A 42,880-nucleotide genomic window follows, 5' to 3' on the forward strand; every position below is an offset into this window, starting at 1 on the left:
ACGCTCTTCCGATCTGTCCTCACCACTCACGAGCTTTCCCGATCGGCCCGTGCTCACCGGGACCGAGATCGGTCGGAGACCACTCACGAGGAGCTGGACCGGTGCCGCCACGTGCGATAGCTCCACTCCAGGAACCGTTCCACCCCGCGGACGACGTGGGCGCTGCGGATCGAGGGGAAGACGTCGAAGGCGTGCTGCGCGCCGGAGATCTCCGCGTACGCGACCTCACGCTGGGACTTGTCCCGCAGGCGCCGCACGAATTCGCGGGCCTCGCCCACCGGCACCAGCGAGTCGTGGACGCCGTGGATGACGAAGAACGGCGGCGCGTCCTCGGTGATCCGGTCCAGCGGAGACGCCGCGATGTAGTCGTCGAGGAAGTTCACCGGATCCCGGTCCGCCTCGAAGACGTGCCGGGCGATCAGCGTCTTCAGCCGGGCCTGGCTTGAGCGTCGTCCGCTGGTCGCGGCGAAGTCGTACACGCCGTAGTGCGGGGCGCACGCCTGGATGCTCGTGTCGGCTTCGGTGAAGCCGGGCTGCAACGCCGGGTCGTTCGCGGTCAGGGCCAGTAGCGCGGCGAGATGCCCGCCCGCGGAACCGCCGGTGACGGCGACGAACGACGGGTCGCCGCCGTAGGACTCGGCGTTGTCGCGGATCCAGGCCAGCGCGCGTTTCGCCGCGACGATATGCGCGGGCCAGCGGGCGGCGGGGGAGAGCGGGTAGTTGATCGCGATGCAGATCCAGCCGCGTTTGGCCATGTGCAGCATCAGCGGCAGGCCCTGCTGGTCCTTATTGCCGATCACCCAGGCGCCGCCATGCACCTGGAGCAGGATCGGCGCACCGGTGACCGGTTCGCGCGGGGCGTAGACGTCGAGCAGGAACCGCTTCCCGCCGGGCGCGTAGGCGATGTTGCGGGTCCGCCGGACCTCGGGGTCGCGCATCCGGAACGGCATCGCCAGCTGGCCCCACGGCGTCGCGAGGTCGGTCGGGCTCGGCGGGTGCTCGAGTTCGTCGGCGTAGGCGTCGCCGATGCCTTCGGTCAACGCCGTCTCGATCTCGTCGCGCGCCCGCTGGGACTGCGCGATCAGCGTGCCGAGCCCGGCCGCCGACGCCGCCGCGAGCGCGAGCCCCACCTTGCTCGACCCGCCCCGGTGCCGGGCGACGTGCGCCGCCGCGTCGGCCGCGGTGAGCGCGAGCAGATGCGGAGCGAGTTCCCCGGTGAGCCAGCCCGCGAAGAACGCCGGAATCGCTGTACGTGCACCTCTCGGCGGCTTCAGCGCGTTTGCGGTGAGCGCGAGCTGGAGTGCCTGACGGACGACGAAACTCGGCTGCATGGGCACCGATCCTACCGCCGGGTGACCGCCTAGAACGGGTTGCAAAGTTCACTTAAAGTGCTTCTCATGCAGAGATTGAGCGGTCTGGACGCGAGTTTTCTGTACCTGGAGACACCGGCCCAGGTACTGCACGTGTGCGGGCTGCTCACCTTGGACGGTTCGACCATGCCCGGCGGCTACGATTTCGAGCGCTTCAAGGAGAAACTGGCCGAACGGGTCGAGCTGATCCCGGCGTTCCGGCGCAAGCTGCACAATCCACTCTGGAACCTGGCGCATCCGGTCTGGGTGGAGGACGAAGACTTCGACCTCGAAGCCCACGTGCACCGCATCGGCGTACCCGCGCCCGGCGACCGGCGGGAACTGGCCGGACTCTGCGCCCACATCGCGGGACAACGGCTGGACCGCGCGCAGCCGCTGTGGCAGTTGTACGTCATCGAGGGCATGGCCGACGGCGGGATCGCGGTCCTGCTGAAGATGCACCACGCCAGCGTCGACGGGGTCGGCGGCGCCAGCCTGATCGCCTCGCTCGCCGGGCTCGAACCGGACGCCCCGCCGCCGGAGATCGCGCGGGACGAACGCCGCAACGCGGACGTTCCCGGCAGGCGCGCGCTGTTCGGCGCCGGGCTGACGTCGTTCGCGAAACGTCCGGTCGAGGTGGCGAAACTGCTCCCAGACCTGCTCGAACTCGTGCCGAGATGGCTGGGTAAAGCGTTGCAGGGCAAAGGAATGCCGGTCCCGTTCACCGCGCCGAGGACGTCGTTCAACGGGACGATCACCGCGCACCGCAGCGTCGCCTACGCCTCTCTCGACCTCGACGACGTCAAACGGGTCAAGAACGCCTTCGGGGTGACCGTCAACGACGTCGTCCTCGCCGTGGTCGCCGGTGCCCTGCGGCAGTTCCTGCGGGATCGCGGCGAACTGCCGGACGATCCGCTGGTGGCGACCGTTCCGGTCTCGGTGCACGGACGCACCGAGCGCGAGCACGGGATCAACAAGGTCTCGGCGTTCTTCGCGTCGCTGCCCACCCATCTGGAGGATCCCGCCGCGCGCGTGTTCATGCTCGCGGAGTCGAACAGGCTGTCCAAGGACCATCACCACGACATCGACGCGGACATGCTCCAGGACTGGGCGCAGTTCTCGGCGGCGACCATGTTCGGCCTCGCGGTGCGCGCGTATTCCGCGCTGCGCCTGGCCGAACGGCATCCGGTGGTGCACAACCTGGTGGTCTCCAACGTGCCGGGGCCGCCGATGCCGCTGTACCTGCTGGGGTGCCGGATCACCGGGCTCTACCCGCTCGGCCCGGTGTTCCACGGCGCCGGGCTCAACGTCACCGTGCTGTCCAACGCGGGCAGGGTCGATGTCGGCCTGCTCGGCGCCCGCGAACTCACCGGTGATCTGTGGCCGCTCGCCGACCACTTCCCCGACGCGCTCGCGGAACTGCTCAAAGCCACCTCCTAGATCCTCACCCCTTGCCGTCACGGCTCCTTCCGGTTAAGACTAGAACAGGTTTCAGTATTGTGCCCGTTCGCCCCGGTGAGGAGCCAGTGTGGACTTCCAGTTCGACGAGACGCAGACCGAGGTCACCGCGCTGGCCGCGCGTGTCCTCGGCAAGGAGCGCGAGCCCGCGGACACGTGGCGCGCGCTCGCCGACGCCGGTCTGCTCGCGCTGGCGCTGCCCGCCGAACTCGGCGGTGACGGCCTCAGCGTCGCCGAAGTCGCCTTGGTGCTGACCGAACTCGGGCGCGTCGCCTCGCCGACGCCCGCGCTGGCGTCGCTGGCGTTCGGAGTCCTGCCGGTCACCGCGCTCGGTGGCCCGGACCAGCGCTCGGCGCTGCTTCCGCCGGTCGCCGCGGGCGAAACCGTGCTCACCGCCGCCCTGCACGAGCCTTCCGCGCCGTTCACCACCCGGCCCGCGACCGTCGCGGAGTCGGCAGGCGACTGGCGCCTGAGCGGTGTCAAGATCGGCGTGCCCTTCGCGGCGGAGGCGACCCGGATCCTGACGCCCGCCTCGTTGCCCGGCGGCACCGGCGTCTTCCTGGTCGATCCCCGCGCGGACGGCGTGACGCTGACGCCGACGAGAACTTCTTCCGGCACACCGGACTACACGATGACGCTCGATTCGGTGACCGTCACCGACGCCGATCTCCTCAACGGGCACGGCCCCGGCGAGTCGATCGCGACGCTGCACCGGTTCGCGCTCGCGGGCGCCGTGGCGTTCGGCGACGGGCTGCTCGCCGGCGCGCTCGCGCTGACCACCAAGCACGTCGGCGAACGCGAGCAGTTCGGGCGTCCGCTGGCGGCGTTCCAGGCGGTGGCGCAACAGATCGCGGACGTCTACGTCGCTTCGAGGACGGTCCAGCTTGCCGCGCGGTCGGCGGTCTGGCGGCTCGCGGCGGGGCTCGACGCCGAGGCGGAACTCGACATAGCGGCTTACTGGCTGGCGGAGGAGGCGCCCGCGGCGCTGGCCGTCTGTCATCACCTGCACGGCGGGATCGGCGTGGACGAAACGTATCCGCTGCACCGGTTCTCGTCGGCGGTCAAGGATCTGGGACGAACGCTCGGCGGCGCCTCGTATCGGCTGGCCGGTCTGGGCGAACTGGTGGCGGGGTGAACCGATGCTGATCGAACTGACCGCGGCGCAACACGAGTTGCGCTCCGAACTGCGCAAGTACTTCGCCGGGCTGGTGAGCGCCGACGAGCGGCGCGCGATGCTGCGGGAGCGGCACGGCCCGGTGTACCGCGAGATCGTACGGCGGATGGGCCGCGACGGCTGGCTCGGCGTCGGCTGGCCCGAACAGTACGGCGGCCGGGGATTCGGCGAGATCGAGCAGCACATCTTCGTCGACGAGGCGGCCCGCGCCGACGTCCAGCTGCCGTCGGTGACCTTGCAGACCGTCGGGCCCACGCTGCAGGTGTTCGGCACCGAGGAACAGAAATCCCTGTTCCTGCCCAAGATCCTCGCCGGTGAGGTGCATTTCGCCATCGGCTACACCGAGCCCGACGCGGGAACGGACCTCGCCGCGCTGCGCACGACAGCAGTGCGCGAAGGGGACGAGTACGTCGTCAACGGCCAGAAGATCTTCACCACCGGCGCGCACGACGCCGACTATATCTGGCTGGCCGTGCGCACCGATCCCGGCGCGCCCAGGCACAAGGGCATCTCGATCCTCATCATGGACACCCGCGATCCGGGCTATTCGTGGACGCCGATCATCACCTGCGACGGCGCGCACCACGTGAACGCCACCTACTACTCGGATGTCCGCGTGCCCGCGAACATGCTGGTGGGCAAGGAGAACGAGGGCTGGCGGCTGATCACCACCCAGCTGAACCACGAACGCGTCATGCTCGGCCCCGCCGGGCGGATCGGCGGCCTCCACGACCGCGTCCGCGAGTGGGCGGCGTCCAGGAAGGCGCCGGACGGCACGCCGTTGCTCCAGCTGCCCGACGTCCGGGCCGTACTCGCGGAAACCCTGGCGACCGCCCGGGTCAACGAACTGCTGAACTGGCAGGTCGCCGCGTCGTCGGCGACCGGGCCGGTGGCGGTGGCCGACGCGTCGGCCACCAAGATCTTCGGTTCCGAACGTATCCAGCGGCTGGCCAGGAGACTGGAGGAGATCGTGGCGCGACACGGCGATCAGGCCGACGCCGAAACCGCGGAACTGGCGCTGTGGCTGGACGTGGTGGCCAAACGCAATCTGGTGCTGACCTTCGGCGGCGGCGTCAACGAGATCCAGCGCGAGCTGATCGCCACCGCCGGGCTCGGACTGCCGAGGGTGCCGCGATGAGCATCCAGGAGGCCGCCGAACGCATCGCCGCACGCGGCGAATCCGCGCCGAGGGCCGCGCGCGACGCGGTCAACCAGGCGATGGTGAACAACTGGGTCGAAGCCATCGGCGACCGCAATCCGGTGTACGTGGACGAAGAGTTCGCCACCAAGAGTGTCCACAAGGGACTCGTCGCGCCGCCCGCGATGGTGCAGGTGTGGACGATGGGCGGGCTGCACTGGACGAGGGCGTCGGACGATCCGCTCGGCGCGATGATGGAGGTGCTCGACGAAGCCGGGTTCACCTCGGTCGTCGCGACGAACTCCGAGCAGAACTACTTCCGCTACCTCCGGCACGGCGAACGGATCGAAGCGACCGCGAAACTCGAGAGTGTCGTCGGGCCGAAACGCACCGCGCTGGGCGAAGGCTGGTTCGTGACGACGAAGACCACCTGGTACGTCGGCGACGAGGCCGTCGCGGACATGGTGTTCCGGGTGCTGAAGTTCCGCCCGCCGGGCGCCGAGCCCGCCAAGGCGGCCGCCCCGGTACTGCGACCGGTGATCAGCAAGGACACCGAGTTCTTCTGGGCAGGACTGCGGGAAGGGGAACTGCGGATCCAGCGGTGGGGCGAGACCCTGCGGCATCCGCCCGGTCCGATGCCGCCGGACGGCGACTTCGACGCGAAGCCGGATTACGTCGTCGCGTCCGGCCGGGGCGCGGTCTACAGCTACGTGGTGCACCACCATCCGAAGGTCCCCGGCAAGGACCTGCCGTTCGTGGTCGCGCTCGTCGAACTGGAGGAAGGTGTCCGGGTGATGGGCGAGCTGCTCGACGCCGATCCCGAAACCGTCCACATCGGACTCCCGGTGGAGGCGGCTTTCGTGAAGATCGATGAGGAACTGACGCTGCCGGCTTGGAGGGTCGCGCGATGAAGGACTGTTCGGTCGGCACCGAGCTGCCTCCGCTGACGATCGAAGCCACCCCGACGTTCGTGGTGAGCACCGCGCTGGCGACCCGGGACTTCCAGGACGTCCACCACGACCGCGACGCCGCCGTGCAACGCGGGTCCAAGGACATCTTCCTCAACATCCTCACCGACACCGGCCTGGTGCAGCGGTTCGTCACCGACTGGGCGGGGCCGGAGGCGTTCGTGCGGTCGATCAAGATCCGGCTCGGCGTGCCCTGTTACGCCTACGACACGCTGACCTTAACCGGACGGGTGACGGAGCGGGACGGCGACGACGTGGTGGTCTCGGTGTCCGGTGTGGACAGTCTCGGTGAGCACGTGGTGGGCACCGTGGCACTGAAGCTGGGAGGCGAGTGATGACCCTGTCCGGTCGGGCGGCCATCGCCGGTATCGGTGCCACGGAGTTCTCGAAGGATTCCGGGCGCAGTGAACTGCGGCTGGCGGCGGAAGCGGTATCGAGCGCGGTGAAGGACGCGGGACTCACTCCGTCCGATGTGGACGGTCTGGTGTCGTTCACCATGGACGGCAACAGCGAGATCGCCGTCGCGCGGGAACTGGCCATCCCCGAACTCAAGTTCTTCAGCCGGATCCATTACGGCGGCGGGGCCGCGGCCGCGACCGTGCAGCAGGCCGCGATGGCCGTCGCGACCGGGGTCGCGGACGTCGTCGTCGCGTACCGGGCGTTCAACGAACGGTCCGGCATGCGGTTCGGGCAGGTGTCCTCGGCCGCGGCGGGGCAGGTGAACTCCTCCGGCGTCGACAACGCGTTCCACTACCCGATGGGGATCGCGACCCCGGCCGCGACCGTCGCCATGCTCGCCCGGCGGTACATGCACGAGTACGGCGCTACCAGCGAGGACTTCGGCCGGGTGGCCGTCGTCGACCGTGCCCGCGCGGCGACCAACCCCCAGGCGTGGTTCTACGGCAAGCCGATCACGCTCGAAGACCATCAGGCCTCCCGCTGGGTCGCCGAGCCGTTGCACCTGCTGGACTGCTGCCAGGAGAGCGACGGCGGGGTCGCCCTGGTGATCGTCAGCGCCGAGCGGGCGCGTGACCTGCCGCACCGGCCGGCCGTGATCGCGGCGGCCGCGCAGGGGAGCGGGCCGGACCAGTACGTGATGACCAGCTATTACCGTGACGATCTCCCGGCGCTGCCCGAAATGGGTGTCGTGGGACGGCAGCTGTGGGAGCAGTCCGGGCTGGGGCCCGGCGACATGGACCTCGCCGTGCTGTACGACCATTTCACCCCTTATGTCCTGATGCAGCTGGAAGAACTCGGTTTCTGCGGGAAGGGCGAGGCCAAGGACTTCATCGGCGGCGGAACCCTGGAACTCGACGGGAAACTCCCGCTCAACCCGCACGGCGGACAGCTGGGGGAGGCCTACATCCACGGGATGAACGGGATCGCCGAGGGCGTCCGGCAGCTCCGGGGCGACGCCGTCAACCAGGTCGACGGGGCGTCACGGGTGCTGGTGACCGCCGGTACCGGCGTCCCCACGAGCGGACTGGTCCTGACCGCGGGCTGACATCACCTCAATGCCCGATGGTGTACTAGAGCGGTACCTGCCACGGTGAAAGGGTTACCGGCCGGGAGGTGCCATGTCTGGACCAATCGTCGTCGCGTGGACCCTGACCGCGGTGTTCGCCGCGCTCGTCCTGCCCTGCGTGCTGAGACTCGTCCGGTTGGACTACGGCAGGCAGGGCGCGGCGGTCCGCAACGGCGACCTGGCCGAACTGCTGCTCGTCGTCGCCATGGTCGCGATGCTGTCCCCGGTCGGTGGCCCGATCCCGGCGGCGGGCTGGCAGGCGGTGCTGGCGCTGACCGCGGGCTGGTTCGCCGTCTCGTGGTGGAAGGGGCGGCGGTCCGGGCACGCCTCGTGCGGGCACCACGCCGTCTCCGCCACCGCGATGCTGTTCATGGTGACGTTCATGCCGCACAGCGAGGTCACCCACGGGCCGTGGCTGGTGATGTCCGGCCCGGGCGGCACTTCGGCCTTGTGGCTATCGCTGATCTTCGGTGCCGTGGCCGCGTATTTCGCGGCGGACGCCGTGCGCGCGGGGGTACTCGCGGCGCGGGGCGCGGAGGAGTCCGGTCAGATGTCGCGGCGCGTGTGCCGGGTGATCATGGGGCTGGGGATGGGCTACATGCTGCTGGGCGCCGCCGTCTAGCGGCTGAAGGGGCCTTTCCCCTCATCTGACGCGGTGAAGGGAGCTTTCACCGCGTCTCATGCGGGGAAAGCTCCCTTCAGCTCAGGCGCGGGGGACTCGGCGCACGACACCGGCCTCGGCGGTGCCCGCGCCGGGCAGGCCGTCGGCAGGGTTTTCCGCGGCCCACTTCGCGGCGTCGGCGATGTCCTTGTTGAGCGCGACGATCAGCGCCTCCGACGACGGGTACGCCTCCTGCTCGCGCAGGTGGTGGCCCAGCCAGACGGTCAGCACCTCGCCGTAGAGGTCGCCGCTGAAGTCCAGCAGATGCGCCTCGACGAGCCGGTAACCGTCCGCGCCGTAGTAGGTCGGCCGCCTGCCGACCGAGACCGCGGCCGCGATCCGGGTGCCGTCGGCGCGTTCGGCCCAGCCCGCCCACACTCCGTCGCCGACTTGGCCGTCTTGGTCGCGCAGCGCGATATTGGCGGTCGGGAAGCCCAGTTCCCTGCCCCGCTGATCGCCCTTCTCCACCTGGCCACGGACCACGAAGTACTCCATCGTCATGCCGCTCCCGTCCCTGCCGTCACGAGAGCCATGAATACCATGCCTCGCTGCCGAGGTCGACCGCCGTGCACGCCGCGAGAGTGTCCACTGTGTACTGAATCACCTGGAGGAGTCCGCGTCCGCGATCGACGTCGGCAGAACGCCGCCTGGTCATCTACGTCACCGTGGGCGTACAGGGCGCTCTACCACCGCGATCGCGGGGCCTTCGACCGGAGCGGGTTCGTGCGTATAGCCCTTTGCCTGGGGCATCTCAGCTCCGCCACCTGGCTGAATCACGTGGTGACGAGCCGGTACCCGAGGTCGAGTTCCGTCCGGCCGAGGAGGCCGACGTGATGCCGGTGCCAATGCCCGTCCGCGAGATCGGCGCGCAGCCGCTCGACCGCCGTCGCGACGACGTTCTGGTCCAGCAGCGCCACCCCGGACATCCCCGCACGCACGCGCTCGGACAGGTAGGCCTCGGGCCTGCGCCAATACGCGCCGAGGAACCCGTCGACGCAGTCCGACGGCACCGGCAGCGGAGCCACCTCGGGAGTCCGCCCTGCCGCGGTCAGTTCCTCGACGACCCTGTCGAGACAGGCCAGCCTGCTTTCGTGTTCGGCGATCTCCGGAAGATAGTCCCGCACCAGCCAGAACCGCGCGAACACCGCCTGATCCCAGGTCACGATCACCTGGCGGCGGGACACGCGTCGCAGCTCGGCCAGGCCGGCGGTCACGTCCGTCCAGTGGTGCACGGTCAGCACCGCCAGGGCGGCATCGAAGGCACCGTCGGGGAAGGGCAGCCCTTCCGCGCACGCCTGCACGGCCGGGGCCGCGGTGGACGCACGCTGCGCGATCATCCGCCGCGACGGCTCGACGGCCACCACGTCGCGGTCTTCCGGCTCGTAGGAACCGGCTCCGGCCCCGACGTTGACCACCGAGCGCGCGTCGCCGAGAGCGGCGGTGACGGCGGCGGCGATGCGGGGATCCGGGCGTCTCGATCGCGCGTAGTCCCGGCCGAGTTCGGCATACGGGTCCGAGATCAAGGGGCGCACCTGCCCGAGTCTAGCCAGAGCCGCTACCTGCGGGAACGATGATTCAGTCTGTCGTGGTCAAGAAAGTGTCGGAAAGGACGGGAGCCTCGTCCCGGTCCGGTGCCGTGGTGGTGATCAGCAGCCCGGCGGGCTCGCGCCAGACCCGGGTCCGCAGCGGCTCGCCGGGGAAGACGACGCCGGCGAACTTGGCCGAGAACGACGCGACGCGGGCGGTGTCGCCGTCGAGGAATTCGTCGGTGACGGCCTTCGCGATGACGCCGTAGGTGCACAGGCCGTGCAGGATCGGCTTGTCGAACCCGGCCGCCGCGGCGAACGCGGGATCGGCGTGCAGGGGGTTGCGGTCCCCGCAGAGCCGGTAGAGCAGCGCCTGCTGCGGCAACGTCGGCGTGTCGATGACCGCGTCCGGCTCCCGCGACGGGAGCTCGACGCGGTCGGACGGGCCGCGCTCGCCGCCGAAACCCCCTTCGCCACGGGCGAAGATGCTCGACCGCAAAGTCCACAGTGGAGTGCCGTCCGAGTCGGTGGCGACCGTCTCGTTCACGATCACGGCCGCCTTGCCCTTGTCGAAGACGTCGACGATCCGCGTGCGCGCCACGGCCTTCCCCGAGACCGGGATGGGCCGGTGCGCGATCACCTCCTGCTTGCCGTGCAACACTTTCCCGAGGTCGACCTCGACACCGGGGAACGAGACCGCGGGCGGCTCGAACACGCGCAGGTTCGCCGCCACGGTGGCGAACGTCGGCAGCACCTGGAGGCCGTCCTCGTAGGTGTAGCGCAGTTCGCGCGGGCTCATCGGGTCCGCGCCGGCGCCCAGCGCCAGGTGGTAGAGCTGCACGTCCGACGCGGTCCAGGCGAAACTCACCTCGCCGAGGTCGGCGCCGATCGCGACCGAAGGATCGATGGGCACGGGGGAACTCCTACTCGTAGGTGACGGTGACCTCGTCGGTCAGCGGCAGGGACTGGCACGCCAGCACGATGCCTTCGGCGATGTCGTCGCCGTCGAGGACCTCGTTGTTCAGCATCTTCACCTCGCCGGAGGTGACCCGGCAGGCACACGCGCTGCACTGGCCCTCGCGGCACGAGTACGGCGCGTCGAAACCCTTTTCCAGCAACAGGTCCAGCAGTTTCATCCGGCGGGGCCAGGCGAGCTCCTTCGTTTCCCCGTCGAGGGTGACCTCGACCGACGCCGGTGTCTCGGCCTCTTCGACGGCGACCGGCTCGGCCACTTCGAACGGATTCCCGCCGAGGGACAGGAACCGTTCCAGGTGGATCCGCTTGCGCGGCAACCCGAGGTCCTTGAGCACCGTGCGCGCGGCGTCCATGAACGGGCCAGGCCCGCAGATGAACGCCTCGTGCGCGGTGTACGGCGCCACCAAGGCGCGCAGGTGTGCCTCGGTCGGAAGTCCTTGCAGGCTCTCCAGCCAGTGCACGACGACCAGCCGGTCCTGGGACCGGGCGGCGAGGTCCGCCAGCTCCCGCGCGAAGATCACCGAACGCTCGTCGCGATTGGCGTACAGCAGCACCACCTCGCCGGTGCCGTGCTCCAGCGCGGACTTGAGGATCGACATCACCGGCGTGATACCGCTGCCGCCCGCGAGCAGCAGGAAGTCCTCATCGAGCGACGCCGGGCTGAACACTCCGGCCGGTGGCAGGACCTGCACCTCCTGCCCGGCCTGGAGGTTGTCGCAAAGCCAGTTCGACCCATAGCCGTCGGCGGTGCGCTTGACGGTGACCTGCACCCGGTTCTCATGCGGCGCGCTGGAGAGCGAGTAGCAGCGGGCCACCGACCCGGTCCGGTCGCTCGGCACGCGCAGAGTGAGGAACTGCCCTGGGGCGTATGCGAAAGCCGAAGCGTGCTCGGCCGGGATCTCGAACACGATCGACCGCGCGTCGGCCGTCTCGGTGATCACCTCGGCCACGGTCACGGTGACGGGACCGCTCATTCGGGCACCTCCAGCAGGCCGTCCTTCAGCGCGGCTTCGATGCTCTCGCTGAGATTGCCGCAGGTGTCGAGCAACGCCGTCTGCGCCCCGGAAGCCTTCTGCTCGGCGAACACCGGGCAGCTGCGGGACGCGTCGGTCGTCCACTGGATGCTGGTGTGCTGCACGCTGTTCTTCTTGACCAGCACGCAGGTCCCGCACGCGCGGCAACTCAGCGGCTGAAGCCCGGCGGTGAGGAACTCGACGGTCTCGGGCTTCACACCCCGGCCTCTTCCGCCTGCTGCCGCGCCAGGTTCTCGGCCACCTCCGCCGCCCAGACCTCATTGGCGCGGCTGGTGTCCACTTCGAACTCGAACCGGCGCGTCATGTCCTCGGTGACGTCGGCCGCGTCCACATAGAACTGGTCGTACCAGCGGCGCAGCTGGTAGACCGGCCCGTCCTCCTCGCACAGCAACGGGTTGTCGATGCGGGTCTTGTTGCGCCAGATCTCCACGTCCTGCAGGAAGCCGACGCCGATGCCCTTGGCGAACTTCCCGGCGATCTTGTCCGCGTGCTCGTCCGAGACGCCCTCGAACTTCTTCACGCTCACGCCCCACTGCAGCACGAACGAGTTCTCGGTGACCGGGTAGTGGCAGTTGATCAGCACGTTCTCGATCTCGAAACCCTGGTACGTGTTGAGCAGCTTGTTGATCATGTACGACGGCCCGAAATACGACGCCTCCGACCGCAGCAGGTTCTCCTCGCCGCCGTAGTTCGACGCCATTCCCTTGTCCGGGCGGCCCTTCGTGTTCAGGTACTGCGTGGCGATGTGGCCCTCGAACACGTTCTTGAAGTAGGTCGGGAAGGCGTAGTGGATGTAGAAGAAGTGCGCCATGTCGACCATGTTGTCGATGATCTCGCGGCAGTTGGAGCCCTCGATGAGCACCGAGTCCCAGGTCCAGTTGCTCCACTCGCCGGTGAACACGCCCTCGATCCGCGGGATGACGACGTCCTCGGGCGGCGGGTTGCCCTCCGGGTCGTGCCAGACGAACAGCTGCTTGTTCTCCTCCAGCACGATCCACGACTTCGTCCGTGCCCGCAGCGGAACCCTTTTGGCGTAGGGGATCGAGACGCATTTGCCGTTGCCGTTCCAGCGCCAGTCGTGGAACGGGCAGGCGATCTCGTCACCCTTGACCTCGCCCTGGGTGAGGTCGCCGCCCATATGGCGGCAGTACCCGTCGAGCACGTTCAGCTTGCCGGACGAATCGGCGAAGACCACCAGTTTCGTCCCGAACGCCGTGATGGCGTGCGGCTTCCCGTCGCGGAACGGCTCGGCCAGTCCGAGACAGTGCCAGCCGCGCGCGAACCGCGAAGGCGGCGCGCCCGCGTCGATCTGCCGTACGGATTCCGTCGTCATCGGCTGCCTCCCGCTTTGGTGTGATCTTGCTGCGCGAGATGCTCGGCCGCAAGGTAGCCGAACACCATCGCCGGGCCGATCGTCGCGCCTGGGCCGGCGTAGGTGCGGCCCATCACCGCCGCGCTCGTGTTGCCCGCCGCGTAAAGTCCGTCGATCACCGACCCGTCTTCGCGCAGGACACGCGCGTGCGGGTCGATCCTCAAGCCGCCCTTGGTGCCCAGGTCGCCGGGCACGATCTTCACCGCGTAGTACGGCGCGACGTCCAGCGGGCCCAGACTCGGGTTGGGTTTGTTCCGCGGGTCGCCGTAGTAGTGGTCGTACGCGCTGCGCCCGCGGTGGAAGTCCTCGTCCACGCCGCTTCTGGCGAAGCCGTTGAACCGCCGCACGGTGGCCTCCAGCGCGTCGGCCGGGACCTCGATCCGCTCGGCGAGTTTCGCGATCGTGCTCGCTTTGACCGCGATGCCCGCTTTGAACCAGCGGCCGGGCAGGGGCTGGCGGGGGCCGAGGCCGGTGAACATGTACCGGTTGCGGTTGCGCTGGTCGAACACCAGCCAGGTCGGGATGTTCGCGCCGGGGCCGTCACCCTCGCCGTACATCGCGTGCACGGCCTCGACGTACGGCGCCGACTCGTTGACGAAGCGTTCGCCTCGCGCGTTGACCATGAGGCAGCCCGGCCGCGACCGTTCGGCGAGCGCGAACCACGGGCCGCCGGTCAGCGGGATGGACGGGCCCCACCACGCGTCGTCCATCAGGTCGACGGCCGCGCCGAGTTTGAGCCCGGCGTCGATGGCGTCGCCGGTGTTGGCCTCGGCCCCGACGGTCCACTCCGTACCGATGGGCGCCCGCTGGTACTTGACCCGCATCTCTTCGTTGCGCTCGAACCCGCCCGCGCCGAGGACGACGCCGAGCCGCGCGCGGATCAGCTTGTCTTCGTCTTCATGGCGCACGACGACGCCGGTCACCCGGTCGCCTTCGCTCTCCAGATCCACCAGAGGCGTGTTCAGCCAGACGGGGACATCCGCCCGGCGCAGACCTTCACGCAGACCGGCCGCAAGCGCTTGCCCCATGGAAAGAAGCCGCTGCCGCCGGATCCGGCCGCTCAGCCAGCGGCCGCCGAGACTCAGCACGCGGAGGATGCCGCGCGGATGCCGGGCGAGCAGACTCAGCCACCGGTAGTCCGCCTGGGTGATCGGGGCACCGAGCGGGGGCGCGCTGTACGGCGGCTCCAGATTCGCCAGCTCCGGTCCGAGCAGGTTGCCGTCGAGCGCGGCCGGTTCGACCGACCGTCCGCCGGCCCGCCCGCCGGGGGCTTCCGGGTGGTAGTCCGAGTAACCGCGGACCCAGCGGAAGCGCAACGGTGTCTTGTCACAGACGAAGGACAGGACCTCGGGGCCGCGGTCGAGAAAGGCCGACCGGAGTTCGGCGGGGACGACGTCACCGACGATCGCTTCGAGGTATTCGCGCGCCCGCTCCGGGGGTTCGGAGATCCCGGCCGCCCGCAGCGCGTGGTTGCCGGGGATCCAGACGCCGCCGCCGGAGCGCGCCGTCGAACCGCCGAAGTGGGCGGCCTTCTCCACGACCAGGACCTCGAGTCCCCGGTGGGCTGCGGACAGTGCGGCGGTCATCCCGGCGGCACCACTGCCGACCACGATCACGTCGTACTCCATACGCCCCTCACCTGAAACACGTTGTAGGAAGCATGTAGCAGCATCCGCGCTGCTCCAGTCACCATAGACGAGAACGTGTTCTAGTTCTAGGGTGGGGTCATGGACTCCCTCGTCGCGGATGTGGTGATCGTGGGTTTCGGTGCGGCCGGCGCCTGTGCGGCGATCGAGGCCGCCGATGCCGGTGCCCGGGTACTGGTGCTGGACCGCTTCTCCGGCGGTGGCGCGAGCGCGGTCAGTGGCGGTGTCGTCTACGCCGGGGGCGGGACGGCGCGGCAGCGGGACGCGGGCGTCGACGACAGTGTCGACGCGATGTACGACTACCTGCGGCTCGAGGTCGGCGACGTCGTCTCGGAGGAGACCCTGCGGCGTTTCTGTGCGGGCAGCACGGAGATGATCTCCTGGCTGGAAGGCAACGGCGTGCCTTTCGAGGGCAGTCTGTGCCCGTACAAGACGTCGTACCCGAGCGACGAGCACTATCTGTACTACTCGGGCAGCGAGGCGGCGGGCGGTTTCCGTGACGCCGCCAAGCCCGCACCGCGCGGACATCGCGTCAAGGGGCCGGGCACTTCGGGAAAACTGCTGATGAAACGGCTCATGGAGGCGGTCCGGAGCCGCGGGATCCAGGTGCTGCCGCAGACCGCCGCGCGGAACCTCATCGTCGACGAGGACGGGACCGTGACCGGTGTCGTCGTCTCGTCTTTGCGGGACGCTCCCGCTCGCGTGCGGGCCGCGCACCGGAGGCTGTCGGCGTATGCCGCCAAACCGGGGATCTACGTGCCCTCGCTGCGGAAGTCGCTGCACCGGCGAGCGGAGCGGATCGAGCGGCGCTACGGCCGTGAGCTGCGGATTTCCGCTTCGCGCGGAGTCGTTCTCGCGGCGGGCGGCTTCATCGCGAACCGCGAGATGGTGCGCGAGCACGCGCCCGCGTATCGCGGCGGACTGGCGCTCGGTACGTCGGCCGACGACGGTTCCGGCATCCGGATGGGGATCGAGGCGGGCGGGGCGACCGCCGAACTCGGGCGGATCTCGGCCTGGCGGTTCATCACCCCGCCGTCGGCGTTCCTCGGCGGCCTGCTCGTGGACGAGACGGGCGGCCGGATCATCGACGAGTCCCGGTACGGCGCGGCCGTCGGCGAACGCATGATCACCGGACACGAAGGGCGTGGCTGGCTCCTGGTCGACGACGCCATCGTCCGGGAGGTCCGGCGGGACGCGCGCGGGCAAAGTCAATGGTTCCAAGGACTTCAGGTGCGGTACCTGCTGCGGCGGCGCGTCGTCGCCGGTTCGCTCGACGAGGTCGCGCGCAAGGCCGGCGTCGATCCCGGCGGGCTGGCCGCCAGTGTCGAGGCGGCGAGGTCCGGCGCGGATCCGACGGGTAAACCCGCGGAGTTCGCGCGGCCGCTGGATCAGGGGCCGTACTCGCTGATCGATGTCTCGATCAAGCCGAACCTGGGCTATCCGTGCCCGATGCTGACGCTGGGCGGCCTGGTCGTCGACGAGGAGACCGGGGCGGTGCGCTCCGCCGCCGGCGCCCCGATTCGCGGGCTGTACGCGGCTGGCCGTACCGCGGTGGGAATCTGTTCTAGGTCCTACGTGAGCGGTCTGTCGCTGGCCGACTGCGTGTTTTCCGGGCGGCGTGCCGGACTGCACAGTGCCCTCGACCGGGGATCGGTCGACAAAAACGAGAACGTGTTCTAGTCTTGGACTTGGTTCACCGAGTACGGCGAGAGAGGGAACGCATATGAGCGAGCACGCCGCGCAGGACGTGATCGCGGGGATCCGGGAGCTGCTGCCGGTCCTGCGGGAGCGGGCGCAGGAGGCGGAGGACGCCAGGCGCGTTCCCGAGGAGTCCGTCAAAGCCCTGCAGGAGACCGGGTTCTTCAAACTGCTGCAGCCGAAGACTTTCGGTGGCCTCGAAGCCGACCCGGTGAGCTTCTACACCGCAGTCAAACTCGTCGCGAGCGCCTGCGGCTCCACCGGCTGGGTCGCCTCCATCCTCGGCGTCCACCCGTGGCACCTCGGCCTGTTCGAGGCGCAGGCGCAGCAGGACGTCTGGGGTGACGACACCGACGTCCGGATCTCTTCGTCGTACGCGCCGATGGGCAAGGCGGACGTCGTCGACGGTGGTTACCGGCTCAGCGGGCGCTGGAGCTTCTCGTCCGGTTGCGACCACGCGACCTGGGTGCTGCTGGGCGGGCCGGTGTTCAAGGACGGCAAGCCGGTAGACTTCTGCACCTACCTGGTGCCGATCTCCGACTACACGATCGAAGACGTCTGGGACACCGTGGGCCTGCGCGGCACCGGGTCCAACGACATCATCGTGAACGACGTCTTCGTGCCGAAGCACCGCGCGCTGAGCTTCATCGCGACGTCGAAGTGCAAGACGCCCGGGCAGGAGATCAACCCCGGGCCCCTGTACAAACTTCCTTATGGTTCGGTGCATCCGAGCACGATCACCGCGCCGATCATCGGGATGGCGCAAGGCGCCTACGACGCGCACGTCGAGTACCAGGGCAAGCGGGTCCGCGCGGCGTACGCGGGAGAACGGTCCAAAGAGGACCCGTTCGCCAAGGTGCGGATCGCCGAGGCGGCGAGCGAGATCGACGCGGCCTGGCTCCAGCTGACGCACAACATCGACGAGCTGTACCAGCTGGCGTGCAAGGGGGAGAAGCTCCCGTTCCCCACTCGGCTGCGGGTCCGCCGTGACCAGGTCCGCGGCACGGAACGCGCGATCTTCGCGATCGACCGGCTTTTCGAGAACTCCGGCGGCCGCGCGCTGCGGGCCGGAACCCCGATCCAGCGGTTCTGGCGCGACGCGCACGCCGGCCGGGTGCACGCGGCGAACGACGCCGAGCGCGCCTACGTCATGTTCGGAACCGGCGCCTTCGGGCTGCCCGTCGAGAATGCGATGGTCTGATGACCGAAGGCAAGTACGTCACCGTCCAAGGTGGACTCAAGCTGCACTGCCACGAGGCGGGCGCGGAGCACCAGGAGACGGTGATCCTGCTGCACGGCGGCGGCCCCGGCGCGTCGGCGTGGAGCAACTTCGGCCGTAACCTGCCGGTGTTCGGCAAGAACTACCGGACCCTGGCGATCGACCAGCCCGGCTTCGGCAGGTCGGACAAGCCGACCGAGCATCCCCAGTACTTCCGCCACAGCGCGGACGCCGTGGTCGGGCTCATGGACGAACTCGGCATCGAGCGGGCGCATTTCGTCGGGAACTCGCTCGGCGGCGGGACTTCCGTGCGGCTCGCGCTCAACCATCCGAAACGCGCCGGACGTCTCGTCCTGATGGGACCGGGCGGCCTGAGCGTGAACCTGTTCGCGCCCGATCCCACCGAGGGCATCAAGAACCTGGGCCGGTTCAGCGCCCCGCCCGGGCCGAGCCGTGAGAAGCTCGAAGCCTTCCTGCGGATCATGGTGCACGACCAGTCGCTGATCACCGACGAACTGATCGACGAGCGGTTCGCCGCCGCGAGCGCGCCGGAGTCCCTGGCGGCGATGAAGGCGATGGGCAAGTCGTTCGCCCAGCCCGACACCTACGAAGAGGGCATGCTGTGGCGTGAGGCGCATCGACTGCGTCAGCGTGTGCTGCTCATCTGGGGCAGGGAAGACCGCGTCAACCCGCTCGACGGTGCCCTGCTCGCGCTCAAGACGATCCCGCGTGCCCAGCTGCACGTGTTCGGCGGCTGCGGGCACTGGGCGCAGCTGGAGAAGTTCGACGAGTTCAACCGGCTGGCACTCGACTTCCTGGGAGCCTCCTGATGGGTATCCGATCGCTCGCCTACCTCCGCATCGAAGCCACCGACATGGCCGCGTGGCGTGAATACGGGCTGAAGGTCCTCGGCATGGTCGAGGGTTCCGGCACGAATCCGGAAGCGCTCTACCTGCGCATGGACGACTTCCCGGCGCGGCTCGTGATCTTCCCCGGCGAGCACGACCGGCTCGCCGTGGCGGGCTGGGAGGTCGCCAACGCCGGCGAACTCGACGAGATCCGGGCTTCGCTCGACGCGCATTCGTTGCCGTACAAGGAAGGCACGCCGGATCAGCTGGCCGATCGCCGGGTCGACGGCCTCGTGTCCTTCGAGGACCCTTCGGGCAACACGCTCGAAGTGTTCCACGGTGTCGCGTTGCAGCACCGGCGTGTGGTGAGCCCGTACGGGCACAAGTTCGTCACCGGCGAGCAGGGCCTCGGGCACGTCGTACTGTCCACCCACGACGACGACGCTTCACTGCGGTTCTACCGTGACGTGCTCGGGTTCCGGCTGCGGGACTCGATGAAACTGCCGCCGCAGATGGTCGGCAGGCCCGCAGACGGCGCTCCGGCGTGGCTGCGGTTCTTCGGCTGCAACCCGCGTCACCACAGTCTCGCGTTCCTTCCGATGCCGACTCCCAGCGGCATCGTGCACCTCATGGTCGAAGTGGAGAACACCGACGACGTCGGCCTCTGCCTCGACCGGGCCATCCGCCGGAAGGTGCCGATGTCGGCGACCCTCGGGCGGCACGTCAACGATCTGATGCTCTCGTTCTACATGAAGACCCCCGGCGGCTTCGACGTCGAATACGGCTGCGAGGGGCGTCAAGTGGACGACGAGAGCTGGATCGCCCGAGAGAGTACGGCGGTTTCCTTGTGGGGACACGACTTTTCAGTCGGCGCCCGTCGAGTATCAGGGCAGTCGTGACCCCGGTGACGGACCTCGGCGCGGAGATCGATCCGGCGCGGTTCCGCACGGTGCTCGGGCACTTCTGCACCGGCGTCGCGGTGGTGACCGGACACGACGGCACGGCGCCGGTGGGCTTCGCGTGCCAGTCGTTCGCGGCGCTTTCCCTGGATCCGCCGCTCGTGCTTTTCTGCCCTGCCAAGGCTTCCCGGACCTGGGCGGTGCTCGCCGAGTCCGGTCGGTTCGCCGTCAACGTGCTCGCGGAAGACCAGCAGGACGTCAGCGCGGTGTTCGGCGCGCGGGGCGCGGACAAGTTCGCGTCGGTCGACTGGACCCCCGCCCCGTCCGGATCCCCTTTGCTGGCAGGGGCTTTGACGTGGATCGACTGCACGCTCGAAGCCGTGCACGAGGCGGGTGACCATTACGTCGTCGTCGGCAGGGTCACCGCGCTCGGGGAACCTTCCGACGCCCGGCCGTTGCTGTTCCATCGCGGGCGGTACACGGTGACCGAGCCGGTGACGGACGCGCTCGCCGCGCTCATGCCCTGGCCGCGTCCCGACGATTGGCTCTGATCGGCTCACCGGCTTCGTGCAGACTGCGCAACGCGAGTGAGTAGGACTCGATGAGCCCGGTCTCGTGGTACGGGACGCCGATCTCCGCGCAGTATCCTTGAACGATGGGCCGGGCGCGGCGAAGATGCGGCGATGGCATGCTCGGGAACAAGTGGTGCTCGATCTGGTAGTTGAGCCCGCCGAGCGCGACGTCGACGATCCTGCCGCCGCGGACGTTGCGTGACGTGAGCACCTGCTTGCGGAGGAAGTCGAGTTCGGTGTCGCCGGACAGGATCGGCATCCCCTTGTGGTTGGGTGCGAAGATCGATCCCATGTAGACGCCCCACAGTGCTTTGTGGACGATGAAGAAGACGAGCGCCTTGCCGGGGGAGAGGACCACGAGCAGCGCGCTGAAGTAGAGCGCGAAATGCGCCAGCAGCAAGGCCGCTTCGAGCCCGCGCCGCCGGAGGCCCGGCTTCGCGACCGCGCGGATCCCGGAGAAGTGCAGGTTCAAGCCTTCGAGGGTGAGCAACGGGAAGAACAGGAACGCCTGGTAACGGCCGATGAACCGGGGGAGGCCCTTGCTGGCCCGCGCCTGGTCCTTCGACCACACGAGGATGTCCGGATCGACGTCGGGGTCGAGGTCCTCGTGGTTCGGGTTCGCGTGGTGACGGGTGTGCTTGTCCATCCACCAGCCGTAACTCATGCCGACACCGAGGTTCCCCGCGATCCGCCCGGCGATCTCGCTCGGACGGCGGGTGCGGAACACCTGCCGGTGCGCGAGATCGTGCGACAGCAACGCGATCTGGCCGAACATCACCGCCTGGAAGACGGCGATCCCCAGCTGCCACCAGGAATCCCCGATCGCGAAGAAGGCGATCCAGCCGGAAACGAAGAGAGTGGCGACCAGGCCGATGCGGAAGGCGTAGTAGCCGGGACGGCGGTCGAGGAGGCCCGCTTCGCTGACGCGGCGGGACAGACGGGCGAAATCACTGCCTGTGCGGAGGTTTGCGGTCACCGTGGTGAGTCTGGTCCGGGGCGGGGGTGGGGTGAATGCGGTGCGCCGGTGGGTTGGTGCGGGGGTTCGCCCTACCTTGGGATGCGAGCGGCCCGTTCATGAAGGAATTGGGACACTCAACGTCCCGATTCCTTCATGAACGAGATTTTTCGCGCGTGGCAGGACCTTTCGTGCAGCGTGACGGCTGATCTTGTCGGTGGCCTCACGCATGGTGGGCGGGTGCGAAGAGGAACTTGGGCGTCACACCCCCTGCTCACCGCTCCGGATCACCCGGAGGTGGTCCGCGCGGCCGAGCTCGAAGCGATCGGTGTTCCGCGCCGGACGAGCTGCGGGCGGCGTTCCGCACCGCGGAAGCCCGCCCTCGCCCGCATGTCCTGGCCGCTTAGCCCTACGACCCCGCGGCAGCCTCCCTCGCCGCATCGAACGGAGCCCGGTCGAACACGATCCGCAACTCCACGATCTTCCCCTCCCGCACCGTCAGCAGCTCGGCCCCGGGCGCGCTCGCCACCGGCAGGGTCGCCGTGTCGTACATCAGCAACGCGGTCGTCTCGTCCCCGAACGCCGAAAGCAGGGTCGAGCCGGTCAGGATCTCGGTGAACGGGCCCATGAACCCGCGAAACGCCTCCGCGCCGGAAAGGGGCCCGCCGGGCGTGTGGCAGGCGATGTCGTCGGCGACGTAGGTCATCGCCTTCTCGAAGTCCTTGCCCGTCCACGCGCGGTGGTAGGAGAGCGCGACATCCAAGGCGGGACTGGTCATGATGGTTCCTTTCGTCGGTCTTCACCCCGTCAGACACCACCCCCGCCCCGAACGGAACGGTGCACCGCGAAAGTGACACGATCGGCTCATGAGGGCGATGGGAGACCAGGACTTTCGCGAGCTCACCGACACCTATCGGCACGAGCTCCACCTGCACTGTTACCGGATCCTCGGCTCCCTCACCGACGCCGAGGACGCCGTCCAGGAGACGCTCCTCGCCGCTTGGAAGGGCATCGACGGCTTCGAGGGGCGCTCATCGCTTCGCACGTGGCTGTACCGCATCGCCACCAACCGCTGCCTCAACGCTCTGAGGGACGCGGGCCGCCGTCGCCCGCCCGAGCCGGTGCCGCCGTTCGACCCGCCGGAGCCGAGCCGCCGCGGCGAGGTGACCTGGTTACAGGCGTACCCGGACGAACTCGCCGACAGTGAGCCCGGCCCCGAAGCGCGCTACAGCACCAAGGAGGCGATAGAGCTCGCCTTCATCACCGGACTCCAGCTCCTCCCGCCGAGACAAGCCGCCGCTCTCGTCCTGCGTGACGTCCTGTGCTTCCCCGCCGGTGAGGTCGCGAGCATGCTCGGCACCACCGAGACGGCGGTCAAAGGCATCCTTCAGCGCGCCCGCGCCTCCCTCGACAAGCATCGCGAGAGCGCCGGGCACCGGCCGTCACCCGACGAACGCGCGCTGACCAGGCGATTCGCCGACGCGTTCACCGCGGGCGACCTCGACGGCGTCCTGAGCCTGCTCACCGACGACGCCTGGCTCGCCATGCCGCCGGCGCCTCACGAGTACCACGGTCTCGAAGCGATCGCGGGCTTCCTCCGCGTCACCATGGCCATTCCCGTGGAGGGTTTCACCATGACCCCGGCACGGGCCAACAACCAGCCCGCCTTCGCCTGTCGTCACGGTGAGACACCGGCCGGACTGATGGTCCTCACCCTCGACGGTGATCGCGTCCGTGCCATCACCCGGTTCCTGGATCAGAAGTAGCCCGCCAGGCGGCGGCAGAGCCTGGCGATGTCGATGACCGGCGCGCCCGTCCACGAAGGGCCGTCCATCCACCCGATCTCTTCGGGCGTTCCCTGATGCCGTACGAAAACGTGCTGGTGGAAATGCGCGACACTCCGCCCGGCGATGGCGGAGAACACGTGCTCCGGAGCCAGTTCCGCGCGCAGGCCCCTGGCCGCGCACCAGGCCGCTCGCGAAACCGCCCAGACCTCGTCCGAGGTCAGCTCGTCCAGCGCCGCCACGTGCCGCCGGGTTTCGACGAACAGATACCCGGGGAAGCCGCCGGGCCGGTGCGACACGACGACCGCGTCCCCGGCCCAGACCACCGGCCCGACCAGCGGGCCGTCGCCACGGTGCTTGGCACAGATCGCGCACTCCACCGGCTCACGATAACGGCGGCCGCACTCGCGCGAGGTGGTCCGCAGGCGAGCCGAACAGGTGCGCCGCGCCATGCGCCCGCTTGAAATAGCGGTGCGCCGGATGCTCCCAGGTGATCGCGATCCCGCCGTGCAGCTGGATCATTTCACCCGCCACCGTCGCCAGCGCCTCCGAACAATGCACCTTCGCCGCCGCGGCCAGCCTGCTCGACTCCGGAGCCGCGTAAGCCGCGGAACGCGCGGTCTCCACCAGGACGTGGAGATCCGCCATCCGGTGCTTCAACGCCTGGAATCCACCGATCGGCCTGCCGAACTGGTGCCGCTGCTTGCTGTACTCCACCGTCAGCTCGAACGCCCGCGCCGCGGCCCCGGCCTGTTCGGCGGCCAGGACGGCGCACGCGACGTCCCGCAGCGCGCCGAGGTCGACGGGGCCGATCAGCCGGGCGGGGGCGCTGTCGAAACGAACCCTGGCCAGCCGCCGGGTTTCGTCCATCGCCGCAGTCCGCTCTCGCCGCGCATCGGTGACTTCGTACAGCGAGCCGTCAGCCACGACCAGGAGGATCTCGGCCTCGTCTCCGTGGAGGACGTAGTGCGCCTCACCCTCCACCGCGGAGTCGGCGACGCGGCAGGCGGGAGCATCCCAGCGACCTTCGGCATCGGTCCAGGCCACCGCGCCGACGACACCTTCGGCGAGGCGGGGGAGCAGACGGTCGCAGGCCTCGTCATTGCTCGCGGCCAGGACGGCGTGCACGGCGAGCACGGCCGAGCCGAGGAACGGGACGTCGGCGAGGACCCTGCCCAGTTCTTCGGCGACCACCTGCAGTTCCGTCGTCCCGGCGCCGAGCCCGCCGAACCGCTCGGGAACGGCCAACGCCGCCACACCGATCTGCTCGCACAGCTCGGGCCAGGGATCCGCTTCCCGGTCCAGCAGTTTCCGCACGCTGTCGCGCAGCGCGTCCTGCTCGGCGGTGAACGTCATGACAGCACCCGCTCCCGGTGGAACCTCGGCGTGCCCCAGGCGCCGACCAGCGCGCGGACCCTGGTCAGCCGCAGGCCGAGCGCGTGTTCGGCGGTGTAGCCGATCGCACCGTGCACCTGCAGCCCGGTCCGGGCGGCGAGGTGCGCGGCGTCACCGCACGCCACCTTGGCCGCGGAGACGTCGCGCCGGTCCAGCGTTACGGCCGCGCCGAACAGCAGCGGTTCGGCCAGCGCGAGCCCGGTCGCGACATCCGCGAGCAGGTGTTTGACCGCCTGGTAGCCGCCGATCTCACGGCCGTACTGCTTGCGTTGTGCGGCATACGCGACAGACGTGTCGAGCAGCCACCGTCCCGTGCCGAGGAGTTGCGCCGCGGTGGCGAGACAGCCCAGTTCGAACGCGTGCTCCGCGTCGAGCGCCGTGCCGAGATCGTCCCCGGCCACAGGCTGGAACAACCGGCGCGAACCATCCACAGAGGACAAAAGAGCGCCGGGAGTGAACGCGCGCAGCCTGCCTTTCTCGACGGCCAACCGCGCGTCCGCGACGTCGGAATCCAAGGCGTACGGCACATGCGGCGCGAAAGCCACCGACGCCAGCGTCTCGCCGGACGCGACCGACGTCAGCAGTTCGTCGTCGAGCAGGGACGGCAGGACGGCCACGGTGTCGGTCCACGGCCCGGGAACGCAGTGATAGCCGAGGCGTTCGAAGCCGACGGCCAGATCCACCGGCGTGGCGCCGAAACCGTCGTACTTCTCGGGGACCGCCAGCGCGGTCACGCCGAGTTCCGCCAGCCGCCGCCAGATCTTGAGGCCGGGGCCGTGATCACCAGCGGCCCAGGACCGATTTGCCGAATCCGTGTCCACACCGGACAGAAGATCGTGCAGGCTGCGGGAGAACTGCTCCTGCTCGCCGGAGAGCGCGAACCTCATCGAGCCCCCTTCGGCAGGCCGAGCAGCCGTTCGGCGACGATGGACCGCTGGATCTGGTCGGTCCCGCCGTAGATCGGCCCCGCCAGGGAGAACAGCCAGCCGTCGCTCCAGGCGCCCCGCAGTTCGGCGTCCGGGCCGAGGATGTCGAGCGCGGTTTCGTGCAGGGCGACGTCGAGGTGCGACCAGAACAGCTTGTTGACACTCGATTCCGGGCCGAGCTCGGCACCGTCCGACAGCCGGGTGACCGTGCCCAACGTGTACAGCTGATAGGCCCGCGCGCCGATCCACGCGTCGGCGACCCGGTCCGCGGTGTGCGCCGGACGTCCGGCGTCGTGCCAGAGCGAGACCAGCCGGTCGGCCGCGGCGAGGAACCGGCCGGGACTGCGCAAGGACAGGCCGCGTTCGTTGTTCGCGGTCGTCATCGCGACCCGCCAGCCCTCGCCCGGCGCGCCGATCACGTCCTGGTCGGGGACGAAGACGTCGTCGAAGAAGATCTCGGCGAACCCCGGTTCGCCGTCCAGCTGGGGGATCGGTCGGACGGTGACGCCCTCGGCTCGCAGATCCACCATCAGATAGATGAGTCCCTTGTGCCGCACCGAGTCCGGGTCGCTACGGAACAGGCCGAACGCGCGGTCGGCGAACGTCGCCCGCGAACTCCACGTCTTCTGCCCGCTGACCCGCCAGCCGCCGTCGCAGCGGGTCGCGGTGCTCCGCAGGGCGGCGATGTCGCTGCCCGCCTCGGGTTCCGACCACGCCTGCGCCCAGACTTCCTCGGAGCGCGCCATCTTCGGCAGGATGCGGCGCTGCTGCTCTTCCGTGCCATGGGAGAACAGCGTCGGCGCCAGCATGAAGATGCCGTTCTGGTTGACCCGCAACGGTGCTCCCGCGGCGTAGTACTCCTCCTCGAACAGCACCCACTCCAGCAGGCTCGCGTCCCGCCCGCCGAACTCGCGCGGCCACGAGACGACGGACCAGCGGGCGTCGGCCAACCGGCATTCCCACTCGCGGTGCTGCGCGAATCCTTCGGCGGTGTCGAACGACTTCAGCGGCTCGGCGGGAACGTTCGCGGCGAGCCAGGCGCGGGCTTCGTCACGGAAGGCGAGCGTGCGCTCGTCGAGATCGAGATCCATCAGGAGGTCCTGTTCGCGTCACGCATCGAGCGCGCGTCCTGCCCGCCCAGCGAGTCACCGCCGGAAACCTCGGCGTTGTGCGCGTGCGCGAAGTGGTGCAGCCCGAACACCGAGTCCATTCCGGACCGAAGACCCATCAAGTCCTCGGCCTGGTTCACGGCCTTCTTGGCGAGCGCGAGCCCCATCCGCGGCATCACCGCGACCTTCTCCGCCAGCGCCATCGTCTCGGTTTCGAGGTCGGCGCGCGGGACGACGCGGTTCAGCATGCCCCATTCCTTGGCCTGCCGCGCCGTGAAGCGCTCACCGGTGAACAACACTTCCTTGGCCGCGCGCGGACCGAGGACCCAGGGGTGCGCGAAGTACTCGACACCGGGAATCCCCATGCGCACCACTGGATCGGCGAAGAACGCGTCGTCGGAGGCGACGATCATGTCGCAGACCCACGCCAGCATCAGTGCCCCCGCGATGCACGCGCCCTGCACGCTCGCGATGGTCGGCTTCGGGATCTCGCGCCACCTTCGGCACATGCCGAGGTAGACCTCGGACTCGCGGGCGAACCGCTGATCGCCGCCCTCAGCGCCGACATGGTCCCACCACAGGACCGCCTTGCGCTCGAAGGAGATGTCCACGTCGCGCTCCGGCGTCCCGATGTCGTGCCCGGCGGAGAAATGCTTCCCGGCGCCGGCCAGCACGATCACCTTGACCTCGGGATCGTCGACGGCGCGGGTGAACGCGGCGTCGAGCGCGTAGGTCATCGCCGAGTTCTGCGCGTTCCGGTACTCCGGCCGGTTCATCGTGACGACGGCCACCGGCCCGCGCCGCTCGTACTCGACGGTCATCCGTTCTCCTCCCGCAACACGCGTTTCAGTACCTTCCCCGACAGGTTTCGCGGAAGCTCCGCCACGAAGTCGACAAATCGAGGAGTCTTGTAATTGGCCAACCGGCCTTCGCAATGGGTCAGAACGTCCTCAGTGGACAGTACGGCTCCGGGGACGAGCCGGATGAAGGCCTTGCCGACCTCGCCGAGCCGATCGTCCGGCACGCCGACGACGGCGGCTTCGGCGACACCGGCCAAGCGGGTCAGCACCTGCTCGACCTCCGCCGGGTAGACGTTGAACCCGCCGCAGACGTACATGTCCTTGATCCGGTCGACGATCTTCAGATACCCGCGTTCGTTCAGCACGCCGACATCGCCGGTGTGCAACCAGCCGTCGGCGTCGACGGCCTTCGCGGTGGCGTGCGGATCGTCGAGATAGCCGAGCATGACGTTGGGGCCGCGGAGCAGGACTTCGTCGTGTTCGCCGAGTTTCACCTCGAAGCCCGCCGTCGCACGGCCCGAGAAGTTCGCGACCAGTTCGGCGTCGTCCTCGGGGCGGGACATCGTGGCCACCACGGCTTCGGTGAGGCCGTACGCGGTGAGCACGGTGTCGAAGTCCAGATCCGTCCGCATCCGCTCGACGAGCGTGACCGGCACGGTGGCGGCGCCGGTGACGGCGAGCCGGAGACTGGAGAGATCGTGGTTCGCGCGTTCCGGCGTGTCCAGCAGCACTTGGTAGATCGTCGGCGCGCCGGGGAGCACGGTGATCCGCTCGCTTTCGATGAGGCGCAAGGTTTCCCGGACGTCGAAGGTGCGCTGCGGCAACAGGGTCGCGCCACGCAGGACGGCCGCGAGGATCCCCGCCTTGTACCCGAAGCTGTGGAAGAACGGGTTGATCACGAGGTACCGGTCTTCCTCGGTCAGGCCACCGCACTCGCCCCAGGCCTCGGCGACGCTCAGCGCCTGCCGGTGACTGCTCATCGCGCCCTTGCTGCGGCCGGTGGTCCCGGAGGTGAACAGGATGTCGCTGACGTCGCCCGGTTGCGCGGGACTGACGAAATCGCCGTCGAGACCGGCGAGGGTGTCCCATTCCGTGATGCCGTCGACGGGTTCTTCGGCACCTTCGACGGGGATGCGCACCACGGTGCCCGGGCGAGCGGAACCGAGATCCGCCAGCCGGTCCGTGCCGAGGAACGTGCCGGTGATCGCCAGTGCGGAGACCTTCGCGCGTGCGAGGACGTCGATGGTCTCGCGGGCGGTGAAGCGGGTGTTGACCGGGATCAGCGTCGCTCCGGCGTACAGCGCGCCGAGCCCGGCGACGACCCAGTGCCAGGTGTTGGGGGAGCAGATCGCGACCCGTTCGTGGCCCTCGAAGAACCGCGCCGCCTGGCGCACCCGCCGGGCGAGCTCGGCATAGGTGAGCCGGACTTCGCCGTCGACCAGCGCTTCTCGCGCGGCGAAGTGCTCCGCGGCCCTGTCGAGCGCCGCCGGGATGGTTCCTTCAGTCATCGAAGTCTCCCTAGCAAGTGCTTGGTAGGGTAGCCTACGCAGCAGGCTCTGGTTTGGCTAGAGGAGGCAGGCGTGGCCCAAGGCGGTTTCCGTGACCGTGTGCGCACCTGGCTGGCGGACAACCTGCCGGCGGAACTGCGCGGTTTGGGCGGTCCCGGCCGGGAGCACGAGGCCTTCGACGAACGCGTGGAATGGGAGCGGCGGCTCGCCGCGGCGGGCTGGACCTGCGTCGGCTGGCCGGTCGAACACGGCGGTCAGGGCGCGACCCTCGAACAGCAGGTCGTCTTCCACGAGGAGTACGCGCGAGCGGGTGCGCCGGCGCGAGTCAGTCACCTGGCGCAGGAACTCCTCGGCCCGACCCTGATCGTTTTCGGCACGCCGGAGCAGCAAAAGCGTTTCCTGCCGCCGATCGTGGCCGTCGAGGAACTGTGGTGCCAGGGCTATTCCGAACCCGGCGCCGGATCCGACCTCGCCGCCGTGTCGACCACGGCGACCCTCGAAGGCGACGAGTGGGTGCTGAACGGCCAGAAGGTGTGGACGTCGCTCGCGCAGGTGGCCGACTGGTGTTTCGTGCTGGCCCGCACCGAACCCGGTTCGAAACGCCACAAAGGACTGTCCTATTTGCTCGTCCCGATGCGGCAGCCCGGAGTCGAGGTCCGGCCGATCCGGCAGCTCACCGGGACCTCGGAGTTCAACGAAGTCTTCTTCGACGGTGCCCGCACGGCGAAGGATCTCGTCGTCGGCGAACCCGGCGACGGCTGGCGGGTGGCCATGGGCACGCTCGCGTTCGAGCGCGGTGTCGCGACGCTCGGGCAACAGGTCGGTTTCCGCCGGGAACTCGAGGAACTCACCAAGATCGCGCCGGACGATCCGGTGATCGCCGAACGGATCGACCGCGCCTGGGTCGGCCTGGAGGTCATGCGGGCGCAGGCGATCCGCACCCTCGGCGACTCGTCGCCCGGTGCGGCCGAAGTGTCCAAACTGGTCTGGGCGAACTGGCATCGCGACCTGGGGGAGCTGGCGATGCTCGTCCGCGGCGCGCGGGGCGTGCTCGCGGAAGACGGTCTCGACGCCTGGCAACGGCTCTTCCTCTTCACTCGCGCCGACACCATCTACGGCGGCTCCAACGAAATCCAGCGCAATGTCATCGCCGAGCGTGTGCTCGGCCTGCCAAGGGAGGTGCGACCGTGATCCCGGTGCCGAAATACCCAGAGGGGGCGAACCTCCTGCGGGACAAGGTGGTCGTGGTGACGGCGGCGGCAGGCACCGGGATCGGTTCCGCGGTGGCGAAACGCGCGCTGGAGGAAGGCGCCCGCGTCGTGATCAGTGACTGGCACGAGCGGCGCCTCGGTGAAAAGGCGGCCGAGCTGGGCGACGTCCACGCGATCCCCTGTGACGTCACACAAGAGGATCAAGTGCAAGCGCTCATCGACGGAGCCGCCGCGCACCACGGCCGGATCGACGTGCTCGTCAACAATGCCGGGCTCGGCGGCACAAGGTCCATTGTGGACATGACCGACGAGGAATGGGCGCGGGTCATCGACGTGACCCTCAACGGCACGTTCCGCGCGACGAGGGCCGCGGTGAACCGGTTCATCGCCCAAGGCGGCGGCGGGGCGATCGTCAACAACGCGTCGGTGATCGGGTGGCGCGCGCAGGCCGGGCAGGCCCACTACGCGGCCGCGAAGGCGGGGGTCATGGCGCTCACCCGGTGTTCGGCCGTCGACGTCGCCGAACACGGCATCCGGGTCAACGCCGTCGCGCCGAGCCTGGCGATGCATCCGTTCCTGGCCAAGGTGACCAGCGAGGAACTGCTCACCGAACTCACCGCGCGCGAGGTCTCGGGGAGGGCGGCGGAACCCTGGGAAGTGGCGAATGTGATGGTGTTCCTCGCCAGTGAGTACTCGTCGTACCTCACCGGCGAGGTCGTGTCCGTGAGTTCCCAGCATGCGTGAGACCTGTTGGCGGAGCAGAGGTGAAACTCGGGAAAGTGACCACACGTGTGAACCCGCGATCGCGCCGGCAGGGCGCCTTCTCGGCTCGACGTGACATGACTTACCATCTAGCGCCCTGCCGACGTCGATCGCGGTCGCGGGTTCACCACCACACGATGAGGTACCGATGAAAGCCAGTCCAGGGTCCCGCCGCGCCGAACTGCTCGCCCTGGCGGCGAAGCTGTTCGCCGAGCGGGGTTACGTCTCCACCACCGTGCGGGACATCGCGGACGCGGCGGGCATCCTGTCCGGCAGCCTGTACCACCATTTCGACTCGAAGGAGTCGATGGCCGACGAGATCCTGACCGGATTCCTCGACGAACTCTTCGGCGCCTACGCCGAGATCGTCGCGGAAGGGAAGGGCCCGAGGGAAACACTCGAAGCCGTCGTCGTGGCGTCGTTCGAATCCATTCACCGGCGGCCCGCCGAGGTGGCGATCTACCAGTCCGAGGCGAAGCATCTGATGCAGTTGCCGCGGTTCGGCTACCTCAACGACCGCAACACCGAATTCCGCAAGCTGTGGAACGGGATCCTCACCGACGGCATCGCGGCGGGCGTGTTCCGCGAGGACCTCGACGTCGAACTGACCTATCGGTTCATCCGCGACACCGTCTGGGTGGCGGTGCGCTGGTACAACCCCGGCGGCACGCTGAGCGCGGACGACGTCGCGCAGCAGTACCTCGGGATCCTGCTGGACGGAATCGCGACCAAGAGGAGGCGGCGTGGCTGAAGCTTATGTCCTGGACGCGGTCCGGACCCCCGTCGGCAAACGCGGGGGAGCCCTCAGCGGCGTCCATCCCGCCGACCTCGGCGCCCACGTCATCCAGGCCGTCGTCGAACGCGCGGGCGTCGAGGCCGACCTGGTCGACGACGTCGTCCTCGGCTGTTGTGACACACTCGGGCCGCAGTCCGGGAACATCGCGCGTACGGCGTGGCTCGCGGCGGGTTTCGGGCACCACGTGCCGGGTGTGACGATCGACCGGCAGTGCGGTTCGAGCCAGCAGGCCGTGCACTTCGCCGCACAGGCGGTGCTGTCCGGGACGATGGATCTCGTCCTCGCCGGCGGCGTGCAGAACATGAGCGCCATCCCGATCAGCGCGGCGATGCTGGCCGGACGCGAGTACGGCTTCGAAGACCCGTTCTCCGGCTCGAAGGGCTGGCAGGAGCGGTACGGCAGCGTCGAGGTCTCGCAGTTCCGCAGTGCCGACATGATCGCCGAACACTGGGACCTGACCCGTGAGGCGATGGAGGAGTTCGCCTTCCGCAGTCATCAGCGGGCGATCGCGGCCATCGACGAAGGCCGGTTCGCCGCCGAGACCGCACCGTTCGCCGGTGCCGCCCTGGACGAGGGGCCCAGGCGCGACACCAGCTTGGCGCGGATGGCGGGGCTGAAACCGCTGAGCGAGGGTTCGCGCATCACCGCGGCCGTGGCCAGCCAGATCTCGGACGGCGCCAGCGCGACGCTCATCGCGTCGGAGAAGTTCGTCGAGGAACACGGTCTCACCCCGCGCGCCAGGATCCACCACCTTTCCGTGCGGGCGGCCGATCCGGTGTGGATGCTGACCGGGCCCATCCCGGCGACCGCGCACGCGCTGCGGAAGACCGGGCTGAGCATCGACGACATCGACCTGTTCGAGGTCAACGAAGCGTTCGCGAGTGTCGTCCTGGCGTGGATCGAGGAGACGGGCGCGGATCCGGACCGCGTCAACGTGAACGGCGGCGGGATCGCGCTCGGCCACCCCATCGGAGCGACCGGCACGAAGCTGTTCGCGACGCTGCTGCACGAACTCGAGCGGCGAGGTGGGCGCTACGGATTGCAGACGATGTGCGAGGGTGGCGGAACGGCGAACGTCACGATCATCGAGCGGCTTTGACACTCCACACGCCGAGCGCCGATGCGCTGAACGCCGCGCCCAGCAGGCAGACGCCGCTCCAGCCCGCGACGGCGTAGACGGCGGTCGAGCCGATGGCGCCCAGGCCGCTGCCGACCGAGTAGAAGATCATGTACCCGCCGATCAGCCTGCTCCCGGCGTCCGGCCGGAGCGGGTAGATCAGGGTCTGGCTCGTGACGTGCACGGCCTGGACGGCGAGGTCGAGCAGGATCGCGCCCGCCGCCAGCGCCCACAACGAGGAGCGGGTGAAACCCAGCGGTATCCAAGAAAGGACGAGCAGGCCCAGCGCCAGGCCGGTCGTCAAGCGCGCGCGGCCGCGATCGGCGAGCCGCCCCGCGGGAGCCGCCGCCAGCGCGCCCGCGGCCCCGGCGAGCCCGAACGCGCCGATAGCGGTATGCGACAAGCCGTCTTCACTGAGCGGCAGGGCGACCGAACTCCACAAGGTGCCGAAGGCGGCGAAGATCAGCAGTGCGAGCGTGCCGCGCGTCCGGAAGACGGGCTCCTCGACGAAAAGCGACCACGTCGAACGCAGCAGCCGCCCGTAGTTCATGGCCTTTCCCCCAGGTGTGGCGGGAAGGACGCGATACAACACGGTCGCGATCAGCACGGTCACGGCCGCGGACACGACGTACACCGCGCGCCAGCCGGCGAGGTCGGCCAGCGTGCCGGACACCGTGCGCGCGAGCAGGATCCCGAGGACGACGCCGGTCGTCACGAGGCCGACCACACGCCCGCGTTCGGCAGGCTCCGCCAGCGACGCGGCGAACGCGACCAGGAGTTGCGTGACGACCGCGAGCACACCGATCGCCGCCATGCCGGCGAACAGCACCACACCGTTCGCGGCGGTCGCGGCGACGAGTTCGGCGATCGCGAGCAGGGCCAGCTGGCCGGTGACGAGCCGCCGCCGGTCGAGCAAGTCACCGAGCGGGACCAGCAGGAACAGGCCGAGTCCGTAACCGAGCTGGGTGAGCGTGACGATGCCGCCGACGGTCGACGCGGCGATGCCGAGGTCGGCGCCCATCGTGACGAGCAATGGCTGCGCGAAGTAGATCGTGGCGACGGCCGTCCCGGCGGCCACGGCGAACAACAGGACGACACCGCGGTGCACGAACCCTCCAGATGGTTTCAAATTGCTACCACTGGGACGGTAGACCACTACGGTTGTAAGATGCAACCATGGTGAAGCGGACGACGTTCGACGAAGCCCCGTGCCCGGTGGCCCGCTCGGTCGACACGATCGGCGACTGGTGGTCACTCCTGATCGTGCGCGACGCCTTCGACGGCGTCCGCCGCTTCGGGGAGTTCCAGCGCAGCCTCGGCGTCGCGAAGAACATCCTGTCCGCGCGGCTGCGGGCGCTCGTGGGACACGGCGTGCTCGACCTGGTCCCGGCTTCGGACGGGAGCACGTACAGCGAGTACGTCCTGACGCCGAAGGGGCGGGACCTGTTCCCGGTGATCGTCGCTCTGCGGCAATGGGGGGAGGCGCACTTCTTCGGCAAGGGGGAGCCGCGTTCGGAACTGGTGGACCGCGACGGCGGGCTTCCGTTGCGGGAGCTGGAGATCCGGGCTGCGGATGGGCGTGTCGTCGGGCCGGAGGACACCGTGGTGGTGAAGGCACCGTGAGCTGAAGGACGCTTTCACGGCGGCTGCGCGTGAAGGCCTCCTTCCCTACCTTCAGGGTAGGCAAGGAGGCCTTCACGGACCGACCACCTGGCACAACACTTGCGGCGGAAAGCCCCCATGGCTCAGGCCATGGATCGGGGCCCTTCCAGGTGAGTCAAGCCTGGAAGGGCCCCGACCGGAAGCGGGGAGCCTGGAGGGCGGTACCCGGTGGAGCCCGAATCACCGTCGGTCCCGGTTACCTCCCGGCGTCCCCAGGGGGTGGCGGTGGGTGCGGAGGCGTGGCTGCCCACCGCCACCCGAGGGGACCGCGGCCGCCGCGCGCGGCCCCGGTCCGTTCGCGATCCCGGGTCACCCGGCGGGAACGCGAGCCCAGGGCATCCTTTCCGGTGCGGGAACGGCCTCGGTCGGGGTCTCGGACAGGAAGTCCCGCTCGAACGGCGCCAGGATGTCCTCCCCGATCGGCGTCGCCGCGAACGAAGGAGCGGCGGGGGCGGGGAACACCGGCTCGGGCACCGGCAGCCGCCGGTCGAGTTCGGCGGTCCAGTGGATCATCGCCTTCGGCCGGTCCCAGCCCGCCGCGCCGATCAGCCTGCCGTCGCGGACGAAACCGGTGACCCCGTCGGAGAGTTCGATCGTGTCCTTGCCCAGCGACGGCATCCCGGCGGTCTGCAACCGCGCGTCGTACAGGGACGACCAGGCGCGGGGGAGTGGCGTGTACGGCCGCGCGTTGTCCCGGCCCAGCATCAGGCTTTCCGCCGCCGCGCGCCCGGATTCGACGCCGTTCATCCAGTGCTCGACCCGTCGAGGGGTCTCGTCGATCCGCAGGTTCGGCCATTTCGCGACGTCGCCGGCGACCACGACGTCTTCCGCCCCGACGGCGAAGAGGGTCGATTCGCACAGCACACCGTCGTCGATGGTCAGCTCCGAGCCGCGCAGCCAGTCCACGGCGGGCACGCTGCCGATCGAGAGCACCACGCAGCTGGCCACCAGGAACTGGTTGTTGGTCAGGTGCAGCCCGACCGTCTCCTTGGTGCTGATCCAGTTCCGCACCTCGGTGTTCATCGCCAGCTTGGCGCGATGGTGCTGATGTTCCTTGGTGAGCGCCGACGCGATCCGCTCCCCGAAGCGGTGCAAAGGCGCCTTCGCGTGGCCGATGAGCGTGACGTCCCGGCCCATGTACCGCATCGACGCGGCGAACTCGTTCCCGATCAGGCCGCTGCCGATCACCACGACGGACTTGTTGCTGTTCCCCAAGGCCCGCCGGACGGCCAGTGAATCCTCCACGGTCCGCAGCACGCGGACCCGGGGGTCGTGGCGCGGCGAGCCGGGAAGATGCCGGGGGTAGACGCCGGTCGCGATGATCAACCCGTCGTACCACAGGGATTCACCACCCGGCAGGTGGACGGTGCGTTCCTTGCTGTCGAGCCAGGTCGCGCGGGTGCCGAGCCGCCAGTGGACGTCCAGGTCGACGTAGGGCTCCAGGCTCGCGGCCACCGGTTTCACTCCGCCGGTGATGAGCTCCTTCGACACCATCGGCCGGTGGTACGGTTTCCGCGGCTCGTCGCCGACCAGCACGATCTCGCCGTCGAAACCGAGTTCCCGCAACCGTTCCGCCGAGCGGAGGCCGGCGACGCCCGCCCCGACGATGACGATCCGATCTCCGTCACTCATCGTCGTACGCTCCTTCTCCCTTGACTCTGATGGCTTGTTTCGGGCAGAGCCGGGCGGCGGAGATGGCCTGGTCCAGCCCGTCCCGGTCGACCATCCGGCGGATGCGGAGCTTGCCGTCCGGTCCGATCTTGAACGTGGACGGCGCCTCCATCTCGCAGAAGCCGAAGATCTCGCACCGCTCGTTGTCGACGCTGACGCGAGTGCCGCGCCGGATGCTTCCGAAGATCATTGTTCGTTCTCCAAGTCGTCAGACCAGTTCTTCGACCAGGCCCAGCCGTTCCAGGTACCGGGCCGGCGTGAACCGCAGCGCGGTCAGCAGCACCGCGGGGACCAGCAGCGTGATCCCGCCGAACCACAGCAGGCCCAGATGCCCGTTGGCCATGGCCCCGAAGAACGCGTGCAGCGTGGTGATCGCGACCGCCGGATAGGCGAGCCGGTGGATCCACAGAAAGCGCCGGTAGGAACTGAAGCGGCTGATGCCGCCGGTGAGCGCGACGGCGAGCATGACCTCGAGCCCGATGACGCCGAGTTCGTGCCGCGCGAGGGTGCCCGGCAGGAGCGGGATCGTGACTTGCGCCAGGGTGAATCCGTCGGGCAGGAACAGGAACGACATCGCGTGCACGACGCCGAACGACAACGTCAGGATGCCGAGCACCATATGCGAGTTGCGCAGTGCCTTCCGCCCGGTCAGCGACTTGATCCAGCCGGTCGCGGTGAGCACGCCCCAGCACAGGGTGAGGCACATGAAGCCGTACGAGATCCGGGCGGAGGTCTGCGCCATGCCTTTGATGCCGGGGTCGGTGTCCGATTTCTGGGTCAGCACGATCACCACCTCGGACCACTGGTCATACATTGATCTCTCCTGGGGCACTGGGAACCGGATCGGGTTCGGTGGTGGCCGCGCGGTCGCGGGTCCGGGTGTTCTTGCCGCGCAGGGTCCGGACGGCGAAGAACAGTCCGCCGCCGAGCACCACCGCGAGCAGCAGGCCGAGCGCGAGGTCGCCGAAGCCGACGTCCATCGCGGCGTTGGCCGAATTCGACTGCGGCACCGGGGCTTCCGGCATCAGCGACTGGTCGACGACGCCGGTGCTCTCCAGCAGGGTCATATGCCGCAGCACCGCCTGGTTGGCCGTGGTGGCGTAGTCACGGACGACGTCGTTGCGGGTACCGGCCCTGACCTGCGCGATGACGGGGAACAGCACACCGTGCGCGTACCGGAGCCGATTGGCGAAGATACGGTCGAACTCGCTGTCGTCGCGGGCGGCCTTCATCTCGCCGAGCCACGCGGACTGCTGATCCGACGGCTCGGACGGCAGGGCGATGCCGAACCGGTCGGCGATGGCGTGCGTCGCGGTGTCGAGCCTGCCGTGGTCGATCATCAACGTCCGGCCGACTTCGCGGGTCCGCTTGCTCTTCCCGCGTTCCTGCGCCCACATCCCGGCGGGCATTTCCCACAGCCCGGCCAGTTTGACGTTGACGATCAGGTTCTTGTCCGCCGCGGACAGGTCCTGTGCGTGCGCGTCGCCGACCGGGCCGAACAGGCTCACCACGGCCGTGATCAGCAGGACGAGCAGCGGGCGGACGGGTCTGGGGAGGTCAGATGCCGAGGTCATCGGCCTGCCAGGTGTCCGCGGTGAGCAGCACTTTCGTGCCGTCCGGCTTGGCGGGGAACCATGCGTCGTCGACACCTTGCCCGCCGGTGTTGCCGGGCATCGCGTCGTTGGCGTTGCGGTAGAGCGGCCAGCCGCCGAGCGTGATCTGCTCGGTGCCGTCTTCCCTGGTCACGCTGCCGACCAGAGCGCGATCGATCCCGGTGACCTCGAGGTCGCCGCCGGTCTTGGCGGGAATCCAGGTCCGAGAACAGGTTTCGGTGCAATTCGACTTGGGCGGATTCACCGTGTCCTTGTCGTAGCGGTAAAGCGTGAAACCGTTGGTGTCGGTGACGATCGGCCCGAGGTCGAACAGGATCGCCGCCGTGACACCGGGGGCGGGTTCGGCCGCGGGGTCGGGCATTCCCGGGATCTGCCCGGTACCGGCGGTCGAGGCCGCGCCGGGAGAGCCGTTCGGTCCCGCGGTACCGGTGGTACAGGCCGAGGCCAGCGCGACCGCGGCCAAGGTGAGAGTCAGAGGTATGACCGAGCGTGACACGGGGTTCACGGAAATCCTCCTGTCGGGGCCAGAGGAGAACGCCATCACCGCGGGGAGATGGCTTGCAGGCAGGTTTAAGTCCACTGTGGACAGTCATGATCCACAGTGGATTCGGCGATGCGGGGGACAGCGCCGGGTCGGGGTCTTCGGTAGGGGATACGGTCACGAGCGGGAAACGGTTCAAAAAACTTTCCCACGCTCGGAGAACCTGGCCGGAACGGTTTTGGTGCTGGACTTATCGCCCCTGAGCCCACAAAGATGTGCCGCGTGGGACGCCACTCTCGGATACTGCAGCCAATCGTCGATCATGAACCCGCGTCGAACGGGCATGACGACCTCATCAGGGCGTTGTACCAGGAGTTCGGATCCAGCCTGATGGCGTTCGTGCTGAAGCTGACCGGCCACGATCGCCAGTGGGCCGAGGACGTGGTCCAGGAGACGCTCATCAAGGCGTGGCGCAACGCCGGCAAACTCGACCGGCAGCCGGAAATGCTGCGCGCCTGGCTGTTCACCGTGGCCAGGCGCATCGTCATCGACGGCTGGCGGAGCCGGAGCGCCCGCCCTCAAGAGGTGGAGGAACTGGAGTCGGATTCGATCGGAGTGCCGGACGAATCGGAGAAGACGCTCGCGGCCATGATCGTTTACGAGGCCCTGCGCAATCTTTCCCCGGAACAACGCGAGGCCGTTCAGCAGACCTATCTTCGTGACCGCACCGTGAACGAGGTCGCGGCGACGCTCGGGGTTCCGCCGGGTACGGTGAAATCGCGGATCCACCACGCTGTGCGCGCGTTGCGCAGGGCGCTGCAGGAGCGGGGGTGAGCGAGGTGTCCGGAGCTGTCCACACGGACATCGCCGCCTACGTGCTCGGCGTCCTGGGCGAGGAGGATCACGCCAGGTTCGAAGCGCATCTGCTGGAGTGTCCCGAGTGTCAGGTCGAGCTGGTGGAGATGTACCACCTGCCCGACATTCTCGACATGGTCAAGAAGAGCTGGCCGGATCCGCCTGTGAAGGGTCCGGGCCCGCGGGTGCTGCGGATGCTGCTCGCGGACGCGGCCAAGGCGGGCCGTCGCCGTAAGGTCATCCGGCTCGCCACGGCCGCCGCCGTACTCGTGCTCGTCGTCGGCGGACCGCTCGCCGTCCTTTCGCTCACCGACCGTGAACCGGTCGTGACCCAGGCCGCGCCCACCGTCGTCACGTCGGTGGTGCCGCCGCCTCCGTCGTCGTCGCGGGAACGTGAGACGGGTCCGGACGGCGGCGCCGCCCCGTTCGGCTGGTCCGAGGCGGGCAACGCGGTCGCCGCCGAGGTCACGGTGCAGGAGAAGGAGTGGGGCAGCGCCGTCGAACTCGAACTGCGCGGCCTCGTCGGCCCGATGACCTGCCAGCTTGTCGCCTACTCCCGCGGCGGAGAGGCCTACGCCGTCAACAACTGGAGCGTGCCGGCCAAGGGGTACGGTGTCCCCGGTTCCCCTGCTCCCCTCGTCATCGGCGGTTCGACGGCGCTGCGGAAGGCCGACATCGAACGCTTCGAGGTTCACAAGCGGGATGGCACCGTGCTCGCCATCGTGCGCCGGTAGTCTTATAACGGAAAGATAACGGCCGGATCGCGTTTTGAACCGATCCTCGGCGGGCGCCGTATTCCCCAGTAGCCGGATCTGAATCGGCGGGCGAACAGAAGGGTTCGCCACGAATGCGGTAATCGGCGTATTCGACAAATGCGTGGCTCATGCCCGGGTTCGAGTGATCGGCGTGCCCGGAAAAGAATGAGGTGAGCAGCTAATGGCACGAAATCAAGGGCGCCATCGGATCGCCCGCAGGACCAAGATCGCGACCGCGTTGCTGGGCTTGTCGATCGCGGTCGGCGGTCTGGTGGTGTCCACCACGACCGGCGACCCCGAACGCGCCGCCGCGGACGAGGTGGACAAGTCGCAGTTCGTCGACATCACCGAGGTCAGGCCGAACGTCGACAAGCCGGAGCCGGGCCGGAACGCCTCCACCGGCTCGTTCACCGTCGACTGCGGCCGGAACGAGAACGGGCATTTCAATCCCGACAACTTCATCGCGCAGCCGGGTGTCCGCAATGGTGCCCAGCATCTGCACGATTACGTCGGAAACCTTTCCACGAACGCGAACTCGGACAACGACAGCCTGCTGGGCGCCGGCACCACCTGTCGCAACGGCGACGAGTCGACGTACTTCTGGCCGGTGGTGCGGATCGATACCGAGGAAGAAGCCGGACGACAGCAGGGCCGCGACGGCGAACGGAATCGCCGGGACCGGAACGACCAGGAGCAGGTGCAGTCGGACGAGCCGAACGCGGACAACGAACTCGCCGGCAACGACGGCGAGATCCAGCGCCCCGCGGTCGTCGACATCACCTTCAAGGGCAACGCCAGGGAGAAGGTGAAGGAGATGCCGAAGTTCCTCCGGATCCTTTACGGTGACGCGAAGGTCTCCACGAACGGTCCCGCCAACGCGCGGGACAGCTGGACCTGCACCGGCTTCGAGAACAGGCTCATCAAGCAGTACCCGATCTGCCCCGAGGGCAGTGACGTCAAGCGGGTGCACACGTTCCCGAGCTGTCTCGACGGCGACAACATCGACAGCGAAAATCACCGGGATCACATCAAGTATCCCGACGAGAACGGCGAATGCGCGAACGGTCTCACCGCAGTCCCGGAGCTCACCATCTCGCTGACCTACCAGATCCCGCGGGGGATCCAGCTCGCCGGACAGTACAAAGTGGACGCGTTCCCCGAAGAGGACCACAACCCCTTCTCCGATCACGACGATTTCGCGAACGTGATGCCGGACCGGATCATGGACCGTCTCGTCGACTGCGTCAACGAAGGCCGTCAGTGCCGCGAATGACGCCCTGAAGCGGAAGCAGGAACCTGCGAAGAGAAAGGAAGATACTCCGGCCCGGCGGGTCCCCCCTACACCTCACCCATCCGCCGGGCCGGCCCTACCCGGAAACCGATCGACACAACTGAAGAACGCTCCGCAAGCATTCACCCGTCCTGTCGGTGGCTTCCCTCGGGAGGCTCGCCGGCAGGACGCTTTTCGGTAGGTTGGCGGCATGGGTGAGCAAAAGGACCGCATGCTGCGCGGCGAGCTGTACCGGGACAACGACCCCGAACTGGTCGCGGACCGCAGGCGCGCGCAAGCACTCGTCGACCGGTTCAACGGCACGGGCGCCGAGGAGACCGGTGAGCGGGACACGATTCTGCGCGAACTGCTGGGAAAGCTCGGCGAGGGCTCCTGGATCATGCCGCGGTTCCAGTGCGACTACGGCTATCTGATCGAGATCGGCGCCAACAGTTTCCTCAACTACGACGCCATCCTGCTCGACTGCGCGCCGATCAAGATCGGTTCTGACTGCTCGATCGGCCCGCGTTGCCAGCTTTTGACGGCGCTGCATCCCATGGAGGACCACGAACTGCGGCGGCAGCGCTGGGAGTCGGCCGCGCCGATCACCATCGGGGACAACGTCTGGTTCGGCGGTGGCGTCATCGTCTGTGCCGGAGTGACCATCGGGGACGACGTGGTGGTGGGCGCGGGCAGTGTCGTCACGCGTGACCTGCCGTCGAAGGTGTTCGCGGCGGGCAACCCGGCCCGCGTCATCCGCGAACTCTGAGGCTCACCGGTCCACCGGCGTGATCCTGGTGCGGCGGCTGTGCTCGAACACCATGGAGGTGCGCACGTCGGCCACCTCGGGGCGTTCGGTCAGCTTGTCGATCACGAAGGCGTAGAGGCTGTCGTTGTCGGGCACCGCGACATGCAGGATGAAGTCCTCGGTCCCGGTGGTCACGTAGAGCCCGACGAGGTCGGGCAGCGCGTTGACCCAGTTCCGGAAGCCTTCTATGTTGCGCCGCGAGGGCGGGCGCACGCGCACCGCGATGAGCGCCTGCACCCCGCGGCCGATCGACGGCAGATCCACGTCCAGCAGCGCGCCGCGGATCACGCCGCGTTCCCGCAGCCCGCGGGTGCGGTCCAGCGCGGTGGTCGGCGAAACGCCCACCGCGGCGGCCACTTCGCGGTTGGTCTTCCGTGCGTCCGACTGCAATTGCGCCAGGATCGCCTTATCAAGTTCGTCCAGTCGCGCCATCTCGCGCCTCTCGCCGTATTAAGTACGAACACGGTGGACTGTACTCGTACGTCCTCCTTAGCTTGACCTTGTTCATCCGTTGAAGTGAGCAGGAGATCAGCTGAATGTCCGAGCACGGTACGGCCATCGGATTCACCCCCGACGAAATCGACCTGACCGCGTCCACCCGGTCGGCCCGGTTGAAGTGGGTCATCGTGGTCAACAGCGAGCTGCCGCCGGGCCGGGCGGCGAACGCGGCCGTCTGCACCGCCGTCGCCACGGCGAAGTCGGTGACCGGACTGCTGGGGGACGAAGCGGTCGACGCGAACGGCGAGCACTACTCGGGCCTGCCGTGGACCGGCTGCTCGGTGCTGGCGGCCGACGCCGCGCAGCTCCGGGCCATCCGGACCAAGGCCGCGGCCTCGCCGGGCTGCCACGTCGCCGACATGCCCGCCGTCGCCCAGCAGATCCGCGTCTACACCGATTTCCTCGCGACGATGAAGGAGATCCCGACCGAGGAGATGGACTTCTGCGCCATCGGCATCGTCGGCCCGCGCAACCGGATCGACAAGCTGGTCGGGAAACTGCCGCTGATGCCCTGAGCGGGCGGCCCTTCGGTACAGGTGGTCGTGAGTGGCGATTCGGGTTAGGGCCAAGAGTGTCTTAGGTACCTACTGACTGGGTTTGACTGCGGCTGATCATGTGTCCGTGAAGGCCTCCTTGCCTACCCTGAAGGTAGTGAAGGAGGCCTTCACTACGGTCAAGGTAAGCGCTCTCGTCCCAGGTACACCAGCGACCACAGCAGGCACAGCGGCCGCGCGCGAAGGCCCCCTTCCCTCGGCTCAGCCGAGGAAACTCGACCTTCACACCCTGAAGTACATGAAGGTCCCCTTCCTTGCGCCAGGCGCAAGGAAGAGATCGGAAGAGCA

Annotated in this window: 46 protein-coding genes; 23 read left to right on the forward strand and 23 right to left on the reverse strand. The window is 68.8% G+C overall.

All coding sequences use genetic code 11. From position 1 onward, the window contains the following. Positions 1 to 83 precede the first annotated feature (83 nt). Positions 84 to 1,331 carry an alpha/beta hydrolase gene (locus LCL61_RS01165; protein WP_340685117.1) on the reverse strand — a complete coding sequence of 416 codons (1,248 nt, stop codon included), beginning with the start codon at positions 1,329 to 1,331 and terminating at the stop codon, positions 84 to 86. A 66-nt stretch (positions 1,332 to 1,397) separates the two neighbouring features. Between LCL61_RS01165 and LCL61_RS01170 the strand changes: the two genes are divergently transcribed. The 7 genes from LCL61_RS01170 (at position 1,398) to LCL61_RS01200 (ending at position 8,234) form a co-directional block, all read left to right on the forward strand. Continuing rightward, a complete protein-coding gene (locus LCL61_RS01170) occupies positions 1,398 to 2,789 on the forward strand; it encodes a wax ester/triacylglycerol synthase family O-acyltransferase (protein ID WP_340685118.1) in 1,392 nt (463 codons plus the stop codon). A gap of 88 nt (positions 2,790 to 2,877) precedes the next feature. Continuing rightward, complete coding sequence (locus LCL61_RS01175) at positions 2,878 to 3,942, forward strand: acyl-CoA dehydrogenase family protein (protein ID WP_340685119.1); 1,065 nt, start codon at positions 2,878 to 2,880, stop codon at positions 3,940 to 3,942. A gap of 4 nt (positions 3,943 to 3,946) precedes the next feature. Continuing rightward, on the forward strand, positions 3,947 to 5,119 hold the full coding sequence (locus tag LCL61_RS01180; protein ID WP_340685120.1) for an acyl-CoA dehydrogenase family protein: 1,173 nt from the start codon (positions 3,947 to 3,949) through the stop codon (positions 5,117 to 5,119). Continuing rightward, positions 5,116 to 6,030, forward strand: coding sequence for a bifunctional MaoC family dehydratase N-terminal/OB-fold nucleic acid binding domain-containing protein (locus tag LCL61_RS01185; RefSeq protein ID WP_340685121.1), 915 nt, complete (start codon positions 5,116 to 5,118; stop codon positions 6,028 to 6,030). Before LCL61_RS01180 ends, LCL61_RS01185 begins: the two co-directional genes overlap by 4 nt. Further along, positions 6,027 to 6,422: a MaoC family dehydratase gene (locus LCL61_RS01190; protein ID WP_340685122.1), complete on the forward strand. Its 396-nt coding sequence runs from the start codon at positions 6,027 to 6,029 to the stop codon at positions 6,420 to 6,422. The genes LCL61_RS01185 and LCL61_RS01190 overlap by 4 nt, the downstream gene beginning before the upstream one ends. Continuing rightward, positions 6,422 to 7,591, forward strand: coding sequence for a lipid-transfer protein (locus tag LCL61_RS01195; protein ID WP_340685123.1), 1,170 nt, complete (start codon positions 6,422 to 6,424; stop codon positions 7,589 to 7,591). Before LCL61_RS01190 ends, LCL61_RS01195 begins: the two co-directional genes overlap by 1 nt. A 73-nt stretch (positions 7,592 to 7,664) precedes the next feature. Continuing rightward, complete coding sequence (locus LCL61_RS01200; RefSeq protein ID WP_340685124.1) at positions 7,665 to 8,234, forward strand: DUF5134 domain-containing protein; 570 nt, start codon at positions 7,665 to 7,667, stop codon at positions 8,232 to 8,234. Between the two features lie 81 nt (positions 8,235 to 8,315). Here LCL61_RS01200 and LCL61_RS01205 read toward each other — a convergent pair whose 3' ends face one another. The 7 genes from LCL61_RS01205 to kstD form a co-directional block, all read right to left on the reverse strand. After that, positions 8,316 to 8,774 carry a riboflavin kinase gene (locus LCL61_RS01205; protein WP_340685125.1) on the reverse strand — a complete coding sequence of 153 codons (459 nt, stop codon included), beginning with the start codon at positions 8,772 to 8,774 and terminating at the stop codon, positions 8,316 to 8,318. 272 nt (positions 8,775 to 9,046) lie between these two features. Continuing rightward, positions 9,047 to 9,796: a class I SAM-dependent methyltransferase gene (locus tag LCL61_RS01210; protein WP_340688458.1), complete on the reverse strand. Its 750-nt coding sequence runs from the start codon at positions 9,794 to 9,796 to the stop codon at positions 9,047 to 9,049. Positions 9,797 to 9,848: 52 nt separating this feature from the next. Next, positions 9,849 to 10,712, reverse strand: coding sequence for a MaoC/PaaZ C-terminal domain-containing protein (locus LCL61_RS01215; protein ID WP_340685126.1), 864 nt, complete (start codon positions 10,710 to 10,712; stop codon positions 9,849 to 9,851). Between the two features lie 10 nt (positions 10,713 to 10,722). Further along, positions 10,723 to 11,748 carry a ferredoxin--NADP reductase gene (locus LCL61_RS01220; RefSeq protein WP_340685127.1) on the reverse strand — a complete coding sequence of 342 codons (1,026 nt, stop codon included), beginning with the start codon at positions 11,746 to 11,748 and terminating at the stop codon, positions 10,723 to 10,725. Then, a complete protein-coding gene (locus tag LCL61_RS01225; RefSeq protein WP_340685128.1) occupies positions 11,745 to 12,005 on the reverse strand; it encodes a hypothetical protein in 261 nt (86 codons plus the stop codon). The genes LCL61_RS01220 and LCL61_RS01225 overlap by 4 nt, the downstream gene beginning before the upstream one ends. Continuing rightward, the gene (locus LCL61_RS01230) at positions 12,002 to 13,141 is read right to left on the reverse strand and encodes a Rieske 2Fe-2S domain-containing protein (RefSeq protein WP_340685129.1); all 1,140 of its coding nucleotides are present in this window, start codon (positions 13,139 to 13,141) and stop codon (positions 12,002 to 12,004) included. The genes LCL61_RS01225 and LCL61_RS01230 overlap by 4 nt, the downstream gene beginning before the upstream one ends. Beyond that, a complete protein-coding gene (kstD, locus tag LCL61_RS01235) occupies positions 13,138 to 14,808 on the reverse strand; it encodes a 3-oxosteroid 1-dehydrogenase (RefSeq protein ID WP_340685130.1) in 1,671 nt (556 codons plus the stop codon). The genes LCL61_RS01230 and kstD overlap by 4 nt, the downstream gene beginning before the upstream one ends. 99 nt (positions 14,809 to 14,907) lie before the next feature. Between kstD and LCL61_RS01240 the strand changes: the two genes are divergently transcribed. Genes LCL61_RS01240 through hsaB form a run of 5 tightly spaced genes read left to right on the forward strand, consistent with a single transcriptional unit; the run spans position 14,908 to position 20,041 of the window. Next, complete coding sequence (locus tag LCL61_RS01240; RefSeq protein WP_340685131.1) at positions 14,908 to 16,506, forward strand: FAD-binding protein; 1,599 nt, start codon at positions 14,908 to 14,910, stop codon at positions 16,504 to 16,506. 43 nt (positions 16,507 to 16,549) lie between these two features. After that, entirely contained in the window at positions 16,550 to 17,725 is a 1,176-nt protein-coding gene (gene hsaA, locus LCL61_RS01245; RefSeq protein WP_340685132.1) for a 3-hydroxy-9,10-secoandrosta-1,3,5(10)-triene-9,17-dione monooxygenase oxygenase subunit, read from the forward strand. Beyond that, positions 17,725 to 18,573, forward strand: coding sequence for a 4,5:9,10-diseco-3-hydroxy-5,9,17-trioxoandrosta-1(10),2-diene-4-oate hydrolase (gene hsaD / locus LCL61_RS01250; RefSeq protein ID WP_340685133.1), 849 nt, complete (start codon positions 17,725 to 17,727; stop codon positions 18,571 to 18,573). Before hsaA ends, hsaD begins: the two co-directional genes overlap by 1 nt. After that, the gene (hsaC, locus tag LCL61_RS01255) at positions 18,573 to 19,490 is read left to right on the forward strand and encodes an iron-dependent extradiol dioxygenase HsaC (RefSeq protein ID WP_340685134.1); all 918 of its coding nucleotides are present in this window, start codon (positions 18,573 to 18,575) and stop codon (positions 19,488 to 19,490) included. The genes hsaD and hsaC overlap by 1 nt, the downstream gene beginning before the upstream one ends. Then, positions 19,487 to 20,041, forward strand: a complete 555-nt coding sequence (gene hsaB, locus LCL61_RS01260) for a 3-hydroxy-9,10-secoandrosta-1,3,5(10)-triene-9,17-dione monooxygenase reductase subunit (protein WP_340685135.1) — start codon at positions 19,487 to 19,489, stop codon at positions 20,039 to 20,041. Before hsaC ends, hsaB begins: the two co-directional genes overlap by 4 nt. Here the strand turns inward: hsaB and LCL61_RS01265 are convergent. After that, positions 20,007 to 21,038 (reverse strand): acyl-CoA desaturase, encoded by a 1,032-nt coding sequence (locus LCL61_RS01265; RefSeq protein WP_340685136.1) that lies wholly within the window; start codon positions 21,036 to 21,038, stop codon positions 20,007 to 20,009. The genes hsaB and LCL61_RS01265 overlap by 35 nt on opposite strands. Before the next feature lie 388 nt (positions 21,039 to 21,426). Continuing rightward, entirely contained in the window at positions 21,427 to 21,795 is a 369-nt protein-coding gene (locus tag LCL61_RS01270; protein ID WP_340685137.1) for a nuclear transport factor 2 family protein, read from the reverse strand. An 88-nt stretch (positions 21,796 to 21,883) separates the two neighbouring features. Between LCL61_RS01270 and LCL61_RS01275 the strand changes: the two genes are divergently transcribed. Further along, positions 21,884 to 22,783: an RNA polymerase subunit sigma-70 gene (locus LCL61_RS01275; protein ID WP_340685138.1), complete on the forward strand. Its 900-nt coding sequence runs from the start codon at positions 21,884 to 21,886 to the stop codon at positions 22,781 to 22,783. On the opposite strand, the gene LCL61_RS01280 is transcribed toward LCL61_RS01275, so the two are convergent. The 6 genes from LCL61_RS01280 to LCL61_RS01305 are packed head-to-tail and all read right to left on the reverse strand — an operon-like array spanning position 22,774 to position 28,539. Next, positions 22,774 to 23,181, reverse strand: a complete 408-nt coding sequence (locus LCL61_RS01280; protein ID WP_340685139.1) for an HIT family protein — start codon at positions 23,179 to 23,181, stop codon at positions 22,774 to 22,776. The genes LCL61_RS01275 and LCL61_RS01280 overlap by 10 nt on opposite strands. A 4-nt stretch (positions 23,182 to 23,185) precedes the next feature. After that, positions 23,186 to 24,157, reverse strand: coding sequence for an acyl-CoA dehydrogenase family protein (locus LCL61_RS01285; protein WP_340685140.1), 972 nt, complete (start codon positions 24,155 to 24,157; stop codon positions 23,186 to 23,188). Continuing rightward, positions 24,154 to 25,083 carry an acyl-CoA dehydrogenase family protein gene (locus LCL61_RS01290; RefSeq protein WP_340685141.1) on the reverse strand — a complete coding sequence of 310 codons (930 nt, stop codon included), beginning with the start codon at positions 25,081 to 25,083 and terminating at the stop codon, positions 24,154 to 24,156. Before LCL61_RS01290 ends, LCL61_RS01285 begins: the two co-directional genes overlap by 4 nt. Beyond that, entirely contained in the window at positions 25,080 to 26,213 is a 1,134-nt protein-coding gene (locus LCL61_RS01295) for an acyl-CoA dehydrogenase family protein (RefSeq protein WP_340685142.1), read from the reverse strand. The genes LCL61_RS01290 and LCL61_RS01295 overlap by 4 nt, the downstream gene beginning before the upstream one ends. Next, the gene (locus LCL61_RS01300; RefSeq protein ID WP_340685143.1) at positions 26,213 to 27,052 is read right to left on the reverse strand and encodes an enoyl-CoA hydratase; all 840 of its coding nucleotides are present in this window, start codon (positions 27,050 to 27,052) and stop codon (positions 26,213 to 26,215) included. The genes LCL61_RS01295 and LCL61_RS01300 overlap by 1 nt, the downstream gene beginning before the upstream one ends. Beyond that, entirely contained in the window at positions 27,049 to 28,539 is a 1,491-nt protein-coding gene (locus LCL61_RS01305; protein WP_340685144.1) for a FadD3 family acyl-CoA ligase, read from the reverse strand. Before LCL61_RS01305 ends, LCL61_RS01300 begins: the two co-directional genes overlap by 4 nt. 72 nt (positions 28,540 to 28,611) lie before the next feature. Between LCL61_RS01305 and LCL61_RS01310 the strand changes: the two genes are divergently transcribed. The 4 genes from LCL61_RS01310 to LCL61_RS01325 all read left to right on the forward strand — a co-directional run bounded on the left by LCL61_RS01310 (position 28,612) and on the right by LCL61_RS01325 (position 32,407). Further along, complete coding sequence (locus LCL61_RS01310; RefSeq protein ID WP_340685145.1) at positions 28,612 to 29,730, forward strand: acyl-CoA dehydrogenase family protein; 1,119 nt, start codon at positions 28,612 to 28,614, stop codon at positions 29,728 to 29,730. Then, a complete protein-coding gene (locus LCL61_RS01315; RefSeq protein WP_340685146.1) occupies positions 29,727 to 30,494 on the forward strand; it encodes an SDR family oxidoreductase in 768 nt (255 codons plus the stop codon). The genes LCL61_RS01310 and LCL61_RS01315 overlap by 4 nt, the downstream gene beginning before the upstream one ends. Positions 30,495 to 30,660: 166 nt before the next feature. Then, a complete protein-coding gene (locus LCL61_RS01320) occupies positions 30,661 to 31,263 on the forward strand; it encodes a TetR/AcrR family transcriptional regulator (RefSeq protein ID WP_016332873.1) in 603 nt (200 codons plus the stop codon). After that, positions 31,256 to 32,407, forward strand: coding sequence for an acetyl-CoA C-acetyltransferase (locus LCL61_RS01325; protein WP_340685147.1), 1,152 nt, complete (start codon positions 31,256 to 31,258; stop codon positions 32,405 to 32,407). The genes LCL61_RS01320 and LCL61_RS01325 overlap by 8 nt, the downstream gene beginning before the upstream one ends. Here the strand turns inward: LCL61_RS01325 and LCL61_RS01330 are convergent. Beyond that, on the reverse strand, positions 32,391 to 33,533 hold the full coding sequence (locus tag LCL61_RS01330; RefSeq protein ID WP_340685148.1) for an MFS transporter: 1,143 nt from the start codon (positions 33,531 to 33,533) through the stop codon (positions 32,391 to 32,393). The two genes, LCL61_RS01325 and LCL61_RS01330, sit on opposite strands and share 17 nt — an antisense overlap. Before the next feature lie 68 nt (positions 33,534 to 33,601). On the opposite strand from LCL61_RS01330, the gene LCL61_RS01335 reads away from it, so the two are divergent. Next, entirely contained in the window at positions 33,602 to 34,048 is a 447-nt protein-coding gene (locus LCL61_RS01335) for a helix-turn-helix domain-containing protein (protein ID WP_340685149.1), read from the forward strand. Positions 34,049 to 34,396: 348 nt separating this feature from the next. On the opposite strand, the gene LCL61_RS01340 is transcribed toward LCL61_RS01335, so the two are convergent. The 5 genes from LCL61_RS01340 to LCL61_RS01360 are packed head-to-tail and all read right to left on the reverse strand — an operon-like array spanning position 34,397 to position 37,876. Then, positions 34,397 to 35,719: an NAD(P)/FAD-dependent oxidoreductase gene (locus LCL61_RS01340; RefSeq protein ID WP_340685150.1), complete on the reverse strand. Its 1,323-nt coding sequence runs from the start codon at positions 35,717 to 35,719 to the stop codon at positions 34,397 to 34,399. Continuing rightward, positions 35,712 to 35,948, reverse strand: coding sequence for a ferredoxin (locus LCL61_RS01345; protein WP_007033644.1), 237 nt, complete (start codon positions 35,946 to 35,948; stop codon positions 35,712 to 35,714). Before LCL61_RS01345 ends, LCL61_RS01340 begins: the two co-directional genes overlap by 8 nt. Positions 35,949 to 35,966: 18 nt before the next feature. Next, on the reverse strand, positions 35,967 to 36,572 hold the full coding sequence (locus LCL61_RS01350; protein ID WP_340685151.1) for a ferric reductase-like transmembrane domain-containing protein: 606 nt from the start codon (positions 36,570 to 36,572) through the stop codon (positions 35,967 to 35,969). Beyond that, on the reverse strand, positions 36,565 to 37,332 hold the full coding sequence (locus tag LCL61_RS01355; protein ID WP_340685152.1) for a DUF4142 domain-containing protein: 768 nt from the start codon (positions 37,330 to 37,332) through the stop codon (positions 36,565 to 36,567). Before LCL61_RS01355 ends, LCL61_RS01350 begins: the two co-directional genes overlap by 8 nt. Then, the gene (locus tag LCL61_RS01360) at positions 37,316 to 37,876 is read right to left on the reverse strand and encodes a hypothetical protein (protein WP_340685153.1); all 561 of its coding nucleotides are present in this window, start codon (positions 37,874 to 37,876) and stop codon (positions 37,316 to 37,318) included. Before LCL61_RS01360 ends, LCL61_RS01355 begins: the two co-directional genes overlap by 17 nt. A 258-nt stretch (positions 37,877 to 38,134) precedes the next feature. Between LCL61_RS01360 and LCL61_RS01365 the strand changes: the two genes are divergently transcribed. From LCL61_RS01365 to LCL61_RS01380, 4 genes are all read left to right on the forward strand, one after another. Next, positions 38,135 to 38,686 (forward strand): sigma-70 family RNA polymerase sigma factor, encoded by a 552-nt coding sequence (locus tag LCL61_RS01365; protein WP_034317190.1) that lies wholly within the window; start codon positions 38,135 to 38,137, stop codon positions 38,684 to 38,686. Next, positions 38,683 to 39,441, forward strand: coding sequence for a zf-HC2 domain-containing protein (locus LCL61_RS01370; protein WP_340685154.1), 759 nt, complete (start codon positions 38,683 to 38,685; stop codon positions 39,439 to 39,441). The genes LCL61_RS01365 and LCL61_RS01370 overlap by 4 nt, the downstream gene beginning before the upstream one ends. A gap of 202 nt (positions 39,442 to 39,643) precedes the next feature. Next, positions 39,644 to 40,735 carry a DUF1996 domain-containing protein gene (locus tag LCL61_RS01375; RefSeq protein ID WP_340685155.1) on the forward strand — a complete coding sequence of 364 codons (1,092 nt, stop codon included), beginning with the start codon at positions 39,644 to 39,646 and terminating at the stop codon, positions 40,733 to 40,735. 208 nt (positions 40,736 to 40,943) lie between these two features. Then, complete coding sequence (locus tag LCL61_RS01380) at positions 40,944 to 41,501, forward strand: sugar O-acetyltransferase (RefSeq protein ID WP_240597827.1); 558 nt, start codon at positions 40,944 to 40,946, stop codon at positions 41,499 to 41,501. Positions 41,502 to 41,504: 3 nt separating this feature from the next. Here the strand turns inward: LCL61_RS01380 and LCL61_RS01385 are convergent, their stop codons facing one another. After that, positions 41,505 to 41,972 carry an Lrp/AsnC family transcriptional regulator gene (locus LCL61_RS01385; RefSeq protein WP_199745424.1) on the reverse strand — a complete coding sequence of 156 codons (468 nt, stop codon included), beginning with the start codon at positions 41,970 to 41,972 and terminating at the stop codon, positions 41,505 to 41,507. A 104-nt stretch (positions 41,973 to 42,076) separates the two neighbouring features. Between LCL61_RS01385 and LCL61_RS01390 the strand changes: the two genes are divergently transcribed. Further along, entirely contained in the window at positions 42,077 to 42,553 is a 477-nt protein-coding gene (locus LCL61_RS01390; protein ID WP_340685156.1) for a DUF2000 domain-containing protein, read from the forward strand. The last annotated feature ends 327 nt before the right edge of the window (positions 42,554 to 42,880 follow it).

The sequence above is a fragment of the Amycolatopsis coloradensis genome (assembly GCF_037997115.1).
Lineage (GTDB): Bacteria > Actinomycetota > Actinomycetes > Mycobacteriales > Pseudonocardiaceae > Amycolatopsis > Amycolatopsis coloradensis_A.

Coding starts and splice junctions, on each gene's coding strand:
- LCL61_RS01190 (WP_340685122.1), top strand. CDS start 6,027: ATGAAGGACTGTTCGGTCGGCACCGAGCTGCCTCCGCTGACGATCGAA.
- LCL61_RS01165 (WP_340685117.1), bottom strand. CDS start 1,331: ATGCAGCCGAGTTTCGTCGTCCGTCAGGCACTCCAGCTCGCGCTCACC.
- LCL61_RS01285 (WP_340685140.1), bottom strand. CDS start 24,157: ATGACGTTCACCGCCGAGCAGGACGCGCTGCGCGACAGCGTGCGGAAA.
- LCL61_RS01340 (WP_340685150.1), bottom strand. CDS start 35,719: ATGAGTGACGGAGATCGGATCGTCATCGTCGGGGCGGGCGTCGCCGGC.
- LCL61_RS01230 (WP_340685129.1), bottom strand. CDS start 13,141: ATGACGACGGAATCCGTACGGCAGATCGACGCGGGCGCGCCGCCTTCG.
- kstD (WP_340685130.1), bottom strand. CDS start 14,808: ATGGAGTACGACGTGATCGTGGTCGGCAGTGGTGCCGCCGGGATGACC.
- LCL61_RS01345 (WP_007033644.1), bottom strand. CDS start 35,948: ATGATCTTCGGAAGCATCCGGCGCGGCACTCGCGTCAGCGTCGACAAC.
- LCL61_RS01180 (WP_340685120.1), top strand. CDS start 3,947: ATGCTGATCGAACTGACCGCGGCGCAACACGAGTTGCGCTCCGAACTG.
- LCL61_RS01290 (WP_340685141.1), bottom strand. CDS start 25,083: ATGAGGTTCGCGCTCTCCGGCGAGCAGGAGCAGTTCTCCCGCAGCCTG.
- LCL61_RS01390 (WP_340685156.1), top strand. CDS start 42,077: ATGTCCGAGCACGGTACGGCCATCGGATTCACCCCCGACGAAATCGAC.
- LCL61_RS01170 (WP_340685118.1), top strand. CDS start 1,398: ATGCAGAGATTGAGCGGTCTGGACGCGAGTTTTCTGTACCTGGAGACA.
- LCL61_RS01320 (WP_016332873.1), top strand. CDS start 30,661: ATGAAAGCCAGTCCAGGGTCCCGCCGCGCCGAACTGCTCGCCCTGGCG.
- LCL61_RS01195 (WP_340685123.1), top strand. CDS start 6,422: ATGACCCTGTCCGGTCGGGCGGCCATCGCCGGTATCGGTGCCACGGAG.
- hsaD (WP_340685133.1), top strand. CDS start 17,725: ATGACCGAAGGCAAGTACGTCACCGTCCAAGGTGGACTCAAGCTGCAC.
- LCL61_RS01375 (WP_340685155.1), top strand. CDS start 39,644: ATGGCACGAAATCAAGGGCGCCATCGGATCGCCCGCAGGACCAAGATC.
- LCL61_RS01385 (WP_199745424.1), bottom strand. CDS start 41,972: ATGGCGCGACTGGACGAACTTGATAAGGCGATCCTGGCGCAATTGCAG.
- LCL61_RS01220 (WP_340685127.1), bottom strand. CDS start 11,748: ATGAGCGGTCCCGTCACCGTGACCGTGGCCGAGGTGATCACCGAGACG.
- hsaA (WP_340685132.1), top strand. CDS start 16,550: ATGAGCGAGCACGCCGCGCAGGACGTGATCGCGGGGATCCGGGAGCTG.
- LCL61_RS01380 (WP_240597827.1), top strand. CDS start 40,944: ATGGGTGAGCAAAAGGACCGCATGCTGCGCGGCGAGCTGTACCGGGAC.
- LCL61_RS01335 (WP_340685149.1), top strand. CDS start 33,602: ATGGTGAAGCGGACGACGTTCGACGAAGCCCCGTGCCCGGTGGCCCGC.
- LCL61_RS01205 (WP_340685125.1), bottom strand. CDS start 8,774: ATGACGATGGAGTACTTCGTGGTCCGTGGCCAGGTGGAGAAGGGCGAT.
- LCL61_RS01300 (WP_340685143.1), bottom strand. CDS start 27,052: ATGACCGTCGAGTACGAGCGGCGCGGGCCGGTGGCCGTCGTCACGATG.
- hsaC (WP_340685134.1), top strand. CDS start 18,573: ATGGGTATCCGATCGCTCGCCTACCTCCGCATCGAAGCCACCGACATG.
- LCL61_RS01200 (WP_340685124.1), top strand. CDS start 7,665: ATGTCTGGACCAATCGTCGTCGCGTGGACCCTGACCGCGGTGTTCGCC.
- LCL61_RS01355 (WP_340685152.1), bottom strand. CDS start 37,332: ATGACCTCGGCATCTGACCTCCCCAGACCCGTCCGCCCGCTGCTCGTC.
- LCL61_RS01240 (WP_340685131.1), top strand. CDS start 14,908: ATGGACTCCCTCGTCGCGGATGTGGTGATCGTGGGTTTCGGTGCGGCC.
- LCL61_RS01295 (WP_340685142.1), bottom strand. CDS start 26,213: ATGGATCTCGATCTCGACGAGCGCACGCTCGCCTTCCGTGACGAAGCC.
- LCL61_RS01275 (WP_340685138.1), top strand. CDS start 21,884: ATGAGGGCGATGGGAGACCAGGACTTTCGCGAGCTCACCGACACCTAT.
- LCL61_RS01270 (WP_340685137.1), bottom strand. CDS start 21,795: ATGACCAGTCCCGCCTTGGATGTCGCGCTCTCCTACCACCGCGCGTGG.
- LCL61_RS01350 (WP_340685151.1), bottom strand. CDS start 36,572: ATGTATGACCAGTGGTCCGAGGTGGTGATCGTGCTGACCCAGAAATCG.
- LCL61_RS01185 (WP_340685121.1), top strand. CDS start 5,116: ATGAGCATCCAGGAGGCCGCCGAACGCATCGCCGCACGCGGCGAATCC.
- LCL61_RS01305 (WP_340685144.1), bottom strand. CDS start 28,539: ATGACTGAAGGAACCATCCCGGCGGCGCTCGACAGGGCCGCGGAGCAC.